Annotated in this window: 51 protein-coding genes (2 of these 51 running past the window's edge); 28 read left to right on the top strand and 23 right to left on the bottom strand. The window is 42.2% G+C overall.

The window, feature by feature from the left end; translation table 11 throughout:
• The 5 genes from LZF95_RS01875 to LZF95_RS01855 all read right to left on the bottom strand — a co-directional run.
• Positions 1 to 482, bottom strand: partial view of a DUF4142 domain-containing protein gene (locus LZF95_RS01875; protein WP_233753289.1) — the 5' portion only. The gene continues 109 nt to the left of window position 1, outside the view; only the first 482 of its 591 coding nucleotides appear in the window; its start codon is at positions 480 to 482; its stop codon lies beyond the left edge, outside the window.
• 149 nt (positions 483 to 631) lie between these two features.
• Positions 632 to 1,768 (bottom strand): hypothetical protein, encoded by a 1,137-nt coding sequence (locus tag LZF95_RS01870; protein WP_233753288.1) that lies wholly within the window; start codon positions 1,766 to 1,768, stop codon positions 632 to 634.
• A 63-nt stretch (positions 1,769 to 1,831) separates the two neighbouring features.
• Positions 1,832 to 2,971, bottom strand: a complete 1,140-nt coding sequence (locus tag LZF95_RS01865) for an aldose epimerase family protein (RefSeq protein ID WP_233753287.1) — start codon at positions 2,969 to 2,971, stop codon at positions 1,832 to 1,834.
• A gap of 59 nt (positions 2,972 to 3,030) precedes the next feature.
• On the bottom strand, positions 3,031 to 4,413 hold the full coding sequence (locus tag LZF95_RS01860) for an amidohydrolase family protein (protein WP_233753286.1): 1,383 nt from the start codon (positions 4,411 to 4,413) through the stop codon (positions 3,031 to 3,033).
• A 105-nt stretch (positions 4,414 to 4,518) separates the two neighbouring features.
• Positions 4,519 to 5,016: a gluconokinase gene (locus tag LZF95_RS01855; RefSeq protein ID WP_233753285.1), complete on the bottom strand. Its 498-nt coding sequence runs from the start codon at positions 5,014 to 5,016 to the stop codon at positions 4,519 to 4,521.
• A 305-nt stretch (positions 5,017 to 5,321) separates the two neighbouring features.
• Here LZF95_RS01855 and LZF95_RS01850 point away from each other — a divergent pair, with 305 nt between their 5' ends.
• Positions 5,322 to 7,649 (top strand): glucosamine-6-phosphate isomerase, encoded by a 2,328-nt coding sequence (locus LZF95_RS01850; RefSeq protein ID WP_233753284.1) that lies wholly within the window; start codon positions 5,322 to 5,324, stop codon positions 7,647 to 7,649.
• Positions 7,650 to 7,743: 94 nt separating this feature from the next.
• The gene (locus LZF95_RS01845; protein ID WP_233753283.1) at positions 7,744 to 8,610 is read left to right on the top strand and encodes an ROK family protein; all 867 of its coding nucleotides are present in this window, start codon (positions 7,744 to 7,746) and stop codon (positions 8,608 to 8,610) included.
• A 137-nt stretch (positions 8,611 to 8,747) separates the two neighbouring features.
• Here the strand turns inward: LZF95_RS01845 and LZF95_RS01840 are convergent, their stop codons facing one another.
• Positions 8,748 to 9,398 (bottom strand): bifunctional 4-hydroxy-2-oxoglutarate aldolase/2-dehydro-3-deoxy-phosphogluconate aldolase, encoded by a 651-nt coding sequence (locus LZF95_RS01840; RefSeq protein WP_233753282.1) that lies wholly within the window; start codon positions 9,396 to 9,398, stop codon positions 8,748 to 8,750.
• 307 nt (positions 9,399 to 9,705) lie between these two features.
• On the opposite strand from LZF95_RS01840, the gene LZF95_RS01835 reads away from it, so the two are divergent.
• Together LZF95_RS01835 and LZF95_RS01830 are read left to right on the top strand one after the other, a co-directional pair.
• Positions 9,706 to 10,581: a UDP-2,3-diacylglucosamine diphosphatase gene (locus LZF95_RS01835; RefSeq protein ID WP_233753281.1), complete on the top strand. Its 876-nt coding sequence runs from the start codon at positions 9,706 to 9,708 to the stop codon at positions 10,579 to 10,581.
• Positions 10,578 to 11,693, top strand: a complete 1,116-nt coding sequence (locus tag LZF95_RS01830; RefSeq protein WP_233753280.1) for a glycosyltransferase family protein — start codon at positions 10,578 to 10,580, stop codon at positions 11,691 to 11,693. Before LZF95_RS01835 ends, LZF95_RS01830 begins: the two co-directional genes overlap by 4 nt.
• Positions 11,694 to 11,793: 100 nt before the next feature.
• Here the strand turns inward: LZF95_RS01830 and LZF95_RS01825 are convergent, their stop codons facing one another.
• Positions 11,794 to 14,436 (bottom strand): M56 family metallopeptidase, encoded by a 2,643-nt coding sequence (locus LZF95_RS01825; protein WP_233753279.1) that lies wholly within the window; start codon positions 14,434 to 14,436, stop codon positions 11,794 to 11,796.
• Complete coding sequence (locus LZF95_RS01820; protein WP_233753278.1) at positions 14,433 to 14,801, bottom strand: BlaI/MecI/CopY family transcriptional regulator; 369 nt, start codon at positions 14,799 to 14,801, stop codon at positions 14,433 to 14,435. Before LZF95_RS01820 ends, LZF95_RS01825 begins: the two co-directional genes overlap by 4 nt.
• 306 nt (positions 14,802 to 15,107) lie before the next feature.
• Here LZF95_RS01820 and LZF95_RS01815 point away from each other — a divergent pair, with 306 nt between their 5' ends.
• The 4 genes from LZF95_RS01815 (at position 15,108) to LZF95_RS01800 (ending at position 19,707) form a co-directional block, all read left to right on the top strand.
• On the top strand, positions 15,108 to 17,783 hold the full coding sequence (locus LZF95_RS01815) for a glucosidase (RefSeq protein WP_233753277.1): 2,676 nt from the start codon (positions 15,108 to 15,110) through the stop codon (positions 17,781 to 17,783).
• The gene (locus tag LZF95_RS01810) at positions 17,758 to 18,360 is read left to right on the top strand and encodes a ribonuclease HII (RefSeq protein WP_233753369.1); all 603 of its coding nucleotides are present in this window, start codon (positions 17,758 to 17,760) and stop codon (positions 18,358 to 18,360) included. Before LZF95_RS01815 ends, LZF95_RS01810 begins: the two co-directional genes overlap by 26 nt.
• 171 nt (positions 18,361 to 18,531) lie before the next feature.
• On the top strand, positions 18,532 to 19,272 hold the full coding sequence (locus LZF95_RS01805) for a DJ-1/PfpI family protein (RefSeq protein WP_233753276.1): 741 nt from the start codon (positions 18,532 to 18,534) through the stop codon (positions 19,270 to 19,272).
• 105 nt (positions 19,273 to 19,377) lie between these two features.
• Positions 19,378 to 19,707 (top strand): multidrug efflux SMR transporter, encoded by a 330-nt coding sequence (locus LZF95_RS01800; protein ID WP_233753275.1) that lies wholly within the window; start codon positions 19,378 to 19,380, stop codon positions 19,705 to 19,707.
• 57 nt (positions 19,708 to 19,764) lie between these two features.
• Here the strand turns inward: LZF95_RS01800 and LZF95_RS01795 are convergent, their stop codons facing one another.
• From LZF95_RS01795 to tsaD, 7 genes are all read right to left on the bottom strand, one after another.
• Entirely contained in the window at positions 19,765 to 20,478 is a 714-nt protein-coding gene (locus tag LZF95_RS01795) for a DUF502 domain-containing protein (RefSeq protein WP_233753274.1), read from the bottom strand.
• A gap of 80 nt (positions 20,479 to 20,558) precedes the next feature.
• Entirely contained in the window at positions 20,559 to 20,723 is a 165-nt protein-coding gene (locus LZF95_RS01790; RefSeq protein WP_233753273.1) for a DUF1328 domain-containing protein, read from the bottom strand.
• Positions 20,724 to 20,880: 157 nt separating this feature from the next.
• Positions 20,881 to 21,315 (bottom strand): hypothetical protein, encoded by a 435-nt coding sequence (locus tag LZF95_RS01785; protein WP_233753272.1) that lies wholly within the window; start codon positions 21,313 to 21,315, stop codon positions 20,881 to 20,883.
• A gap of 47 nt (positions 21,316 to 21,362) precedes the next feature.
• Positions 21,363 to 21,872, bottom strand: coding sequence for an HNH endonuclease (locus LZF95_RS01780; RefSeq protein WP_233753271.1), 510 nt, complete (start codon positions 21,870 to 21,872; stop codon positions 21,363 to 21,365).
• 3 nt (positions 21,873 to 21,875) lie between these two features.
• Positions 21,876 to 22,673, bottom strand: a complete 798-nt coding sequence (locus LZF95_RS01775) for a hypothetical protein (RefSeq protein ID WP_233753270.1) — start codon at positions 22,671 to 22,673, stop codon at positions 21,876 to 21,878.
• A complete protein-coding gene (gene smpB, locus LZF95_RS01770) occupies positions 22,636 to 23,103 on the bottom strand; it encodes an SsrA-binding protein SmpB (protein ID WP_233753269.1) in 468 nt (155 codons plus the stop codon). Before smpB ends, LZF95_RS01775 begins: the two co-directional genes overlap by 38 nt.
• Before the next feature lie 2 nt (positions 23,104 to 23,105).
• Complete coding sequence (gene tsaD / locus LZF95_RS01765) at positions 23,106 to 24,119, bottom strand: tRNA (adenosine(37)-N6)-threonylcarbamoyltransferase complex transferase subunit TsaD (protein ID WP_233753268.1); 1,014 nt, start codon at positions 24,117 to 24,119, stop codon at positions 23,106 to 23,108.
• A gap of 77 nt (positions 24,120 to 24,196) precedes the next feature.
• Here tsaD and LZF95_RS01760 point away from each other — a divergent pair, with 77 nt between their 5' ends.
• From LZF95_RS01760 to LZF95_RS01745, 4 genes are all read left to right on the top strand, one after another.
• A complete protein-coding gene (locus LZF95_RS01760) occupies positions 24,197 to 28,726 on the top strand; it encodes a translocation/assembly module TamB domain-containing protein (protein WP_233753267.1) in 4,530 nt (1,509 codons plus the stop codon).
• Between the two features lie 163 nt (positions 28,727 to 28,889).
• Positions 28,890 to 30,188: a deoxyribodipyrimidine photo-lyase gene (locus LZF95_RS01755; RefSeq protein WP_233753266.1), complete on the top strand. Its 1,299-nt coding sequence runs from the start codon at positions 28,890 to 28,892 to the stop codon at positions 30,186 to 30,188.
• On the top strand, positions 30,185 to 31,135 hold the full coding sequence (locus LZF95_RS01750; RefSeq protein ID WP_233753265.1) for a Smr/MutS family protein: 951 nt from the start codon (positions 30,185 to 30,187) through the stop codon (positions 31,133 to 31,135). The genes LZF95_RS01755 and LZF95_RS01750 overlap by 4 nt, the downstream gene beginning before the upstream one ends.
• Positions 31,136 to 31,138: 3 nt before the next feature.
• Positions 31,139 to 31,972 (top strand): hypothetical protein, encoded by an 834-nt coding sequence (locus LZF95_RS01745; RefSeq protein ID WP_233753264.1) that lies wholly within the window; start codon positions 31,139 to 31,141, stop codon positions 31,970 to 31,972.
• An 81-nt stretch (positions 31,973 to 32,053) separates the two neighbouring features.
• On the opposite strand, the gene LZF95_RS01740 is transcribed toward LZF95_RS01745, so the two are convergent.
• Complete coding sequence (locus LZF95_RS01740) at positions 32,054 to 32,608, bottom strand: hypothetical protein (protein ID WP_233753263.1); 555 nt, start codon at positions 32,606 to 32,608, stop codon at positions 32,054 to 32,056.
• Positions 32,609 to 32,778: 170 nt separating this feature from the next.
• Here LZF95_RS01740 and LZF95_RS01735 point away from each other — a divergent pair, with 170 nt between their 5' ends.
• On the top strand, positions 32,779 to 33,255 hold the full coding sequence (locus LZF95_RS01735; protein WP_233753258.1) for an acyl-CoA thioesterase: 477 nt from the start codon (positions 32,779 to 32,781) through the stop codon (positions 33,253 to 33,255).
• A gap of 244 nt (positions 33,256 to 33,499) precedes the next feature.
• Here LZF95_RS01735 and LZF95_RS01730 read toward each other — a convergent pair whose 3' ends face one another.
• Complete coding sequence (locus LZF95_RS01730; protein WP_233753262.1) at positions 33,500 to 33,808, bottom strand: nucleotidyltransferase family protein; 309 nt, start codon at positions 33,806 to 33,808, stop codon at positions 33,500 to 33,502.
• 184 nt (positions 33,809 to 33,992) lie between these two features.
• Here LZF95_RS01730 and LZF95_RS01725 point away from each other — a divergent pair, with 184 nt between their 5' ends.
• The 4 genes from LZF95_RS01725 to LZF95_RS01710 all read left to right on the top strand — a co-directional run bounded on the left by LZF95_RS01725 (position 33,993) and on the right by LZF95_RS01710 (position 36,304).
• Complete coding sequence (locus LZF95_RS01725) at positions 33,993 to 34,244, top strand: DUF6364 family protein (protein WP_233753261.1); 252 nt, start codon at positions 33,993 to 33,995, stop codon at positions 34,242 to 34,244.
• On the top strand, positions 34,245 to 34,655 hold the full coding sequence (locus LZF95_RS01720; RefSeq protein WP_233753260.1) for a PIN domain-containing protein: 411 nt from the start codon (positions 34,245 to 34,247) through the stop codon (positions 34,653 to 34,655).
• Positions 34,656 to 34,930: 275 nt separating this feature from the next.
• Positions 34,931 to 35,746, top strand: a complete 816-nt coding sequence (locus tag LZF95_RS01715; RefSeq protein WP_233753259.1) for a YoaK family protein — start codon at positions 34,931 to 34,933, stop codon at positions 35,744 to 35,746.
• Positions 35,747 to 35,827: 81 nt separating this feature from the next.
• A complete protein-coding gene (locus LZF95_RS01710; RefSeq protein ID WP_233753258.1) occupies positions 35,828 to 36,304 on the top strand; it encodes an acyl-CoA thioesterase in 477 nt (158 codons plus the stop codon).
• Between the two features lie 119 nt (positions 36,305 to 36,423).
• On the opposite strand, the gene LZF95_RS01705 is transcribed toward LZF95_RS01710, so the two are convergent.
• Positions 36,424 to 38,499 (bottom strand): family 20 glycosylhydrolase, encoded by a 2,076-nt coding sequence (locus tag LZF95_RS01705; protein ID WP_233753257.1) that lies wholly within the window; start codon positions 38,497 to 38,499, stop codon positions 36,424 to 36,426.
• Between the two features lie 199 nt (positions 38,500 to 38,698).
• Between LZF95_RS01705 and LZF95_RS01700 the strand changes: the two genes are divergently transcribed.
• The 3 genes from LZF95_RS01700 to LZF95_RS01690 all read left to right on the top strand — a co-directional run bounded on the left by LZF95_RS01700 (position 38,699) and on the right by LZF95_RS01690 (position 41,667).
• Positions 38,699 to 40,030, top strand: coding sequence for a GntP family permease (locus LZF95_RS01700; RefSeq protein ID WP_233753256.1), 1,332 nt, complete (start codon positions 38,699 to 38,701; stop codon positions 40,028 to 40,030).
• 38 nt (positions 40,031 to 40,068) lie between these two features.
• Positions 40,069 to 40,857, top strand: a complete 789-nt coding sequence (locus tag LZF95_RS01695) for a polysaccharide deacetylase family protein (protein ID WP_233753255.1) — start codon at positions 40,069 to 40,071, stop codon at positions 40,855 to 40,857.
• Between the two features lie 186 nt (positions 40,858 to 41,043).
• Complete coding sequence (locus LZF95_RS01690; RefSeq protein WP_233753254.1) at positions 41,044 to 41,667, top strand: 2OG-Fe(II) oxygenase; 624 nt, start codon at positions 41,044 to 41,046, stop codon at positions 41,665 to 41,667.
• A gap of 94 nt (positions 41,668 to 41,761) precedes the next feature.
• On the opposite strand, the gene katG is transcribed toward LZF95_RS01690, so the two are convergent.
• Entirely contained in the window at positions 41,762 to 44,026 is a 2,265-nt protein-coding gene (katG, locus tag LZF95_RS01685) for a catalase/peroxidase HPI (RefSeq protein WP_233753253.1), read from the bottom strand.
• A gap of 408 nt (positions 44,027 to 44,434) precedes the next feature.
• On the opposite strand from katG, the gene LZF95_RS01680 reads away from it, so the two are divergent.
• The 5 genes from LZF95_RS01680 to LZF95_RS01660 all read left to right on the top strand — a co-directional run bounded on the left by LZF95_RS01680 (position 44,435) and on the right by LZF95_RS01660 (position 48,460).
• Positions 44,435 to 44,995: a LemA family protein gene (locus LZF95_RS01680; protein ID WP_233753252.1), complete on the top strand. Its 561-nt coding sequence runs from the start codon at positions 44,435 to 44,437 to the stop codon at positions 44,993 to 44,995.
• A gap of 55 nt (positions 44,996 to 45,050) precedes the next feature.
• Complete coding sequence (locus LZF95_RS01675; protein WP_233753251.1) at positions 45,051 to 46,718, top strand: DUF2207 domain-containing protein; 1,668 nt, start codon at positions 45,051 to 45,053, stop codon at positions 46,716 to 46,718.
• A gap of 84 nt (positions 46,719 to 46,802) precedes the next feature.
• Positions 46,803 to 47,525, top strand: coding sequence for a hypothetical protein (locus LZF95_RS01670; RefSeq protein WP_233753250.1), 723 nt, complete (start codon positions 46,803 to 46,805; stop codon positions 47,523 to 47,525).
• Positions 47,526 to 47,567: 42 nt separating this feature from the next.
• Complete coding sequence (locus LZF95_RS01665; RefSeq protein WP_233753249.1) at positions 47,568 to 47,777, top strand: hypothetical protein; 210 nt, start codon at positions 47,568 to 47,570, stop codon at positions 47,775 to 47,777.
• Between the two features lie 152 nt (positions 47,778 to 47,929).
• Positions 47,930 to 48,460, top strand: a complete 531-nt coding sequence (locus tag LZF95_RS01660) for a dihydrofolate reductase family protein (RefSeq protein WP_233753248.1) — start codon at positions 47,930 to 47,932, stop codon at positions 48,458 to 48,460.
• Positions 48,461 to 48,462: 2 nt separating this feature from the next.
• Here LZF95_RS01660 and LZF95_RS01655 read toward each other — a convergent pair whose 3' ends face one another.
• From LZF95_RS01655 to LZF95_RS01645, 3 genes are read right to left on the bottom strand one after another with little or no spacing between them, the layout of a single operon-like run.
• Positions 48,463 to 49,254, bottom strand: coding sequence for an SDR family NAD(P)-dependent oxidoreductase (locus LZF95_RS01655; RefSeq protein ID WP_233753247.1), 792 nt, complete (start codon positions 49,252 to 49,254; stop codon positions 48,463 to 48,465).
• A gap of 28 nt (positions 49,255 to 49,282) precedes the next feature.
• Complete coding sequence (locus LZF95_RS01650; RefSeq protein WP_233753246.1) at positions 49,283 to 50,383, bottom strand: sugar phosphate isomerase/epimerase; 1,101 nt, start codon at positions 50,381 to 50,383, stop codon at positions 49,283 to 49,285.
• A gap of 19 nt (positions 50,384 to 50,402) precedes the next feature.
• Positions 50,403 to 52,946, bottom strand: coding sequence for a c-type cytochrome (locus LZF95_RS01645; RefSeq protein WP_233753245.1), 2,544 nt, complete (start codon positions 52,944 to 52,946; stop codon positions 50,403 to 50,405).
• A 209-nt stretch (positions 52,947 to 53,155) separates the two neighbouring features.
• Here LZF95_RS01645 and LZF95_RS01640 point away from each other — a divergent pair, with 209 nt between their 5' ends.
• From LZF95_RS01640 to LZF95_RS01630, 3 genes are all read left to right on the top strand, one after another.
• Entirely contained in the window at positions 53,156 to 53,584 is a 429-nt protein-coding gene (locus LZF95_RS01640; protein ID WP_233753244.1) for a cupin domain-containing protein, read from the top strand.
• Positions 53,585 to 53,622: 38 nt separating this feature from the next.
• A complete protein-coding gene (locus LZF95_RS01635; protein WP_233753243.1) occupies positions 53,623 to 54,756 on the top strand; it encodes a DEAD/DEAH box helicase in 1,134 nt (377 codons plus the stop codon).
• 228 nt (positions 54,757 to 54,984) lie between these two features.
• On the top strand, positions 54,985 to 56,217 hold the full coding sequence (locus LZF95_RS01630) for a multidrug effflux MFS transporter (protein WP_233753242.1): 1,233 nt from the start codon (positions 54,985 to 54,987) through the stop codon (positions 56,215 to 56,217).
• Between the two features lie 147 nt (positions 56,218 to 56,364).
• Here the strand turns inward: LZF95_RS01630 and LZF95_RS01625 are convergent, their stop codons facing one another.
• Positions 56,365 to 57,671, bottom strand: the 3' portion of a protein-coding gene (locus tag LZF95_RS01625) for a cellulase family glycosylhydrolase (RefSeq protein WP_233753241.1). Its footprint extends 112 nt past the window's final position; the window shows 1,307 of its 1,419 coding nt (coding positions 113-1,419); its start codon lies off the right edge, out of view; the stop codon is at positions 56,365 to 56,367.

Genomic DNA, 57,671 nt, shown 5'->3' with positions numbered 1-57,671 from the left:
CCATTAGCCTCTTCATTTTCATAGATCGGCATGGAATCATCGAGCGCTTCAAGCTGGAAATCTATAAATTCCATATCAAAATCTTCGCCGCTCAAAAGCGCCAGTTCGTCATATTTAGCCTGCATGGCGTCAGTGACACCATCGGAAATATCCACGTCTGTACCATCCACTATTCCTTCGAGCTCGGTTCGGCTCTCTGTATTCTCGGAAACCAGCATAGTAGCATAATCAATCACAGAATCATCTTCACCATTGTCCAGCGCCAACTGACCGAACATAATCTGTGCATTGATGTTTTCAGAAGATGAAATGGCGAAATTCCGGTCTTGTTGATTGTAACTGTCAACAATCGGGTCATCATCATCATCCTCGCAGGAAGTCATCCCTACCAGGAAGAATGAGGAAAGCAGCACAGTTCCAGCAATCCTTGCTTTTCCACTGAAATTGGTAGCTGTTTGTTGGTTTACATTACTTGTTCTCATAAGAAGTAGTTGGTTTAGTTTACTACCACTATCCTTACAAGTAACATTCCCAAGGCGATTTGGACGAATAGAGACTCATTTTCAATAATGAGTCTGGGTATAGCTTACTCAGTATGTTGAAAGTTTTGCGCCATTAGCCACCTGAGTCTTTATTTTTCAGTGAGCTCCCAGATCTCAAACGGGTAATAATCCAGCTCTTCTTCTTCGTTTACCACTTTCACAAGAACTCTGTTATTTGGCAAAGTCATTTCGATCAGTCCTGTAGGTATTGTCAACTCTCCGGGTAGCTGAACCCCGTCCTTAAAAAGTATAATCCTATGAAATTCGGGATCGAACATCCAAAAAGGTTTTTCCTCGCTTTTTCTCAGTTCATTTGCTGCCTCGGAAATCTCTTTTACATAGACAAGTCCCAATAAATCGGAGTCAAACTTTAACAATTCTTGATTTCTAGAATAGAGTGGTGATTTATTTGAAAGACCTAAATTTGACTCTCTGAGTGGAATATCATCCAACGCTTTAAAAAATTCATGTTTTACCGGGATTCTCTGAATTATGTTCCAGTTAATAGGATTGTAAACAGTGATTTCAGAGTCTATAGTAGAGGTGAAATACAAATTGCTATTCTGAGAATCGATGGTAAATATTGGGTTAATCGAAGCAGGGAAGACCTTGTCTTCTATTCCTTCGAATACTTTTCTGCTAGATAATGGGATTACCGAGTGGATTGTTTTACTAGCTGCATCATAGTAATCAATCATGTTTATTTCCCGGGGGGGAACATCATTCATAACCATATTACTTAGGTTAGTTCCGTTTACGATAAAAGAAACATCCTTCCCTCTGGTCAAAGGGACAAACTTAGACCGTGGGCCAGAATATATTACTGTGGTTACCTTCGGCTCATAGTACACCTTACTAATCCGATTGAATTCAAGGTCGTATTTCACAAGCTCTAATGAGGTCTGAACAAACACGTCACCCTCTTGCGAAAATCCAATGGCCAATGCGGATGACTGGTAATCATCTGGGCCCTCGCCCTGTCTTTTCTTACTGGCCAATATCTCCCCATTTGCATCAAAAATCGCCAGCTCTACTCCCTCTGACCTTTTATCAATAAATCCGACAAAAACATCTTTCTTCGGGTCATAATCCCTTATCCCTACTTCGGCAAGGCTCTCCACGCGGAATTCTCTCACTTTTTTGAACTTATAATCCTGGGCAGAAATGGAATATGATAAAAAAATGGCACATACAGCCAGTACAGTTTTGATTAGGAGGTTTTTCATAGGTTTGTAAATTGAAGTACAAGCTAACGAAATAGTTTTAAAATCATAAACTAAAAGTCCATTTTAATGTTCAGTCTCGAACACATAAATTATTTCATGCACATATTTCCCTCCGGGCGACAGGCTGGTCGATGGGAATTCCGGCTTATTTGGGCTATCCGGCCAGCCTTCCGGCTCTAGACATAGTGCCCAGTGTGGCTGATAGACTTTTCCATCTGCTCCTGCAAAATTCCTCACATGGTTAGCAGTATAAAGCTGTACGCCGGGAGCAGTGGAGAAAACCGACATCATCCGTCCACTTGCAGGATGCTTTACTATGGCGATTTTCTTTAGCTCAGTGGAATTCTCTCTTTTCGTGACGTAATTATGATCGAATCCTTCCCCTAAGGCATCCATTTGAGTACCTAAATTCCTTGCAGTTTGAAAATCAAAAGCTGTCCCGTCCACTTGCCTTATTTCACCTGTCGGAATCTGCCCTGACCCAGTTGGTGTAATCGCGTCCGCAAAAATCCGCAGTTCATGATCGCGTACATCTCTGTTGATCCCATTTAGATTGAAGTAGGAATGATTGGTGAGATTGACGACAGTAGGTTTGTCGGTAGTAGATTCAAAGCGGAGTTTCACCTCATTGGCAGCGGTCAATTCCATCCAGAGTGTAGTTTCTAGATTTCCCGGAAAGCCTTCCTCTCCATCCACACTGAGATAGATCATTTTCACTCCTACAGCATCTTCTTTTTTATAGATTTCAGGTTCCCATACCTTAACCCCAAAGCCCTCCTTTCCTCCATGCAATGTATTCTGCCCGTTGTTTTTTGTCACATGGTAGGTCTCTCCCTCCAATGTGAATGCCGCCCCTCCTATTCGATTGGCATACCTGCCCACAGCGGCGCCTAGATAGGGGCCGTTTTTGGTAAAGTAATCCGGGATTTCCTCCAGTGCCAAGACTACATTCTCCAGCTTGCCGTTTTTGTCAGGAACAATGATTCTAGAAATAATCCCACCAAAATTTGTCATCTCCACCTGCATTATACCATTATCCAACACATAGTGAAACACATCCTTCCCTTGCCAAGAATCGACCTTTTCAACTTTTATAGTAAGCGATACATCCTCTTGGATGACTGTGGATTTTGTTTGAGCCGAACTATGGTATATTGTCACAGCACTTATAGCTAGGCTGATCAATGCATTTTTGGGTTTCATGTTTAAGAAAAGTCAATTGTAAAAAGATTGTTGATGAAGATTTTGCAGGACATATTCTTTCAGTCTCTGCCATACTTAGCTTCGATAGTATCAAGCTGCTTTTTAAGCTCTTGCTGATCGTATATTTCCCCTTTCATCACTACCATTATAGGATTTCTTAGCGCCTCCAAATCTTCAAGAGGATTGTCTTTTATCAGCACAAAATCAGCAGAGGCGCCTTTTTTGATTACCCCCCAGTCCCCTTCTTGGCCGAAATACCTGGCAGGATTCACAGAACCTGATTTCAGAATCTCATAATTGGACATGCCCGCTTGGGACATCAACGCTATCTCATGGTGAATGGAAAAACCCGGAACATTGAAAACCTGGGGAGAATCTGAAGACATCAACATGGGCACACCTGCTTCATGCAAGGTCATGAAAAGTTGATTTCTGAAATCCAGATAAGGTTGCACATTTTCTCTTGTCAATATACCTGACTGCTCATGGGGTGTTTTCGCATTGATCCAACTCTGTACCTGCTGAGCCGACATATACTTCATTTCCGGTATATGCCGATACTCTTCCGCAGGCTTAAAGCCAAAATAACGGTCAAACAAGGTCAAAGTCGGAGCCATCCAAGCGCCGGTTTCCAGCGTCAAATCCACCAATTCAGGGAGTTTGCTCATGTCAGCCTCTCCAACCAGAAGCATGGAGAAAGGCCCTGCGATCTCTGGATCCAAAACCCGGGAATAATCAGGGATCAATGCCTCAATATAACCATCCATATGCTCAACGGATTTGTAACCCTTCTCAAGACTGGCCTTTAGTCCCACATCCAAAGAGACATGCCCCCCAAATGGAATACCTACTTGATTTGCAGTAGTGGCTATCGCCAGAAACTCATCCATTTTCAATCCCGGATGCAGCTTCAAATGATCATAACCGACAGCTTTTTGATCCCGAACCATTTGCGCTGCCTGCTCGGGTGAAGAAACCGATGATCCCCGAAAGGAAGGACCTGATAGAAAAAGCCTTGGTCCATGCAGTTCACCTGATGTAATTCTTTCTTTCAGCTGCAAATGTGAAGCATCCCCTATCATCCCACGCACCCGCAATACTCCATTGGCCAGATAAAGCCACATGGCTTCTTCCTGAAGTTGGGTATCGCCATTTTGGGCTAGAGGAATATGGGAATGGAATTCTGCCAAACCTGGATAAACGTACGCCCCTTTTCCATCGATCACCTGATTACTATGGACAGTGCGAGAATCAGACATCGGGACAATTTTGACGATCTTCCCCCCTTCGACCATAATCAAGTGGTTTTCCAGCACCTTGTCATCCTCCATGGAAATAATATTCACATTTGAAACAATGTAAGACTGAGGTAAAGCCGTGCTAAAAGAAGCGAAGACTAACAGTATTAAGGCTAGGGTAGGTTTCATGATGGATTCGGACATAGACTTATCAATTTCGTGAACAATGTTGTTTCATATTCCACTAGGTACCAATTCAATAATCAATTTATACTAAAAAACCCGCCTATAAGAAAAATCCCCTGTAAATTAGCCCCTGCTGCCCTCAGCAACTCCTAAGTACCTCAGTGCCTGTGACAGCATCTCCTCTGGGGTATGTAAAATATTCAATTTCAGGCCATACTGGGGCTCTTCCCATGTAGCAAATTGAGAATCCAACATATCTGCTTTCATATAGTGGTTTTTCCTGGCCAACATCCTGCGCCAAATCAATTCTTTATCCCCCTTGAGATGGATCCATTGCACGTTATTGTTCCCTTTCAAAATCTCCCGATAGCTTTCCTTTAAGGCTGAGCAAGCCAAAACCGCACCTCCACTTTTCTCATGGTCCGTTAATAATTCGGCCAAGGATTGCAGCCAAGGTAGTCTGTCAACATCGTTAAGAGGGACACCTTTGCTCATTTTTTCAATATTTTCCTTTGGATGAAAATTATCCGCATCGAAAAACGGTAAATTCAATGAATTAGCTATACCGGATCCAACCGTGGTTTTACCTGTACCTGATACACCTGTGACGACTATAAGCATTCGGAAAGTTATCATTTTTTCTTTATGAGTCCAGAACATCTCACCGTGATTGGATTAGAGCAGTGCTATTCCAAACTATATTTCCATGTAAAACTTTTATAAAATTTTTATGAAAGATCGTATTATTAAAAAACATTTTTTAGATTTGTTTTACAAAGTACCAAAGACAAAGTAATTAAGCCTTAAATCGCAATTGAATAGATTACATTAGGATTTGCTTTTATGGAATCTGTAAAAGCTCGTCTAGTCAGCTCTTAAAAATTACTTCTTCAGAGTAGTCCCAATCAAAACCTGTCAAAACAGTTATGCTAAGTAAGTACCCGCTTTCAGAAGTCGAAAAAAGTTTCCTAGAGGAATCTGGTGTAGATAAAATCAGCACGCTAATTCCGTACCTTCAAGTTGACAATTTCCCTAAACTAGGCCTGCTCACCGCCTGCCGGTTTCTAGAATGGGCCGCGGCAAACCCGGAAGGTGTCATCAGTTTGCCAACAGGCAAAACACCGGAGTTTTTCATCAAATGGACCCAGTTTCTATTGGAAAATTGGGACAATAAAAAAGGTAAGGAGGTAAGGGAAAAATATGGTTTAGGCAGTACCAAGAAGCCCGTCCTTAAGGGCCTGACATTTGTCCAGATTGACGAATTCTACCCGATCTCTTCAAAGCAGAACAATAGTTTCTACGATTATGTCAATAAGTTTTATATCCAGGGATTTGGCCTTTCCAAGGAAAAAGCAATTCTGATCAATTCGGATGAGATTCCTTTGGCCAATGGGCTTCATTTCAAAGAGGTCTTTCCAGACCTGAAAGTTGACCTTACCCTGAGGTTCCGCGACCCCAAAAATGAAATGGAGAAACTGCAGCAACAGTCTATCTACATGATCGACCAGTGGTGTGGTGAATATGAACAAAAAATAAGGGATGCAGGTGGAATCGGATTTTTTCTCGGTGGAATAGGCCCAGATGGACATATTGCATTCAACACCCGAGGATCTCATATATATTCCGTCACCAGATTGACAGAAACGAATTTTGAAACCCAGGCTGTGGCGGCAGGAGATCTGGGAGGAATAGAGGTTTCCTCCAACAGGTTGGTGATTACCATTGGATTGGACACCATTGTCTATAACCCAGAAGCAGTAGCGATCATCATAGCCGCAGGAGAGGCAAAAGCCGGAATCGTCAAGGACTCCCTTGAAACCCCACTGAACAATGTCTTTCCGGCCACTGTCCTTCAAAAATTAAAAAACGGACGATTCTATGTCACCAAAGGAGCCGGCGTGAAACTGACTGACTCAGTAGATGCATATTATCAAAAAGGCGAATGGACTTGGGAAAAAACTGAAAGGGCTGTAATTGATCTCTGTAAAAAACTGGGCAAATATGGACACCGCTTAAAGTTGTCTGACCTCAAAGCCGACAAATATACCAAGCTGATCCCTGACTTGTCTGAGGAGACAGTAAATGAGGTGATGAAAAGCATAGAAGGCAAGCTATCAAAAGGGCTGGAACAAGAAAAAAATGAGGTATTGCTCCACACAGGCCCCCACCACGACGATATTTCCCTAGGGATTTTGCCGCATATCACCAATCAGCTGCACGAACCGACAAATGAAGCGCACTTTTCAGTATTGACTTCGGGTTTTACAGCAGTGACTAATACGTTTGTAATCGACACACTGCAGCATACCAAGAAGCTTCTGGACAACGGGGAGATCCAAATGGTCCACTACGAAGACTTTTTCGATGTAGGATATAGTCTTAAAACTGATAAAGATGTCTATCACTACCTGACCAACGTAGCCTCTGAGAACGAAGAACAGCGATTGAGAGGACTCTACCACAGGGTGGTTCGGGCTTTGGTGATCGTATATGAAATCAAGAATAAAACCCAGCTTAGAGAAACGATCAACGATGTCATCAGCATATTGAAAAATAGCTATGATGGGGAGAAAAACCCTGCTAAAGTCCAGAAACTAAAGGGGATGATCCGTGAGTTTGAAGAAGAACTGGTTTGGGCACATTTTGGAGTTCAGGTGAAAAACGTCCACCATCTTAGACTTGGGTTCTACACAGGGGATATTTTCACAGAACAGCCCGACAAAGACCGCGACGTGGAACCGATCGTGGAAATGTTCAGAAAAATCAATCCTACAAAGATTAGCTTGACACTCGACCCGGAGGGATCCGGGCCAGACACTCATTATAAAGTACTGCAGGCCACTGCCGCTGCCGTGAAAAAATGGGGTGAGGAGAAAGACATCAGTGACCTTCGCATCATCGGCTATAGAAACGTTTGGTTCAAATTTGAGCCCCATGAAGCCAATGTCATCGTTCCTGTATCGCTGGGGGATATGTCTGTGATGGAGGACTCATTTGCCAATTGCTACCTAAGTCAGGTAAATGCATCTTTCCCAAGTTATTCACACAATGGCAAATTCAGTACAGTGGCCAAAAGAATCTGGGTAGATCAGCTAGATGCAATACAGCTTTTGCTGGGCAAAAATTACTTCTACCAGCATGATCGGGCAAAAGTAAGATCAAGCCATGGTCTGATTTTCTTCAGGGATATGAATGTGGATGAATTCCTGACCACTGCAAGGGAACTGGAGAAGTCAATAGAAGGAATGTTATAGAGACAAACATAGACCTTTGCCTGTGTCAGGGAGCCAGTAAGTACTCCCGGATACGGCTTAATAATTAAACCTATTAACCTAATTACTGTAGCGAATGGAAAAAGCCATTTTAGGATTAGACATTGGAGGCACCGGAATCAAAGGTGGTGTGCTAATCAACGGGCATTTAGAGGACATACGATCAATAGCTACTCCTGCAAGGGAAAGTAAAGAATTCATTTTGGAAACCATTTCGGATTTCATAGAGAGTTATATGGGATATGACTTGGCGGGAATCGGGATCGGCATCCCGGGGCTCGTAGATGTGCGGGAAGGCATCGTCTTAGGCCTTTCAAATATCCCCGCTTTTCAGCATGTAGAGTTGAAAAAGTTTCTGACTGAGAGATTTGCCAAGCCTGTTTTTATTAACAATGATGCCAACTGTTTTGCGTCCGGGGTACATAAATTCGGTGTTGGCAGAAAGTTTAACCACATGGTAGGAATTACGCTGGGGACTGGTATCGGGGGAGGCATCGTGATCAACGGACACCTCTATAGCGGTGTAAACTCCGCGGCAGGAGAGTGGTGTAGCGCTTCTTATCTAGATCATGATTATGAACATTATTGCAGTGGCAAATTTTTCGAAAAATACTATCACAAAAAACCAAAAGCACTGGCCAAATTGGCACTGTCCGGAGACACCCTGGCATTAAAAGCATTTGAGGAATTCGGCCGACATCTGGGGGAATTGATCAAACACATCCTGTATTCACTTGCTCCAGAGGCAGTTATACTGGGAGGGTCAATTAGAAAAACATACCCACTGTTTAAAAAATCCTTACTTCAAACAATTTCAACTTTCAAGTATCCTACGGTCATCGAACGATTTGAAATTTTACTTTCAGAGATGGACGAAACAGCTATTCATGGCGCAGTGGCCTTGGTGGAACTGGAAAATGAAAACGAAATAGTAAATAATTAGGTATAAATTGGTTTGTAGTTTGTTAAAGGTGGTTTTATTTCTAAAACCACTTTTTTTATGCCTTCTAACTGGGGAACAACGGCATTGCCCAAATCCCCTCACGAAATTAGATCAAGGCCGGTTCAAATGCTATGCGATCAACTTTTGATCATATCCCCTAACTCTGCCTTTACGTCGACAAAATGCTTTTTCAGTCCATTGAAATCTCCCGTCCCAATTAACTTCTTATCAAATAGGGAGCTTCCCATGCCTACTCCAAAAGCACCTGCTTCAAAAAACGACCTGACATTGCTTAGAGAAACCCCTCCCGTAGGAAGTAGTTTTATATTATTTAATGGCGCCAGTACGTCTTTGATATACTGAACTCCAAGTTGGGTGGCTGGGAATACTTTGACCGCGGAAGCACCCAAGGACCATGCCTTATAAATTTCAGAAGGAGAAAATGCTCCAGGAAAAATGGGGATTTCTTGATCTACTGCATGGGTGATTACTATATCATCAATAATGGGAGTCACGATAAACTGGGCACCGGCATCTATGGCATCCTTTAAGTCACTAAGATTGCATACTGTTCCTGCGCCGATATTGAGTGCTGGGAACTGGGTTCGCAAGGCTGAGATCATCCTAGATGCACCGGCTGTATTCATGGTGATCTCCAGGGTCGTAAGCCCTGCCTCTTCATAGGCCTCTGCTATTTTCAATATCTCATCAAGTGAATGCCCCCTGCTAATCCCTACAACCGGTGCTTTTTGGTAGCGTTCCCAGAACAGTGTGTTTGAGTTGTTCATGCATTAAAAATTTCTTTGAAAATGGGAGTAAATTGGTGACACAAGATAAAAACTGCTAGGGAACTTCAGTCAAACTTTTAACTGGATTTTTATAAAACAATGGGAAACATGATCAGCAAACCAACTCTAGATTTCTGATAACCTGATAGTTTTACACTGATCCTACCCCATAGAACAGGCTTTTTCACATCTTTTTAACGCTGGGATTACATTGATGGTCAAAAACCAAGTAATCTTACTATTTTTTTAATAATCTACTGATACTGAGTTCAATTGGAGGATATATCTTTCAACCAAAACCAGAATCGTGAAGACCCAATTCAAAACGATAGTTGTATCCGATGTACATCTGGGTACCAAAGGCTCTAAAGCCAAAGAAATCGCACGGTTTCTTAAACAATACAACTGTGATAATCTCATCCTGAACGGAGATATCATAGATGGCTGGCAACTCAAGAAATCAGGCTCCTGGAAGAGAAAGCACACCCGTTTTTTCAACAGAATCCTGAAAATGATTGAGAATCATAGCACTAAGGTGTATTATCTGCGAGGCAACCACGATGATTTTCTAGACCAGATTCTTCCTTTTCAGATGGGGAATCTCTCGATCCAAAAGGACATGATCTATGAGAGTCATGGAAAAAAATATTTTATCACGCACGGAGACGTTTTTGACAGCATTACCACCAATCTCCGCTGGATAGCCTATCTGGGCGATATAGGCTATACTTTCTTACTTTGGCTAAATAGTGTGGTAAATCACTACCGGGTCAAGCAAGGACTGCCCTATTTCTCCCTTTCCCAATATGTGAAGGGCAAAGTAAAATCGGCTGTGTCCTATATCGATCAGTACGAGATAGAACTGGCCAAAATGGCAAAAGTCAAAGGTTGTGACGGGATCATCTGCGGTCATATTCACAAGCCTGAAAACCGGGAAATTGATGGCATCCAATACCTGAATTCGGGTGACTGGGTGGAAACCATGAGCGCATTGGCGGAAGACCACGAGGGCAATTGGCAACTCATCTATTACAACGAGATCAACTTCAAGGAAGCACAAGATGATAGCTTGGAGCAATTCTTCATCGGTAAGCCCGAAACCACGATTGTCCCTATGCGGGAAGTATCCTTTGACAAGGCAAAGGATGATCTGGAACCACCTTCCATCTCTTCTATCCAATGAAGTTCATCTTTATAGTCCAGGGTGAAGGCCGGGGACATATGACCCAAGCCATTTCCTTTTCAAATATGCTTCACAACCAAGGCCATCAATTAGCGGGAGTTATTTTGGGAAAAAGCAAACGAAGGACAATACCCGAGTTTTTTTCCAGAGAAATCCCGGCTCCGATCCATCTGGTAGATAGCCCGAATTTTGTGACCGACAAAGAGGAAAAAGAGATTTTGATAGGCAAAACCATCTTTCAGAACTTAACGAAAACATCGACTTTTTACAAAAGCCTTAAAAAAATTGACGGCATAGTTAAAGCTGAGGCTCCTGATATTATTCTGAATTTTTACGATTTGTTGGGTGGGATTTACAATGGTTTTTACCGTCCAAAGTCCCGGTATTGGGTTATTGGACATCAATACTTGATTTATCATCCTGAATTCAAATTTGCTCCCGCCAAAGGATTAAACAAATTCTTTTTCAAACTCAATACGTACATGACCGCATTGGGAGCGAGTGAAAAACTGGCACTTTCATTCTACAAACTAAAATCCACGGACAAAATCACGGTGGTGCCGCCGCTGCTCAGGGAGGAAGTGAAAAAACTCAATCCAACTTTAGGAGACTTTTTCCTTACTTACATCGTCAATAGCGGCTACGGTCAAGAAGTAATCAACTATGCGAAGGAAAATCCTCATCTGAAAATACGTGCTTATTGGGATAAAAAGGATGCGGCCGAGACCGAGCATCCCTTACCCAACTTGAGTTTTCATAGAGTACATGATAAGAATTTCCTCCGGGATATGGCTGACTGCAAAGGACTGGTCAGTACAGCTGGCTTTGAATCGATCTGCGAGGCTATGTATCTAAAAAAGCCAGTGATGGTAATTCCTGTGACTGGTCAATACGAACAAGCATGTAATGCGTTGGATACAGTTTATTCCGGAGCGGGTATTGCCTCAGACAACTTTGATTTTGCCCAGCTGGAAAATTTGATTCAAACGCAATTTAATGCAGAAAATTCCATACAGATTTGGAATAGCACCTGGCCTCAAACTTTCTATCAACTAACCTCAGAAGCAAAAACGACTGAGCCGGACTTTGTCCTGACTCAGTCATTTTCGTGATTTTATTAACCAAAACCTGCCAGGTTTACATTGATAAGATTTGAACAACAGATTTAATTTATCCAATTCGGATAGAAAAACCTGGCAGGTTTGTCCAGCATTAGCAGTTGTTCAAAGCTCTTTGTTCTGGAGTGAGCTCAGATATAGCTTTGAAAACCATTTTGCCGTCTTCTTCTACTTGGTAGTACGGGAAATTGACCATTTTGACCTGTCTTCTCTCCGGGGCATCCATTGCGAGGAACTTCTCCTGCAACTCGTTATACTTTTGAAACATTGATTCCCGCTCTTCCATTGAAAGGTAGGTATCATTTCTGCCTGAATTTCGCTTCAACTCGTACTGGTAATAGACCTTTTTGTAGGCCTCTACTTGTTTGTCAGGAGTAGCTGGCGGAGGAGGAGGCAACTTACTAAGTTCTTCAGCAGTTAATTCGTGTCTCATTTTATAATAAACCTCCCCATTTGACTCCAATTTCAAGTATGGCGCAAAAGGATGAGCAGGCTGGCAAAATTTTGCTTTGTCAAAGAATGACATCTGCTGATACATATTGACTAAATCAGAGAACATTTCTGTTAGCATATCCTGGTCAGCTTTGCTTCTCTTTACAAAGTGCGGAGCTTGCTTTCGAAGCTTTTCGTAGGTCGCATGGGCATCTATATAGGATTGTAAGTCATGCTGTATTCCAGCGGCTTTTACTGCGGGAGTCCATTTACTTGAAGTTTCTTTTTCCTGATCGGGCACAAGGTCGTTAGTTTGCTTATAAACAGCAGGATTTTTTGATGAATGAGTAGTTTTCCTAGGTGGTAGTGGCGGCGGCGGCGGTAATAACTTTCTCTCATCGTCACTCAATTCATCATAGTTTTTATAATATATTTCTCCTTTCTTAACCTGCTTTATGTATGGATAATATGGAACATTCAAAGGAGGATATGGATAACCCAAGAGTGACGATAATTCTGACCTCATTTCTTTGTCAAACTGAAAAATAATTGCCCCTAATTCATAAAACAATGCATCAACTTTTGCTTGCTCATTTGCGGATTTTTTAATGTAATGAGGTGGGACATTTCTCAGGTTATCATATTCCATTAACTTTTGAGAGACGTAGTTTACTGGATCAGCATATTTTGAAAGATCCACTAACCAAATCGCAGCAGGTGTAATAGATATTGTTCCATTAGCATTTTTCAGTCTCTTCACTTCTTTTACATAAGCCTCAGTAAATGAATTATAGGATAGGTAAGAATCAACATCAGTAGCAAAAGAGTTATGGGGGATTATAGAAACTTCATTTTCCCCATTTTCCCCATTTCCCTCCGAAGAAGGTGTATCTGAACTAATTTCGCTCATTTCTTGAGGTGGCAAAGGCGGAGATAATAGCGAAGACCGCTCTTTATCTGTCAGCTGGGAAAAATTTTTATGTTCATAATACATTTGATCTGCATATACAAGGAATCTAACACCGCTGTAAAGTTTAGCTTTCTGCTCTTCTTGCAGTACGCTTTCTACGCCTACTTCACTATGTGTTTTCACATAATGAACTCTTCTAATATCCAGATCTCTCAAAACTGCCTGAAAACCACTTAAATCCCCCATAGAAACACCTGAGAATGTGACCAAATTAATCTTTACATCACCCTGTGAGTTTTTAGTCTCGCTTATCAATTCCTTTACAGCGTCCAAGTCATAATTCTCATTTTCATATTGAATTACTCCATCTGGCTTCAGCGTAAAGATCAAATCAAAATCCACAGGCTCGAGATATTTTTGATTTGCAGTATTTACATAAACTTCACTTTCATTTGTAGTAGCATCTGCCTGTGCCACAACTCGTTCACTGAAGAGGTACACCATCGCTCCCAAAATCGGCGTCACCAGCAATAGTTTAAGCCAACTTTTCGGATTCGTCGTTTTTCTCTTCATCATTTCAAATCGTTTTTTGGTTAATGAAAAATTTAAGCTGCTTGCCAGGCCATACTTCTGCTCTGACAGCATCATAGCCATAAGCTGACTCTCGTATTTCTCGAGAGTAGTGCTTTGCAAAGCAACTTTGTCCGCTATAAATTCATGGTTGAGCTTGATGGCCGCCTTCGCCCAATAAAGTCCCGGATGAAACCAAAGCGGAATCATCAATAACTCGATAAAAAGATTGTCCCAGCTGTGCTTTTCCTCTATGTGCGTTCGCTCATGTAAGAATACCGCATCTGTAAATTTGCCGTCTTCAAGATCTGATTCTGCAACGAAAATGTACTTAAGGAAGGAAAATGGAAGTGATTCTTCTTTCAATAAAACCAAGGTCTGACCACGGTAATTAATCTTAACATTCCTCTGAATCTTATTCACCAACACCTTGATATTTCTGACGAATCGGAACAAGAATACAAGTGAAATCAGTCCGTAAAGCCCAAATAGAAGGTATGCCCAATTAAATGGAGATTCTGGCACTGCAGCAAGTACCTGATCCTGATTGAATTTCTGACTTTCTGCTTCAAAGTAAACAGGCTCAGAAATCACCTCAGATTGCCCAGCTTCAAAGTAAACTGGCTCAGAATTTACTTCAACTGAAGCTGTTGCTATCTCCTGGGGAACTTCAATAGTACAAAACGGTATAAGAAAGGACGCAACCACCGAAAACAGCAGAAAGAATCGGTTGAATCTATGTAATACTTCACGCTGCAACAGTAACCTGTGTACAAGTAACAAAATAAGCAGACAGGTTATGGATTTGAGTAAGTAAGTGATCATTTCTTCTGATTTAGCTGGTCATCAATGATACTTTTCAGATGCAATAACTCCTCTTCGGAGAGCTCTGCCTTTTTCGTGAAAAAAGACGCAAACTGTGCCGGTGAATCATTAAAAAAGTTTTTGATCAAGCCCTTCAGGTGCTTTGAAAAATAATTTTCCTTAGTCACTAAAGGGTAATATTCCCTGAGCTTGCCACTGGACTCATATCCGACAAATTTCTTATCCTGCATACGCTTCAGTAGTGTAGAAACAGTAGTTGTGGCCGGCTTAGGCTCCTTATAGGCATCCAACAGATCCTTCATAAATGCCCGCTTCAGCCTCCATAAATGGTTCATCAATTCTTCCTCTGCTCTAGATAGTTTCATTACCTTTAAGTTAAAATACATCTACAAATGTAGAACATTTTATTTCATCTACAAGTGTAGAGTAAATTTTAACGTTTATTAATTCGCAATTATTGGAATGACAAGAAATGATCAATGGTTGCCCAGTTTTTAAACACACCTAGCGCATGAAACAGCCTCGATTTGAGAATTTCCCACACTAGAACAAAAAGCGGGTTTAATTAATAAATCAAAAAAAATCTGGATGAAAACTGAAGTGATCCGGCATTTTCGAGCTATAATAGATAGAATTTGATAATTTCGAAGATTGCCCAAGAGAGATATTACATGTCAGCTGAAAATATACGATTACAAGAAGATAGAAACCGCACCAAGCATTGGAAGAAATGGGGGCCATACCTAACCGAAAGACAATGGGGTACCGTACGCGAGGATTATAGTCCGGATGGCTCTGCCTGGGAAAATGTCACACACGACGATGCCAGAAGTAAAGCCTACCGCTGGGGTGAGGAAGGAATAGGGGGTATATCAGACCACAAACAGAAGTTCTGTCTAGCATGGGCATTCTGGAATGGCAAGGATCCATTTTTGAAAGAACGTCTTTTTGGATTGACCGGAAATCAAGGCAACCATGGAGAAGATGTCAAAGAGATCTATTATTACCTAGACTCCACTCCCACCCATAGCTATATGAAGATGCTGTATAAGTATCCTCAGGCTGAGTTTCCATACCAGAAACTCCTCAAGGAAAACAATAAAAGAAGCAAGTTAGAACCAGAATATGAACTGATTGACACTGGGATATTTGATGAGGATAAATACTTTGACATTTTCATCGAGTATGCCAAAGAAGATGTAGAAGACATCACAGCTGTGGCGACTATTCATAACCGGGGATCTGAAACTGCTAAAATCTGGGTTATACCTACTTTATGGTTTCGCAAGGTCTGGTTTACCGGAAATGAACCCTTTATGCCCAAACTGACCAAATCAGGGGTGAATTCCATTAAAGCCGCCAACCCGAAGGTTGGCAATTATTCTGTAAAGTTTGATGGGAATCCTGAACTCAAGTTTTGTGACAATGAGACAAATAGGGAGCGGATCTACAACATAGGAAACGAGAAGAAGTTCTTGAAAGACGCTATAAATGACTATGTAGTAAATGGGGATTCCAGTCATATCAACCCCGAAAACAAAGGGACGAAGGCCGCTGCGATCTATGAACTATCCATACCTGCCGGAGAAAGCAGACAGGTAAAGCTACGGCTACAGCAGCAAGAAGAAGATCAGGCGCTCGAATTAAGTGACACTTGCCTTGAGCAACGCAAAAAAGAAGCCGATGAGTTTTATGAGGCTGTGCAGGATCGGGTCACCGATCCTGACTTGGTCAATATTCAGCGGCAGGCCTATGCAGGGATGATGTGGTCTAAACAATTTTACTATTATGATGTCGAACGGTGGCTGGAAGGAGACCCAGGAAGATATAAACCTCCATTGACAAGGACAAAAGGCAGGAACAGTAACTGGAGACACCTACAGAATTATGATATCATCTCCATGCCGGACAAGTGGGAATACCCTTGGTACGCAGCATGGGATCTTGCATTCCACTGTATCCCGATCGCTCGTATTGATCCGGAATTCGCCAAGGATCAGCTCCTACTCCTACTGAATGAATGGTACATGCATCCCAATGGCCAGATCCCTGCTTATGAATGGAATTTTTCGGATGTTAACCCTCCCGTACATGCTTATGCAGTTCAACGGGTTTATCAAATCGACAGAAAAGCAAATAACGGTATAGGAGATCATGAATTCCTGGAACGCGCACTTCACAAATTGATGCTCAACTTCACGTGGTGGGTCAACCAGAAAGACAGTGACGGCAAAAACATCTTTGAGGGAGGATTTCTTGGACTGGATAACATATCCGTATTCGACCGTAGCCATGCGCAGAAATACCACGGAAAATTAGAGCAGGCAGATGCCACCTCCTGGATGGCCATGTTTTCGCTCAACTTACTCCGTATTTCTCTTGATCTCTGCGAATACAATACAGTATATCAGTTCACGGCCACCAAATTTTTGGAACATTTCCTTTACATCGCAGGAGCTATGAGCAATATTTCAGAGGAGCACATTTCCCTTTGGGATGATGAGGATAATTTTTTCTATGACGTGTTTCACATACCGGGCAAAGAGCCTAGCAAAATGAAGGTAAGATCGATTGTAGGATTGATCCCTTTGTTTGCCGTAGAACCGATACGTGAAGATCTATTCTCAAAACTTCCTGAGTTTAAGAAAAGGCTGGACTTTTTTCTTCGGGAAAAACCCAAATTAGCTGCGTTGGTATCCAGCTGGATTCAGCCGGGCTACGACAAACGTCGGTTGTTTTCGCTGCTGAGAGGCCATAGAATGAAAAGCGTGCTGCAAAAAATGCTGGATTCTGACGAGTTTTTGAGTGAGTATGGGATCAGATCCCTATCTAAATACCACGAGAATAATCCCTACACTATGAGTATTGGTGAGGAAACTCTTTCCGTAAAATATACGCCTGGTGAATCTGACACGGTGATGTTTGGTGGCAATTCCAATTGGCGGGGGCCTATCTGGTTTCCGATTAATTTTCTTCTTATCGAATCATTGAAGAAATTTGATTTTTACTATGGAGGTGATTTCTCAATTGAATATCCCACAGGTTCAGGCAGATACATGACCATGGACATTATCGCAAAAGAGCTTTCTCTCCGATGCATGCGTATTTTCATGAAAGACAAGAAGGGCAACCGCCCTGTCTATGGAGCCAGTCATAAAAAGTATCAGGAAGATCCTCACTTCAAGGATTACATTCTGTTTTATGAATATTTCCACGGCGACAGTGGAGCGGGATTAGGTGCATCCCACCAGACAGGATGGACAGGATTGGTAGCAGAGATGATCCACAAGTACTACAAAATAAGAGAAGACCAACACCATGATTCTAAAACCCTTTTTAGAAGCTGACAGACTAGAAGCAGGTTGTGATGAGGTGGGACGGGGCTGTCTGGCGGGACCGGTAGTGGCCGCGGCGGTCATCTTGCCTACGGATTACTCCAACCCCTGGATCAATGACTCCAAGAAGCTAGGGAAAGTACAGCGGGAGGATCTCATCCATGAAATAAAAGAAAAAGCCCTGTGCTGGCAGATCGCAGAAGCAAGTGTGCCGGAAATTGACAAGATCAATATCCTTAATGCCTCCTTTCTGGCAATGAGCCGGGCTGTGCTGGGGCTAAAAATAAAACCCGATCATCTGCTGATCGATGGCAACCGCTGGAAATCTGACCTGACTATCCCGCATACCTGTGTAATCAAAGGAGACGGAAAGTATGCCAGTATTGCGGCCGCTTCTATCCTGGCCAAAGTATATAGGGACAGATTGATGGAAAAGCTGTCAGAAGAGTTCCCCTACTACGCCTGGGACAGGAATGCCGGATACCCTACCAAAGCCCACAGAGCAGGTTTAGAGGAATATGGAGATTGCGTCTGGCACAGAAAGAGTTTTAAGTTACTCAAGAACCAATTACCGCTTGAATTACAATAACCTTAATCCAATTTAAAATGGCCTTATCATTCCAATCTCTTAATTTAATGGATTCAAGACCTCTCCCCTGAATATCCCAGCCAAATAAAAAGTAAATCAAGTTCTTAAACCAATTTAACTTTTTCTCCGGGCAAAGCCCGTACTTTTGTAGCGGACAAATAAAATTCAGCTATGAAAAACATCATGTTTTCCTTGTTAATAGCGGTCATGTTTTTTACTGGCTGCAATACCAACGAATCTACAAACGGCTCCCTAACTAAAGCTGATGCCCGTATAGATACCCTCACCACACATTTAAAACCATTTGTAAATGACTTACCTACCATAGGGTTATTAATTTATAATGGAGTGCTCATTACAGAAGTAACAGCCGGTTCTGATGTTTTCACTAAACCAACAGAAGACGGGACACAGCTATTTAATGTCGTTACTATTGCGCAAACCAGCGACCCTATAGTTTCAGAAGAAGGTTTGAAAATCGTACCTGATTATACCTTTTCAACTGCGCCAAAACTTGATGTGTTATTTGTTCCTAGCGCCTACGACATGTACTCCCAAGTCCATAATAATGAACTTGTGAATTTCATCAGAGAAAGAAATAAAGAGACAACATATACTGTAAGTAATTGCGCAGGAGCCCAATTGGTTGGAGCTTCTGGAATCGCTGACGGAAAAAAAATCGTGACATGGATCGGAGGAGGAGAACAACTGCAAAAAGATTATCCAGAGCTTTTGGTACAGGATGAAAACACCCTAAGTTATGTAGAAGACGGGAAATTCCTTTCCTCCAATGGTAATCTGGCCAGTTACATTTCTGCGCTGGAATTAGTGGAAAAAATGACAAGCGTAGAGCATAGAAAATTCGTAGAATCCTATCTATACTTAGACAGACTTCAGAATTGGAAAAAATAATACACATAAAGAAAACCATGCAGGGAAGTGCTCATTTAAGCTGATTCCATCATAGCGCGTTCTATCTTTGATATAAATTTTCAATTCGATTAATATTCAAAATCTATGAACTGGATCCTACTAATTATCGGCGGACTGTTTGAAGTGGGTTTCGCTTCCTGCTTAGGCAAGGCTAAACATGCTACTGGCATAGCGGTATATGGCTGGTACGGAGGGTTTCTTGTTTGCCTGGCTATTAGTATGGTACTGCTGATCAAAGCCACACAGACACTGCCTATCGGCACCGCATATGCGGTTTGGACAGGAATTGGGGCAGTGGGGACTGTGCTTGTAGGGATTTTCGTTTTTAAGGAATCCGTGGAATTCTGGAGAGTATTTTTTCTTATGACCTTGATAGCATCTATTGTAGGGCTAAAATTTGTATCTCCTCATTGATCAAGAATAGCACAAAGCAAATGAGCAGGCTAAAATCAGGTTCTTGAGTATAATTTTCTAATTAGGCAGAGTATCGATAGTATTATCTATATTACTTTTTATGATCTCTTTCTGACTGCCTTGCGGGAGTATTTGGGACAAATCCATGTTCTTTAACATATCTGCCGTCCCTGTTCCCATTCCCATCACTGTGCGCATGGCATCTTGTGTAGAAGCAGTTAAGAAAGTTATTAATTCCTTTGGCACGTGATAGATATTGCCATTCGTAGGATTAGGGGCCGTAGGTACGAAGACAGTATATAACTCTTCCCCGATTTGATCGGTAATAAAGCCTGTCATCATAGTACCTGACCTAAAAGGATCTAATAATACTACTTCCGAGAAAGGTAGCTTTTTCAATCCAACAAATTGATAGACCGTCTGGTGAATCAAATTATACAGTGGTATTTTGGTAAGATATTTTTTCTCAAAATTTTTAAAATAAAACTTGCCTACTTTATTGCGTACCAGTAAGCCGATCAAAAATATAAACACACAAAATATAGCCAGTGAAAGAATATTGATCAGCCAATGTGGATTTTCAGACCCAGGATCTAATGCCGAGCTGAGCGGAGCTACAAAGCCAAAAATAAAATTAAAAACTATAGAAAGTAAAATTAAAACAATAGTAAGTGGGAGCAGGATCAGAAACCCCTGCAATAAACTATCTAATATAATCCCCCTTCTGGACTTTTTCTCTTGCACACTAGGGACTGCTGGTTCTGGGTTCATTTCATTGTCTTTGTTTATAAAAACCGCACATGTGCGAATATGTGCGGCTAAAATTTAACTGTACTTCAAAACCTGATAATTTAGGTTCTCCTCACAAGTTGCATAATCAAGGAAATGACGAGCAAAACCAAGAAAATGTAGAAAATGATCTGGGCTATGGAAGCTGCACCGGCGGCAATACCTCCAAATCCTAAAACGGCTGCGATCAGTGCGATTACTAAGAAAATCAATATCCAGCGTAACATAGTTTTAATTGGTTGATGGTTCGATGAAAATTGTTTCAAAACCATACCAAGAGTATTAAATGGCTCCAAGCGGGGTTTAAGCCATAATTAAGAAAAGTCCGAAGCGCCCCGTGGGGAATATAAACCCCAAATTCAGGATTAACATTTCAATAAATACCTACTTGGTCCGTTCAAAAGTAAGTTTCCCGGATCCAACTTTGGTACTGATGGGTTCCAGTACCAAACGATTGCTGTCCAAGGCTACAATTTTTGCCTGTCTGATTTCAGAGGCAGTGGTAAAAGTGAGGATATCGTCGCTACTGAGTCCGATCTTTGCTTTCAACTGAACCACTTCATGATTTACATAATCCGTATATTTTAGACTATCTCCCTCCACAAACATATACACAGTATTTTCAAGGCGATTTTGGATTTTATACTCAATCCCTTGCCGCATTGCGGAATTTGCGTTCTGGTATTCAGGTGATTTTCTTAACTGGTCTATTGCGTCAAAGTGGACCAGTTGCCAGGTTCCTATAAGTTGCTCAAACTTATACTCTGTGGCCTGGAGCAAAAAGGCCAATAAAAGCGAGGGGATAATCATAAGATACATGACTGAATTCGTACAATTACCCGGCCAAAAAACCACCAAAAAAACTGTCAGGGCAAGACTTTACTGCTCAGAAAAGGCAACCATTCTTCGGCTTGTTTTTCCGCATATTCTGCCAGAAAATATGCTAAGGATGGCTTGAAAGGCTGAGTCTGCAAAACCATTCCTGACTCTTCCGGACTTTTATCGCCTTTCATAACATTGCACCTATGGCAAGCTGTGGTCAGATTGGTCCAGCTGGATTTACCTCCCTTTGACCGGGGCACAACATGGTCAATAGTCAATTGCTTTTTGCTTCCGCAATACTGGCACTCTCCCCTATCTCTTCTGAATAGATTTACACGGTTGAGCAGTACTCCTCGATAAGGTATATTTATGTAGCGATTGAGGCAAATCACTGCCGGATAGTCAAAGCTTCTGCTGACCGTGCGTATTTGTAAAAACTCATACACTGAAAGACAATTTGCCTTTTGAAGAAGCAGAAGGACGATGGCTTTTTGGGGTGAAACCACCGCCACGGGAGAATGATCTAAATTCAATACCAATACCCTCTTTTCCATAGGTTAATTCACTATTGACCGAGTTTCTAACTCCATCTGTTTACCCTTGCCGCTCCGCAACGAAACTTCCCATTCACTTAAGTCCGAAACTTTTATCCTATTGTCCATCCAAAACACTTCTTCAGCCCCAAGATATAAGGCGTACTTGAACTGACTCTTTTTTAACTCCCTGAAAATAAACAAATCGCCCGGCAAAACGAGTTCGGGGTCAATTTTTCTACCTGGTACTTGACCGGATTTCCATGAATACCCCGCAATGTTATAAATCAATTCAAAGCCCTGCCGCTCATCCAACCCAAAAATACTTCTTCCCCCAGCCTGATATGGGGCATTTACATATTTCAGGGCAACATCTATGAGTTGGGATCTATTAGCCTTGATCGCATGGCTACGAACAGATCCGGTAAACCCTATATGATCCTGCCAATTGAACAGTTCCAAATCAGAGAAGTGAAGTCTGCTTCCCGGAAGTAAATAAAGATTGGTACCCAGGTATTCTATCGCAGCGATAGGGCTGGTGACTACCTGAAAGTCTGTATTAAGATACTTTGTATAATCTTCCGGAGGAATCTCCTTGAGTGTGTGGGTAGTGATCCAGCCCTGCAAGCCTGTGTCTTCATGAAGGATCTTGAACCACTGCTGGTCAGATGTCATGGCTATGGTCTGGTAGCATTCCCCAAAAAGCAACTGCGTCACCATAGCCGAATCAAAAGTAGGTCTGCGGTACAGAGGTAAAATTGTTTGCCTGCAGATCCCAAAAGCATCAATCAAAGGCCATTCGCCGGATTTCTCTTTTTGCATCTTTTTCTTTCAGATCCTGTCGTTTATCGTGTGTTTTCTTACCGCGACCTAGTGCGATTTCCATTTTGGCCATCCCGCAGTCATTGATAAATATACGAACAGGAATGATAGTCAGACCTTTTTCCTGAGACTTAGTTTCAAGTTTTTCCAGTTCCTTCTTGCCCAGCAGCAACTTTCTGTCTCTGATCGCCACGTGATTGTAACTCGCGGCCATAGAATAGGGCGCAACATGCATCTGGCGAACATACAGCTCCCCGTCCAGAAAAATACAGAACGCTTCTGTCAAGGACACTTTTCCCTCACGTATGGACTTGATCTCAGTACCTTTCAGCACCATGCCTGCCACATAGGTATCCACAAATTCAAACTGGAAGCTTGCCTTTCTGTTTTTTATATTGATGACCTTGTCAAACTTATTATCCTTAGCCATGCTTAGATTTTCATTTTTGCGAGAGGAGTGACATCCATGGATGAGAATTCTCCTTTCAGGTATTTGTAATGTGCGGCCATGGCAATCATGGCCGCATTGTCCGTACAGTATTCGAATTTAGGGATGTAGAGGTTCCATCCTTTTTTCTCAGCAAGCTGGGTCAAGGCATCCCTCAAGCCGGTATTGGCAGATACCCCTCCGGCAATCGCCACTTCCTTCACTCCATACTTCTTCACGGCTGCCTTCAATTTGATCAAAAGCATTTCCACCAGTGAATACTGTATGCTGGCGCAAAGGTCTGCCAGATTCTCATCAATGAATCCCGGATTCTCTTTCAGCTTATCCCTTAGAAAATACAACACAGCGGTTTTGATTCCGCTAAAGGAATAATTCAACTCTGGCATACGTGTGATCGGAAACTGAAAAGACTTTGGATCCCCTTCTCTGGCATACTTGTCAATAAGAGGGCCTCCCGGATAGGGCAGACCTAAGAGTTTGGCAGTCTTGTCAAAAGCCTCCCCAACAGCATCATCCTGGGTCTCTCCGATCACTTTCATATCCAGGTGATCTTTTACCAGCACCAGCTGCGTATGTCCACCACTCACTGTCAGACAGATGAACGGGAATTCCGGCCTTGGCTCTTCAATAAAGTGCGCCAAAATATGCGCGTTCATATGATTTACTTCGATGAGCGGGATGTTTTGTGCATAAGCCAAGGCCTTTGCGAAGCTCACTCCTACCAGAAGAGACCCCATCAATCCAGGTCCTCTGGTAAAGGCAACAGCCGAAAGCCGGTCCTTTGAAATTCCCGATGACACTATGGCCTCCTGCACCACTGGGACAAGATTTTCCTGGTGCGCGCGGGATGCCAGCTCAGGAACAACCCCTCCATATTTTTCGTGAACGGATTGTGTGGCGACAATATTATTAAGTACTTTGCCGTCAGCTATAACAGCCGCAGAGGTCTCGTCACACGAGGATTCAATTGCTAGAATAAAGATATCGTTGGTACCCATTGGAAAAGAAGGCGAAAGTTACGGATTTTTTGCACAAAGCGTTTCGGGTATTGCTATGGATAGTTTTTTCATTGTTCATGTTTTTTATCGTAGCGGCATTGGGTTTACAGATCACTTGGGTTCAGAATAAGGTAGTCAGTACAGTAACAGGTATCCTGAACAATAATTCAAACTTCCATACAGAAATAGGAAAAATCAAACTGACCTGGTGGGATGCTTTGGAGCTGGATGAGGTCATCATCAGGGATCACCGGGACAGCCTCCTGATCGGAGCTAAAAAAATCCATGCGGACTTCGAATTACTCTCCCTGATACCCCCTGGTATCACCACCATCAACGCTGTGCGGATGGAAAATGCCAAGCTCCACATGCTTACACACGAGGGTGACTCTGCCATGAATATCAATATATGGGTGGAAGAACTCGCCGGAATGTTCAGTACTTCCAAAAAAAGTTCTGGATCAACCCAGCTGAAAATAAACAGGGTAGAATTGAGAAATTCCGAGATTTTTATTGTCAATGAAATTACTGACGCAATCACCAAAGGACTAAACTATAACAAGTTACGTTTTTCTAATATTACACTGAATGCAGATGGCTTCTATCTGGATGGACCTGAAATAGGCGCAGACATAAAAATGCTGACAGGCACAGAATTGACTTCGGGATTTGAGATTCTAGAGCTTAAAACGGATATGATCTATGGGCCGGAGTTTATGGAATTTGATAAATTAAGCCTTAGATCAATTAACAGCCATATCAAAAACTTCCTGCGGTTTGAATACGCCACTCCTGCGGCCTTTTCCAATTTTGGGGAAGAAGTGGTCATCATCACCAATATGGATGAATCCAGAATCGACTTGGGCGACCTTAAACTTTTTGCCCCATCCCTTCCTGATATTGACGATGAGATCTTTCTCTCGGGCAAAGTATCCGGGCCGGTATCTGACATCCGATCTGATGAATTGCTTCTCAGGTTCGGACAGAAAACAGCTATATTCGGAGCCTTCAGACTTCACGGCTTACCTGATATAGAAGACACCTACATCAATCTATCTCTGAAGAATTCAACAATTTTAGCCCAAGATCTCGAACCATACCTACCCGAGGATGTCTCCAGGCAAGTTAATAAATTCAATACCATAAGATTGACTGCCGACTTTGCGGGATATCCAAGAAGATTCGATACGAATGGGACCTTTAAAACATCCATCGGTGACCTGACAGGCAGAGTGAGTTTTGACATGGTGGATGGGCTGCCAACCACCGTATCGAACATCACCACAACCAACCTGAATCTTGGGATCATAGCAGAAAACAGGGAATTGTTTCAGCAAGTCAGTTTGCAGGGCCGTGTAAATACCACCGGCAATTCCCTTGACAACTTATTGATAGATGTGGATGCGGATGTGACACGGTTTGGGTTCAAAAAATATGTTTACAGCAATATACAAACCGACGCTACTTACGGCCGGGATCTCTTCAAAGGAAACATTATCGTAAATGACCCCAACTTAAAAATCAATGCAAACGGTGAGCTCAACCTGAGAGATTCGAAAGATTCGGTAAGCATGAGTATGCAAATTGACACTGCGTTTTTGGACCGATTAAATTTCACGGACAAGGCCGCTTTCATCAGTGGAAATCTGGATATAGATGTAAAAGGGATAAAACTGGACGACATCCAGGGGATAGCCAGATTCCGCGACATCGCTGTAGGCTATCAAGACCGGTTTCTGGATCTAGGGGATTTCAATTTCCAGTCCCTATTCGCTGGAGGCACCCGTACGATGTCCTTGAACTCTGACTACCTAGTTGCGGCAGCTTCAGGACAATTCAACCTGGAACAGATGGGTAGGGATCTCGACATACTACTTCAGCAGTATATCGCCATTATCCTGAATGAAAACCAACCCATGGCGGATCTTGAAAGCAATTTCTCGGAGATCTACAATCTCGATCTCAACCTTCGTCTTATCAACATCAATCCTATAATCCAGCTTTTTGAGCCTGATCTTAGCCTTTCTAAAAACATGGTATTGGAGGGTGCCTTCTATCAAACCCAGGAAAACACAGTCTTTAATTTTTTCACCAGTATAGACACGCTGAAATTCAAAAACAACTCTGCCCAAAACATCAACATTGACTTCAACACTTCGAAACTTATCAATAGTCCGGATATATTAGCCTCTTTCTATGTGTATTCCAAAACCCAACATCTAGGAAAATCACTTCAGTTTACCAACTTTGGCTTGGAGGCCATCTGGGACAAAGATGAGATGAATATTGACTTCAGCTTGGATCAAGACTCCACACAAAGTGCAATGAGGATTGACGCTTCCGTACGCTTTACCAATCAAAATACCCAATTGGCTTTTGCTCCGTCTTCACTGAAGGTGCTAGATCGGGAATGGCAATTTGACTCACTCAATCTGATTACAATCACACCTGGATTGGTTCATGTGGACAATCTGAAGCTTCATAACGAAAACCAATCAATTTCCCTGCAAGGCAAAGCAAGTGACCAGCCGGGCGACCGGTTAAACCTGCTGGTTTCCAATGTCAATATCGACCTGCTCAATACCTTGTTGCCCCAAAATTTTGATGGGATAGCAAATGGTCTGATCTCTATGGAAAATCTTCTCGACAACGCGATGGTGGAGGGCGGGTTCAACTTAAACGATGTGGCCATCAACAAATTCCCCATCGGAGATATAAATGCACAGGCAAACCTGGATCCTGAAAGATTGCAGGTCTCATTGACCAATGTGAGTGACAACAAGGAAACAATTAACCTGGACGGCTATATGCTTATTGAGAACCAGGAATTGCACATGGATGCCACTCTTAATGACGCAAGCCTAATAATTTTAGAACCGTTTTTATCCAATTATGTATCCCAAATGGGTGGAACAGCCTCCGGAGAGATGGGACTGAGTGGCACCCTGTCAAATCCACAACTAAATGGAATGGGGAAACTTACAGATGGGAAACTTACTGTAAATTACCTCAAAACCGCTTATTTACTTAATGGGAATATCCTATTCGAGCCAAGCCAGATTAATTTCCAACAAATGGAAATGCGGGATCTTTTCGGAAATAAGGCATCCCTTACAGGCGGGATCAGTCACCAGGCTTTTGACAACATCAGACTTAACATCAAAGCCGATATGACCAACCTTCAGGTGATGAATACCACAGATAAGGACAATGAGACTTTCTATGGTACCGCATTCGTCACAGGAAGCCTAGAAGTAGTAGGTACTTCCACCAATATGGATATCAATGCACGAGCCACGAGCCGACCAAACACCCGTATTTTTATCCCGCTAAGCAGCACTAGTAATCAGGCGCAGGAAGATTTTATACACATGATCAATATTCAGGACACTGTACGTATCAAGCAGATCGCTGAGGACATAAACAGGCTTGAGATCGAGAATGTCAGAATGAATTTCGTACTGGATATAACTCCCGATGCCTACGCCGAAATAATTATTGACCCCCGCACAGAAGAGGGCATATCGGGGAGGGGGCGTGGTGTGTTGACCATGAACGTAGATACCCAAGGGAATTTCACACTCAATGGGACCTACGAAATCACGGAAGGAATGTATAATTTCTCCCTCTACAATGTGGTAAAAAAACAATTTAGCATCAAACCAGGAGGACGGATAAGCTGGTATGGTGATCCATACTCCGGACTATTGGATATTTCAGCAGAATACACCGAAAGCGTGTCCCTACAACCACTCTTGGTAAACACGGTGTCATCAGACAACCAAAATGCGACAGTCAACCGTAGATACCCGGTGAAGGTCTTGTTGAATATGGACGGACAGCTGCTCTCCCCGAATATCAGTTTTGGATTTGACTTTTCCGAGTTCCCTCCCAGCGGTGATACCCAAACCACCATATCTTCTTTTCAAAATAAAATCGCAAGTGATGAACAGGAGATGAACAGACAGGTTTTCTCTGTAATCATGACACGTTCATTCTCTCCTGAGGGGCAATTTTCAGGTGTTTCCACGATTTCCTCCAGTTTAGGCCAATTGCTTTCTTCACAGCTTAACAGCTTCCTCGGCCAGGTCGATAAGAACCTGGAGGTGGATTTGGATGTGGCCACCCTTGATCAGAATGCGCTGGAAACATTTCAGTTGAGTGTGGCATACACCTTTCTCGACGGTCGCCTACGGGTATCCAGAGACGGGGGATTTACCAATAATCAAGGCAATGCCAACGCATCATCCATCATTGGAGACTGGCAGGCAGAATACATGCTTACCGAGGATGGGGTATATAGAATGAGGGTATTCAACAGAAACAACTTCAATACCTTTACTTCTCTTTCTCTTTCCGAAAATGTAGCCACTTATGGAGTAGCTCTATCGCAAAGTGTCTCATTCAACTCTTTTTCAGAACTTTTCAACAAAATAACCCGAAAGAAAAAAGAGAAGTTAATCATCAATGACCAAGATGATTTTCTTCGCTATCAGTTCCAAAACAAAGAAGAATGGAAACCTATCCAATTGGATAATATAGAAGAAAGGCTTGACTCACTGGACAACGAGCGAAGAATCAGATTACTAAAAGAAGGTGATTTCTAATCTTAGTTACATCAGGAAAGCCAATGGTTTTCCAAGGACTAAAACAACTTGTAGATTCTTTAGAATGACCAATTTAAAAGCAGGGACAAAAAATAAAAGCTGAATTTGATAATGAAGTTCTAAACAATCTTCCTCCTATAGCGATTAGATAAAAAAAAGAATTATGGAAGATGTCAGTATTTTTTGGTTTCGGAGAGACCTGAGATTAGAAGATAATCACGGATTATTCCAAGCGTTGAAAGAGGCGAAAAATGTAATACCACTCTTTATTTTCGATACAAATATCCTTGATAAACTAGAAAATAAAGCTGACGCCAGGGTAGAGTTTATACATAGCCAGATTTCAGAAATCGAAAATGAGCTGTCAAAAAAAGGATCATCCCTTCTGGTCAAAACGGGAGATCCTGAAACAATCTTCAAGGAGCTGCTGACAGCATATAAAATCCAGGCAGTATATACTAATCGGGACTATGAGCCCTACGCAAACAGCCGGGATGAAAAAGTAGGAAGACTATTAAACCAAAATAAAATCCCTTTTCAAAGATTTAAGGACCAGTTAATCTTCGAGCCGGGAGAAATACTGAATGGCTCCGGGGAATTTTATAAAGTGTTCACCCCTTTTAGTAAAACTTGGCTCAGTAAGTTTGATCCTGCAAAAGTAGAGGAATACAAGCCTATGCACTGGAAAAACCTATTGCGGACTTCTACCTTCCAGCTGCCTACTTTGCAGGAAATCGGTTTTGAGAAAAGCAGCATCTCTATTCCTGCCAATTCAGTAAATGAGGCAATCATCTCTCATTATAACGATACAAGGGACTTCTCGGCTAAAAACGGGACCTCCAGATTGGGGGTTCATTTAAGGTTTGGGACTATTTCAATCCGAAAACTCGCAATTAAAGCTTCCGGACTCAACGAAACCTTTCTGAATGAATTGATCTGGCGGGAATTCTACATGATGATCTTGGCATTTAATCCCCATGTAGTTGACCAGGCTTTCAAACCAGCCTATGACCGCATACCGTGGAGAAATAATGAGGAAGAGTTTCAGGCATGGTGTGAGGGAAAAACAGGCTACCCGATTGTGGATGCAGGAATGCGGGAGCTAAACTCCACCGGATACATGCATAATCGTGTACGCATGGTGACAGCATCCTTCCTCACCAAGCATCTGCTGATCGACTGGCGCTGGGGAGAAGCGTACTTCGCGGAGAAGTTATTGGACTATGAGCTGGCCTCTAACAACGGTGGATGGCAGTGGGCTGCAGGCACGGGTACAGATGCCCAGCCATACTTTCGGGTATTCAATCCCAGCTCCCAGCAGGACAAATTTGACAAGAACTGGAAGTACATTAAAAAATGGATTCCTGAAATAAACTCAGATAAGTACCCAAAACCGATCGTAGATCATAAATTTGCAAGGCAACGTGCAATCGACACCTATAAATCAGCCTTGAATCAATGAATATCGGAGACCGAGTAAGATTACTTCATGGAAACGAAGAAGGAATCATCCGCAAGATATCTTCCAGTGGACGGATACAGATAGAAATCGAAGACGGGTTTATCATTCCCGCTTTGAAATCAGAACTGGTTCTCATCCACGAATCTGAGAAGAAACACTTTGGTGATAAGCCAATAGAAGAAAAGGACAATGACACTCCCCTGCCTATTCCCGGCCCAAAAGATCAGGGACTTTACTTGGCTTTTCTGCCTATCAATGACCAGAGCCTCAGCCTCTATTTGATCAATGACAGCCGACAGGCATATTTGGCCCATGCTTCGGAGGTTTTTGGTGACAATCAGCGCACCCTGCTTGCGGGCACATTGAATTCAGGTGAGGCAAAGAAATTCGATGATAGATTGCTGAAAGAGATGGACGAGTGGCCAGGCTTCTTGCTCCGCTTTATCCCGATTCACAATACGCTCGAAAAAGCTAAACCGGCTTTTGAGCGGCAACTCAAGATGAAACCCACACAGTTCTTTAAGCATCTTAGCAAAGCTCCGCGGCTGGACAAAACAGCCTATCTTTTTGCGTTGGAGCAGACTACCAAAGAACTTGACATTCGTGCGCTCAATCAGGAACTGGAACAGATCAGCCCCAAATCTGAAGCTCCAAAGGCCGTAAAGCCTGCAAGATCAATCGATCTACATATAGAAAAGCTGGCCACTGCCCCCAAAGGAATGAGCAACTCAGAAATGCTTCGCATACAGCTGGAGGCTTTTGAAAGGAATCTGGACCAGGCAATAGCTTCAGGAATGGAGGAGATCACCTTCATCCACGGTATCGGCAATGGTGTGCTCCGCAAAGAAATTCACAAGCGACTAAGCCAGCATCAAAATATTAAGTACTTTCAGGATACGCAAAAAGACCAATGGGGCTACGGTGCCACTTTGGTAAGAATCTCCTAATCTATGCAGGCAAAAGTATCTCCTGTCTTTCATCTGTTTGAAATACAGCACCAAGAGGCCAAAGCTCTTTTTTTGGTATTGGGTAAGCAGATCAAGTCCAAGAAGGCGATAGAACTTCTGGGAAAAATGGAATTCCTGGAACTTTACGCCGATTTGATGGCCAAGGTGCATTTTGAAGTAGAAGGATTGAACTTTAATATTTTCTCTGATTTCAAAATGATGAAGAGAAGCCTGAGGAAAATCCATCATTTCAAATTAGCCGAAAAAAACCTGAACGAAAGGGAGCAAATCATGGGCTTCAAATACAACGGCTATAGAATCCACCTTGATAAATATAAAAAACAGCTCTATACCGAGGCATTTGACCTCATGGTGGGAAGTACCTTGAAAAGCTGGGATGATTTTCACGACAAGGCCCTAAAAGCCAGCAGAGGCATCAAGCCACTTACCATCAATACTGCTGTAAATCAGATCATTCAGGAAGAGTTGGAGTTTTTCCAGCTGGACAAAAAAGGCCCGATGGACAGTAAAGCATTGAAGGATACCTTTGAAGGATTGCGTACGATCATTATGCTGGAGAATCTGCTGATTCACTTGGGTTTCAATCCGATTTTTGTCAAATCCATCCATCAGGAAATCGGGGGACTCAAAGACAACCTCAAACCTTGGTATTCCAACCAGCTTTCTCTGCAGTCTCTTACCCATTTCCTCAGAGACAAGCCTGAAGCTGGCAAAAAATATCTGGACTGGCTCAAGGAACTCAAAGAGCATAAGACAAATCTAGCGACCCTAGCTGAGAAGCAGGCACATGAGTTGTTTGAGAAGATTTTGGGGTGATAAATGGGTTCCCGATGGCTATTTCAAAAAACCCTGTCAGACTTTTAGTTTTAGGCACTGTTTTGGTGATTAATTTACCAGTTAATTCTTGCCGATCAGGGTACCATGGTCCAGATTTACTTCAAACTCTCTTTTGTCAACGGTTTTCAGAATTAAAAATGTACTTCCATTTTCAGAAGTCTTGTATTCGTACGGAACATCGGATTGAGCGAGCCACAGATAATGCAATGATGTCTTTTTAAGTTTACGCTTAGCAATAGAAAATGAATTACCATCGAGATCAGCCGCTATTTTGCGACCATATTTATAGATGGTAAGCAGAGGAAACTCCTTGTAAAACCAATTTTCTACATAAGTAAAATATTGACCATCATCAGAAAGTTGGCCTGTGGGTTTACCCGAATAATCGTAATTTGATTCCCATATCAGAGCTTTCCTATTGCTTTCAAGTTTATAAACTTCAATTTTCCAATCCGTTTTCCAGTTGGGTTTATCAACTGTATCGTCGACAGGTGATATAACTGCCTGAAATTGTTTGTTTTGAGAAAGGACTTCAAATGTGCACCAACAAACTCCACTGGCGAAACTGAACTGAGCTATGAATAGTGTCACGACAAAAAAAAATGTTTTTTTCATGCTAAGAATGGTTAGATAATTTCAATCATTCTAAGGTAGAAAATCACCATGATCAATCCAATAGGAACAATAAGTTTGCATGAGGATTATACACCAATTGCAACCTCCAAAAACTCTAAAATCCCCAAAATATCCCTTAGCTTAGCGGACTTTACACACAAATCAAACCTATGGACACCTCACACAAAACCTCATTCCAGTTTATCAGCGAACCTTCGGACATCAACTTTGGTGGCAAAGTCCACGGGGGAGTTGTGATGAAATGGATTGACCAAGCTGCTTATACCTGTGCCCGAACTTGGTCGGAAAGCTACTGTGTAACCGTCTATGTAGGCGGTATCCGCTTCTACAAGCCTATCAATATCGGTGAAGTGATCAAAGTGGATGCCCAGGTGATCTACACGGGAAGTTCAAGCATTCACATTATGGTAGAGGTTTATTCCCGGGATTTTTCTCAAAGGGAATTTGAAAAGAAGACCCACTGTATCATAATTTTTGTATCAGTAGATGAGAATGGTTCCCCAAAAAAGGTAAAACCTTGGATTCCTAAGACAGATCAGGAGAAAAAACTGGAAGAATACGCCATTAAACTAAAGGCACTCAGAGAAGACATTCATAACGAAATGAAGCCTTTCTTTAATGAGTAGTTTAGGAGTTGAAAGTGAGAAGGAGTAAAAGACCTAACTTTCCCAAAGTTTTGAACTTTGGGAAAGTTTTATCCATAAATCACCGAGAAAAACTCGGTGGACTGTGTGGTTTAAAATTCTAAATTTAATAATTTTAGACATATTTGAATTAATTTCTTCGATAAACTCAAATTCATCATTAAATGAAATTAAAATAATTGAGGAAAAATCAATTTTCAATATTTAAGATACGTTTAAGACCTCCTTAGGCGGCATAGAGTTCAATTTTTGTTTTGTCAAGTTCTTCTTTAAACACGGGGATTTTCACCACTCTGTAGGATACTAGATCTATTTCTCTTTGAAATAGATCTTCCAAAGAAGCTTTGAGATTAAAAAATCCACTCCCATGTTCTAAAGGGGAAAGTTTTTCAGATAACAAAACGGCAAAATCAAGATCACTGGATGTTTTGTATGATCCTTTCACGGCAGATCCAAATAGGTAAATATTTGTCACAGCATGCCTTCTGCAAATTGCATTCAGCTCCTTTCTCTTATGTTCTATCAAATCGATCATTACCCAAATATATAAAAAGCTATAATCCGAATTGAAAAACACATTAAAATTGACTTCCAGAGTTTTTAGCCTAATACAGTATACCCGCTTTTAAATACTTGGAAACCTAAAACCCCAAAACACGTGTAATAATACAATGTAGTACACGTGTTATATTTTTTTACTAAATTTGAAAAAAAGGCTTATGAATACCAAACTGACCTTAACCATAGAACAAGATGTAATTCAAAAGGCTAAGAAATACGCAAAAGAGAAGAACCGAAGCCTTTCTGATATCATTGAAAACTACCTTAAAAGCCTAACTCAGGAAAATAAGGAAGTAAATAAACCTAAGCTTACTCCTATCGTCAAATCGCTGAAAGGCTCTTTTAAAATGCCCGAGGACTTTGATTACAAAGAAGAGTTGAAAAAAGCCCTGGAAGAAAAGCATTTATAAATGGACAAGGTACTTATTGACTCGGATGTGATTCTGGATTTTTTCTTTGATCGAGAACCCTTTGCTCAATTTGCCACGGAGATATTTGTTCGTTGTGAGTCGCAGCAACTAATTGGCTACACCACACCCGTCATCATTTCCAACGTCTATTACCTACTGAGTAGAACAGCCAAACATGAGGTAATCATAGGTAAACTGAAACAGCTTTTAAATATTTTGGAGATCACCGCCATGAACAAAGAAGTAGTCATGGCAGCTTTAAATTCTGAATTCAAAGATTTTGAAGATGCTTTACAAAATTGCGCTGCACAGAATCAAGGAGACATTCCAATCCTTTTAACTAGAAATATAAAGGATTATAAGAAAAGTGAACTGGCAGTACTATCTCCAGAAATGTATCTTAAAAAGTAATTCAACCTCAAAAGATGAATTTGCCGGTACAAGGTTTTTCACTTTTAATCATGAATCTTTCCAAAGTTGCTTTAGGAAGGAAGCATCTAACTAGCACATAGACCATCTAGCCAACATATATTAATATCAGCTCCAAATTCAGTAAAGCAGAATCCCAAAATCACGAGCTATTTCAAGCCAAATGAACTTGTGGTACCTGTGCAAGCATCCTCCGAAAATATTTCCTATGCAGAGTTTCTCTGTTTTTTGAGAGAAGAAAACCAAATATAAATTGAATGTTCAGACATCAAGGCAAAAGCAGAACTGTAAAGCATAATCTTCAAATCGCCACTATTTTATCATTTGTAGCCGGAATGGTGAACGTATGCGGATTTTTGGCTTTCTCCCAATTAACCACTAATGTAACTGGACATTTTGCGCTATTTATCAACGATGTTGCCAACCTTGATTTTTGGAGAGGAACAATCTATTTCCTTTATATCTTTTCTTTTCTCCTTGGCTCATTTTTTTCAAGTATTCTAATTGAGACATTTAAAGAAAATGAGAAACTCAATGTATTTGTATTGCCCACACTAATAGAATGTGTGATTTTGGTTTCGATCCCGTTCTTAAGCTATACTTTGGAAATAAAATACATAGACTTAATTGTCTGCTTAATGCTTTTTGCAATGGGACTGCAAAACTCTTTTGTGACAAAAATATCCAATGCTGTAGTAAGAACAACGCACCTCACAGGACTCTTCACGGATTTAGGAATTGATATTTCCCATTTGTTTTTTCCAAAATCATATCCTGAAAGGGAACTATTAAAAACGAATATCCAACTCCGTATCTATATTATTTTATTTTTCTTCGCAGGTGGAATAATTGGGGGATTTCTATATTCCAAAGTTGATCTGAAATTAAACACCTTGATGGTCGGGACTTTAATTTTGATCATAAGTTTATTTTACGATGATCTTCGATATAGATTAATACTAGCCAATAGAAAACATAAACAAAGAAAAAAACGAAAGAAAGCAAAGAACTCTCATGAACCGGGACTGAAAGGAAGAACTATAGGACTTTTAGAAAACCCTCCACAAGAATAATAGGCCATTCAGGATATCCCGACCCCTATAAAACCAAAAAATTTCCCTTAGCTTAGCGGACTTTACACACAAATCAAACCTATGGACACCTCACACAAAACCTCATTCCAGTTTATCAGCGAACCTTCGGACATCAACTTTGGTGGCAAAGTCCACGGGGGAGTTGTGATGAAATGGATTGACCAAGCTGCTTATACCTGTGCCCGAACTTGGTCGGAAAGCTACTGTGTAACCGTCTATGTAGGCGGTATCCGCTTCTACAAGCCTATCAATATCGGTGAAGTGATCAAGGTGGATGCCCAGGTGATCTATACGGGAAGTTCAAGCATTCACATTATGGTAGAGGTTTATTCCCGGGATTTTTCTCAAAGGGAATTTGAAAAGAAGACCCACTGTATCATAATTTTTGTATCAGTAGATGAGAATGGTTCCCCAAAAAAGGTAAAACCTTGGATTCCTAAGACAGATCAGGAGAAAAAACTGGAAGAATACGCCATTAAACTAAAGGCACTCAGAGAAGACATTCATAACGAAATGAAGCCTTTCTTTAATGAGTAGTTTAGGAGTTGAAAGTGAGAAGGAGTAAAAGATCTAACTTTCCCAAAGTTCAAAACTTTGGGAAAGTTTTATCCATAAATCACCGAGAAAAACTCGGTGGACTGTGTGGTTTAAAAAACCTATTTACTCTCAAGGTCACCCTTCACCTCCAAACTATTTCCCTCTTTGATTTTTTGAAGAAATAAAGCCTCTACATAGAATTGCCAGTCCGAAAACTTAATTGCTTGATTGGCTAAATGAACGTGATGATCCTGATCTAAAATGTAATCATCCGGCTTGTTCAGTACTCTGGTTTTGCCATAGATTTCTTCCAGTTCCGTCAATTGGGTTTTCCATTCGTCTTCAAGATCCAACAATTTAATTTTTGCTGATTCCCGCTCATCAGCAGTTTTTGCCAAATCCCAGGCTGCCAGAAGCAGCAGGGATTTATTTGTAAACTGTGCCACTTTAGCCACTTGTTCATATACTTCTAACGTGTGATTATTTCGAAGAGCGACTTTTTTGGACTCAGAGATCTTGTATAAGACAGAATCTATCACCTGTTGGTTTTCTTTCGCTTTGGCAAGTTTAGACTTATTTCTTTCCGTCCATTCTCCAGGAGCATTTGCCTCCGGCAATACCAAAACAGCATCCTGCATAGGATTATCCATGCTTCGGAGTTGGTTTCGATCTTTATCATCCAATAAGGCATTTTTCCAAAAAGCGACAGGAGCCTCCAAGTCACTGATAAAGGCAAAGTCCTCTGCAACCAATTCAGAACCGAAAGCACGCTGTCTATAGGCCGCATGAAGCTCATCAGAAGTCCGCTTTTTACCGGACCAGGTATATTCTGCGAAAATCGCTATCCCTCTGCCATACAACTCAAAATGCGGAGAATCATCATCCCAAAGCGTCAATAGCAATCCATCAGCTTTATTGTCAATGGAGATCAATGCAAAATCCCGAATGTTTGCCATGTTACTCTCTTCTAGCGGCATAAGGTTCCAGCGCATCTGGCCAGCTGTGGCTCCCATTACTTTAAATCCATGATCAGTAAACCACTGCATTGCACGATTATTCCCTATAGTCTCAGGCATGTCATAGTTCCAGCGCATATAGACGCAATTCTTTGGAAACATGTCCACATACTTGTTCAGGTTTGGTTCATTTACAGTCCAGATACTATCCACCTGGGCTTCTGATAGATTTCTGTTGAAAATGGATCCATACACCCCGGCATTTTTCAACGGCATATCGTCCCAAAAAATTGGGGTTAATCCTTTTTGGTCTGCATACTCACTTACTTTATTCAACCAGATCAGCTGTAATTCCAAAGCTGATTTACCACTTCCTCTTCCTGTAGTATGTACTTCATCCCCACCTACATGCAGGTACTGCGCATAAGGAAAAGCCGCCAGGGCATCAGCGTACAGATCAAATTGTACCTCATAGGTTCGCTCATCAAGCGGATTGAAAGCCCAATCGCTTTCCGGATCATCACGCAGATCCTTGTACTCATCATGTTTCAAAATAAAGGACGCATGTCCCAACCCCTGCACCAATGGCGATATCACAATATTCCTAGCCATGGCATACTCACTAAGTTTTTTCCATTCTTGGATAGACCAAGCGTCTGAAGAACCTACTTTTGGTTGATTTTGGAAAGCCAGTTTATCCTCTATTTCCAGGATAACCCCATTGATTTTCAATTCTGCCAAGCGATTCATCAGCTGATAGTAATATTCTTTCTTTTCCAAGTGGTGCTTGACATCGAGATGCACGGCCCGATACATCAATGCCGGCTCATCTTTGATAGAGACCAATGGTAAAGCCGCATCCTGATCCAGCGCATCCTGGACTAATTGCCCCAGTGTCACCAGGCCATACCAAAGACCTTCCTTCGCAGCCGCCGTGATAGTGATTTGCTTTTTGGAAATATCAAGGGTATAAGCCTCGCCCTTTAGCCCAGAACTCACATCTAAGTTGAACGTCAACAATTTATTATTCCTCTCTTCCAGAGATTTTCCTGAGACAAAATCAGCTTTCGCCTGATCTGTCAATTTTCCGATATCAGAGACAGGCAAGTCAGAAATCCCCGAAATCTCCATAGATGAAGGACTGGGTAAAATTTTGAAGTCGCCTTCTTTTTTAGAAGAATTGTAGGAAGAATGTACCAGTAAGACCAACAGCAGATAGAATATTGATAATAGACGCATGCAAAGAGATTAACCGGGTTAAACAATGATGAATTGGCTAAAATACCAAACATTCGAAGCTATTAGAGCCACTCAACAAACAATTAGAAAGCTATTCCAGCTTTAGGCTTAATTATTCCCATTTTTTCCCTATTTTTTCGATTGAAGGCAAATCAATTTTTTGCTTTCAATGATTATCTCAAACCCAACCTAACCCAAAATGCTCACACTTTTGATTATCCTTTTTGCCTTGGCATTGATTCTTGTTGCCATCGTGAAATTTGACATCCACCCCTTCCTTGCACTTTTCTGTGGTGCCATACTTTACGGACTTTTATCAGGGATGCCCGGAGAATTGATTTTAAAATCCATATCAGAAGGTTTCGGCGGGGTGCTTGGAAGTATAGGCTTGTTGATACTGCTAGGTGTGATGATGGGGACATTTCTCGAGAAAACCGGTGGAGCCATAGTTATTGCGGAGAAGATTTTGTCATGGATCGGTGAAAAATCAGTGACGCTGGCGATGATGATATCGGGCTACATTCTTTCCATCCCTGTATTTGGGGATAGCACGTTTATCATGATGAACCCTATCAGCAAGTCACTCTCCCTCAAAGGGAAAGTCCCCTATGCGGCCACTACAATAGCATTGGCTCTAGGTGCCACCGCCTCACACTCTTTGGTACCTCCCACTCCCGGACCTATTGCTACCGCCGGGATATATGATGCTGATCTGGGGATGATAATTTTCTATGGATTGATCGTGAGCTTATCCACATTGATCCCCAGCTATATTTTCATCAAAAAGGTCGCTTATAAAATCCCCCTAATCCCCAAAATGGCCGCTAAAACAGAAGAAATCGACAAAAAACAACGGCCTTCGGTTTTTTCTTCCTTTCTGCCAATTGTCGTACCACTGATTCTGATTATAACGGCATCCATCGCCAACTACCCAACCAAACCTTTTGGTGAAGGATCATTCTACACCTTTATTGAGTTTGTTGGCAGTCCGGTCATTGCCCTCCTTCTTGGGTCATTTATGGCTTTTACCCTACCCAAGAAATTTGACGCTAAATTACTCTCTTCCTCCGGCTGGATCGGAGAAGCAATTTTGATTGCAGCGCCTGTCATCCTGATTACCGGAGCTGGAGGAGTGTTTGGCAAAATGCTCCAAAACTCGGGTATTGGAGACCTAGTCAGTTCCAGTATGAGCGGAGCGAGCTGGGGCATATTTCTTCCTTTTCTCATTGCATTTGCCTTGAAAACCGCCCAAGGTTCATCCACAGTGGCGATGATCACCACGGCATCCATTATTGCCCCACTCTTGGGTTCACTTGGCTTGGATTCGGAAACTATGCGCGTATTTGCTGTATTGGCCACGGGTGCCGGGGCTATGGCTATCTCCCATGCCAATGATAGTTTCTTCTGGGCCGTTACCCAACTTTCAGGTTTGACTATCAAACAAGGAAACCAAGCCCATAGTGTGGGGACGCTGATCATGTCTGTAACTGCGATAAGTGTAATCTACTTAATCACCTTGGTGGTGGGATAATCATCATGACTATAGATCAATAAATAGAGCCATTGATTATGAGATTTTTGATTTTACTTCTTGGCTTTCTTTCAAGTTATACAATTTCCCCAGCCCAGATCCTCAAAAAACCAATTCCCGACAAACTAGTCGTTCTAACGTTCGATGATGCTCCGGCAAGCCAATATTCTGTCGTAGCTCCTATGCTTCAAGAATTTGGATTTGGTGCAACATTCTTTGTCTGTGAGTTTCAGCCCAATTATGCTGACAGCACCTTGTACATGAATTGGAGACAGATTCAGGTGCTGGACAAAATGGGATTTGAAATTGCCAATCACACCCATACACATGCCAATGTCAGTAAGCTGACCCAAGCTGAATTCAACCAACAACTCACTTACATCGAGGCAAAATGTGACTCCTTAGGAATTGCAAAACCTACCAATTTCGCATACCCTGGATATGGATTGAATGCTTCAGCTTTGGAGTTTCTAGGGGCAAAAGAATATTCATTTGCGCGTGCAGGAGGAAGCAGAGCTTATGATCCTTTGAACGATCACCCTTACTTGGTTCCAAGTTGGGCAACGGATGAGACAAATAAACAAGATATCCTTTCAGCATTCGATCAAGCTAAAGACGGAAAGATTGTCATCCTGACCATTCATGGCGTTCCCGACATAGAACATCCTTGGGTGAATACCACTCCAGAGCTTTTCAGGGAATATCTTCAATACCTGAATGACAATGATTTCACTGTCATTTCTATGCGAGGACTTGAGGATTATATTGATGCAGAAGAGGCAAAAAGACTTATCCTTCCTGATTTAGCCAAGAGACTTGCCAATTAATCCTTCAAAAACAAGAATCGCAACCAGCCATCCGGGAAGGAATAACGCTTATATCTGAATCTCAAAAGTTATTGATCCTGTTTTATTTTTTACCAAAAAAAATAAAATGAAAAAATGAACTTAGGAATGTTCTTCTTGTGCAAAATCCTAACTGTAAACCAATACAGCTAGGTACTAACTGCCCAGATGGATAAAGACCAAGAGGAAAATGACGAGAAGAATCAATTTGAAGAACTGATTCAAGGATTGATTGACAATAAGTATGGCTGTAGCAATGACTTCGTAAATAAAAACACCGTCACCGGACTGAGAGAAAATATTTTGCAGGCTGACCAAAATGGGGTTCTTCAGGCGGCTGGAATAGGCAACCAAAAAAATCATATACAGAATTCGCTGATCAGGGGAGACAAAATCAAATGGATTGAGGAGAAAAGCATCAATGAATTCGAAGTGATCTACCTGAAAAAAGTTGGGAATTTCATCTCACATCTTAATAAAACCTGCTTCACATCCATCAAAAGTCTGGAAAGCCACTATGCCAACTATAAGCCAAAAAGCTTCTATAAAAGACATTTGGATCAATTCAAAAACGAAAAGGGAAGACAGTTCTCTCTTGTGTTGTTTTTGAACGAAGACTGGCACACTGAAGATGGGGGTATGCTTTCCTTATATCCAGAAGGAAAGGATCAGCAGGATATATCTCCTATTGGTGGTAGAATGGTTTTCTTTCGGAGTGATGAGATGGAACATGAAGTTCATCCTTCATTTACCCGGGAGCGGAGAAGTATAGCCGGATGGCTTAAGAATTAAACTCATACACATAAAATCCAGGGTACAGAACCTTAAAAAAATAAAAAGGTGCCCCGTTTCCAGGTCACCTTTTTATTATCAACTAGCTTATCACTCACGCCAGATCATATCTATCCAGCATCATCACCTTGTCCCAAGCAGCGACAAAGTCATTTATAAACTTGTCCGAAGAATCAGAAGAGGCATACACCTCGGCCAATGCCCGAAGTTCAGAATTGGAACCAAAGATCAGATCTGCCCTGGTTCCAGTCCATTTTACCTGACCGGTCTTACGGTCTGTGCCTAAGAACGCATGCTGTCCAGAGTCTGCGGCTTTCCACGAAGTGCCCATATCCAAGACATTGACAAAGAAGTCATTGGTCAAAGCGCCAGGTCTTTCAGTAAACACACCATGCTTTGAGTTATCAAAGTTGGTTCCTAGGACTCTCATTCCTCCCAACAAAACAGTCATTTCAGGAGGAGTCAATTTAAGTAATTGAGCTCGGTCCACCAGCATCTCCTCAGCAGAAGCCTTGTGAGTAGGTTTGAAGTAATTTCTGAAGCCGTCCGCCGCAGGCTCCATAGCCGCAAAAGAGGATACATCGGTTTGCTCTTGGCTAGCATCCATACGTCCCGGTGTGAAAGGCACAGTAATATCTTTTCCAGCATTTTTCGCCGCCTTCTCTATCCCAGCACAACCTGCCAATACAATAAGGTCTGCCAAAGAAATCTGTTTTCCGCCAGTTTGAGACGCATTAAATTCCTTCTGGATTGTCTCCAACTTATCGATTACTTTGCCAAGCTGGGAAGGATTGTTTACCGCCCAGAACTTTTGGGGAGAAAGCCTGATTCTAGCTCCGTTGGCTCCTCCACGCATATCTGATCCTCGGAAAGTCGAAGCTGAAGCCCAGGCAGTGGATACCAGTTCTGAAACAGTCAAACCTGACTCCAAAACTTTGCTCTTTAAAGTCGAAATATCTGACTCATCCACCAGTTCATGATTCACTGCCGGAATGGGATCCTGCCAGATCAGCTCTTCAGACGGTACCTCAGGCCCCAAATAGCGTTGAATGGGTCCCATATCACGATGTGTCAATTTAAACCACGCTCTGGAAAACGCATCGGCAAATTCATCGGGGTTTTCAAAGAAGCGTCTTGAAATTTTCTCATAAGCAGGGTCTTCTTTTAATGCCAAATCCGTAGTCAACATGTTTGGCGCATGCTTTTTAGCCGGATCATGGGCATCTGGGACAGTTCCTGCCCCTGCATCACCTTTTGGCTTCCACTGATGTGCGCCTGCTGGACTTTTGGTCAATTCCCACTCGAACCCAAAGAGGTTTTCAAAGAAATTATTGCTCCACTGCGTAGGGGTAGTAGTCCAGGTAACTTCTATTCCAGACGTAATGGTATCACCAGAGTGCCCTTTGCCAAAACTATTCTTCCATCCCAATCCCATTTCTTCTATGCTGGCACCTTCTGGCTCATGTCCTACGTAAACACCCGGATCTGCGGCACCATGGGTCTTGCCAAACGTATGACCACCTGCAATCAAGGCCACAGTTTCCTCGTCATTCATAGCCATACGACCAAAAGTCTCCCGAATATCATGCGCAGCCCCAATAGGATCAGGCTGACCTTTTGGTCCTTCAGGGTTCACGTAGATCAATCCCATATGAGATGCTCCAAGTGGATTCTCCAGATTTCTCTCGCCCTCTGCACTACCTGCATACCTATCTTGGTCACCTAGCCACTCTCCTTCCGAGCCCCAATAAATATCCTCTTCAGGTTCCCATACATCCTCACGGCCACCGGCAAATCCGAAGGTTTTAAAACCCATGGTTTCCAATGCCACATTACCTGCCAAGATCAGTAAATCAGCCCAGGAAAGTCTTCTCCCGTATTTTTGTTTCACAGGCCACAGCAAATACCTGGCTTTGTCAAGGTTGGCATTATCAGGCCAGCTATTGAGTGGGGCAAAACGCTGGGAACCTGAACCAGCTCCCCCACGACCATCTGCTATACGGTATGTACCCGCACTGTGCCAGGCCATTCGGATAAAAAATGGACCATAATGCCCAAAATCTGCTGGCCACCAGTCCTGGGAATCCGTCATAAGATCTGCCAGATCTTTCTTCACCGCGGCAAGATCCAATTTCTTGAATTCTTCTGCATAGTTAAAATCCGGATCCATGGGATTGGATTTGGATGAATGCTGGCGCAGAATATTCAAATTCAGTCGGTTTGGCCACCAATCGTTATTTTTTGTACCTCCTCCCGCGGTATGATGGATGGCACCACTGGTAAAAGGACATTTTGCTTCACTTTCATTGACATCCCATACTGGATCTGTATAGTTATGTCCGTTTTCTTTGTTATCCATATGATTTGGTTTTTGTTAAGTTTGCTTTTTACAGGAGCTAATGTAAGGAAATGATTGTTTATTAGATTAAAAATTCAATTGATAAAAACTATGACCCTTACTTTTTTCTTTACCACATTCACAACATACACATAGCCAATTTATAGTTCTAATTATATTTTTCAAGCATTAATTATTTGATCCACTTAGGGATAAAGCGTTTTCTCAACCTTACAAGAAGCGGATTTACCTTTTCAAAATATTAAAATTGTGAAACAAGCCAAAGCCTTATTCCAGAAAACACTATTCAAGTTGGGGATTTTCTTGGGTTTTCATTAAAAGATAGTATTTTGAAATTGTTAAAAAGCAGGCTTCTGCTTTCTTTCGTTAAATACTAGTCTAGCTTTCACACTTAAAAACCAAACCCTTATGGTAACCTTTCTATTCATAATAGCTATCATCTTATTTTTAGGAGTGATCCTGGTAGGAATCTTCAACCGATTTGTCAAAAATAAAAACTTAGTGAAGGACGCCTGGAGTAATATAGACGTAGCGCTAAAGCGTAGATATGACTTGATCCCAAATCTTGTTGAGACCGTGAAAGGCTATGCTAGCCATGAAAAGGAAACACTGGAAGCAGTGATTCAAGCAAGGAACACCGCCATGGCCGTACCCTCAGATGATATCAACAAGCAGATCCAAGCAGAAAACAAGCTCCAACAGACTTTGAGAAGCATATTTGCACTCAGTGAAGCTTATCCTGACCTGAAAGCAAACACCAACTTTCTCCAGCTTCAGGATAAACTCAATGAAATCGAAGAAAACCTGGAAAGGGCAAGAAGATACTACAATGGCTCGGTACGGGAAAACAATACATATGGAGAAAGCTTCCCAGGTGTTTTATTCGCAGGCATGTTCAACTATAAACATTTTGACTACTTTGAAGCCGAGCCGGAAAGCCGGGAAAATGTGAAAGTGAGTTTTTCGTAATAGAAGATCAAATCATGCAAAAGCCTCTGATATTTTTAAGAAACTGAGAATAGTTATGATAAAGAGCATAGGTTTAATTCTCTTGCTTTTAATGCAGCTGGAGGTTTCTGCACAGGGGTTCAGTGTCGAAAACTACCATGTGGACATTACTTTACATGAGGAGGGTTACTTTGACGTCGTAGAGAAATACGACATTAATTTTGAGGTTCCGAAGCACGGGATTTTCCGGAATATTGTGACCTCTTATAAATTAACAACAGAAGAAGGGGAACAGGAAACCCGCAAAATAGAGCTCAGCAACATTGAGGTCCCAAATTATAAATTCACTTCTCCTTCAAAAATAGGCCAAAGATTCTCCGACAATCTGCAAATCAAAATAGGTGACGCGGACATCACCTTGAAGGGGCCTCAGCACTACGAGATCAGATATAGAGTTGAGCATGCATTCCTGCATGAGTCTGAAGCGATATCATTCTATTGGAACATTAAGCCAAGTGATTGGTCTGCTCCTTTTCGCCAAATCGATTTCACTGTTCATTTACCTAATGGAATCACCCTGGAAGAGGGAGCCTATTTCTTGTATGCTGGCCCGAGAGGATCGGATGCCCCCACTTCGGATTTTTTAACTGGTTTTTCTAACGGTACCTACTCTGGATCCAGCAAGCCGGATGTAGTTTCTTCCGGAGGTGAATCCGTCACAGTTTTATTGAAATTGCCTCTAGGAAGTATAAAGGAAATAAAGCCGTTATGGCCATGGTGGACTATAGTGCTATCTTTTTGTTGCATAGCTTTTTATTTGATTTGGAGGAAACACGGCAAAGATGATCATGCTGTGACCACCACTAGCTACTACCCCCCTAAAGGTATGGATCCTGCTATGGTCGGCTTTCTGATCGATGACTCAGGCGATACCTCAGATTTGATCTCACTTATTCCTTATTGGGCATCCCATGGATACATTACTATAGAAGAAATTGATGAAAAGGGGTGGTTTGCCAAGGATGACACAAAACTAAGCAAGATAAAAGATATAGATACCGACGCACCTTTATACCAGCAGAAGGTCTTCAATGGTTTGTTTGGAAAAGGCTCAGAAGTCATGGTAAGCAGCCTGAAGGACAAGTTCTACACTACCATGAGTTCCGCCAAAAGCACATTGAAAAATGCCGCCCAGATCTATTATGTCAATAAGTCCCGAAAAGTAAAGAATTACACGATTTTTGGGATAGTCTTATTGATGTTCCTCCTGGTGCCTGGCTTTTTGATGTATTGGGGAATTATAGCCGCCATCGCTGCCGTTGTGACCTGTATTGTTCTACTAATAATGAGCCAATTCCTGATCAAAAAGAACAAAGAAGGGACGATGATTTTATCAGAATTGAAAGGTTTCAGACAGTTCATAAAAGTAGCCGAGGAAAACAAACTTAAAATGCTTCTCGAAGATGATCCGGGCTATTTTGAATCCACGATGAGCTATGCATTGGCTTTTGGTATGTTTGACAAGTGGGCAAAAAAATTCGACGCATTGAATATCGAGCCACCGACCTGGTATCATTCATCCACTGGCAGGATGATGTCTATGGCTCATTTTTCGAAATCCTTCAATAGCTCCATCAAATCTACACAATCGATGATGGTGAGCTCACCCTCAAGTTCCGGTAGCTCAGGAGGCGGCGGGTCTTCCGGTGGGGGCTTTGGCGGCGGAGGTGGTGGAAGCTGGTAGTTAATCGAAGTTGTCAAAATCAAGATTATCTCCCATTTCCTCACCAAAATCAGAAATATTTATCATCACTGTAATGCTATTTACATGAATCTGGAACAGCTCAGAAAAGATATTTTCCCTTCAGAACTTATCCTAAAACTTTACAGAGACATACCGAATGCTCAATATGAGGAAAAAATAAAACTGGTTAATGACTACATAGATGAAGTCCAGGACATCTACGACGAGGATGTTCTAAAGATCAAAAAACACAATCAAATCGCTTTTTGCTACTGGATGGCAGAACAATATCCTCTAGCAATTCAGCATTTCGAAATGGTGGTGGAGAATATGGAGCCGGAAGATTATCCTCACCTGTATTTTCTTGCTCTTAATCTATTGATCAGAGGCAATCGAATCTTATCAAATTATGAAATTGCTGAAAAATGGGCCGAATTAGCATGGGAAAACCACCATCTCGCACACGCAATTTCCAACCTGCATATTCTAAATGACTATACTGATGTCATCACCGAAACTAAAACTATCTTAGATAAAAAATACTATCCGTTGATCCGGTCAATAATTGATGAGTATGGCTTCCCTGAGGAATTGGAAGATCCTGTGAAAACCATTAGATCAATGAATCAAAGGCATAAGTTATGGAGTATTAAGTATGGTGAAATTGTAATGACATTTAGGAAATCAGATCACGAAAAATATATTAGAGAATTGGAACAGTTTATAGATTCTTGCGAAATTGAATGGTATAGAAATTATGCCGAAAAAACTGTGGAGAGATTAAAAAAACAAGTTGCGCACGACTGAGGGCGTACACAACTTTTATTGATCAAACTTTTCAGACAAGGAATGTCCCAAGAAATTTCTAGATCAGAAAACTTTGGGCGATTTGATGTTACTTTTGAGAATCCAAACTCGGAGGAAATCCTGGCTGCCAAAGGTATTCAGGCCTGTATGTGCAGGCAGGCATTACCGCTAAAAGTCAAATTATATCTCTATGAAATCGGCACGATTAAAATCGTCATTAAACACTTAGGGTTCCGCCGGATGGCGGATTAATCGTCAACCGCCGCGGCGGGCGGGACAGGCTATCTTGCCTTAGAAAAACAATTATAAACACATGAAATCGAGCATGTCGAAGGCGACACACAAAGGGATGATTATCTACTATGCGAGATTCCATGTGACCTATAAAAATCAAAAATAAACACATGAAAAACAGCGTATTCATTGCCACAAGTCTAGACGGATTCATTGCCGGGAAAAACGATGAACTTGATTGGCTATCAACCTTTCCCGAGATTGATCATATTGACACGGGATTTAATGAATTCACTTCCCGAATCGACGCACTATTGATGGGAAGAAACACCTTTGAAGTAGTGGCCGGCTTTGAGGAATGGTTTTACAAAAAGCCGGTTTTTGTTTGGAGTAATTCCCTGACAGAGATTCCGGAAAAACTGCAGGACAAGGCATTTCTGGTCAAAGGAAGCATTCCGGAAGTGCTTGCGGAAATTAATGGAAGAAGTTTTAAAAACCTTTATATCGATGGAGGAAAGACCATTCAGAGTTTTCTACGAGAAGACCTAATTGACGAAATGATCATTACTACAATTCCGGTATTATTGGGATCTGGCATTCCCATGTTTGGTGAGTTACCGAAGCGTCTGGTTTTTGAATGTGTCAAATCAACCCGTTTTTTGGATAAAGTAGTACAGAACCATTTTGTCCGGAAAAGGTAACATCATCTTGCCGTCCATCCCCCATCGACGGTGAGCATAGAACCTACCATGTAAGTGGCGGCATCCGAAGCAAGGTAGATTGCGGCGCCTTGGATTTCCTCCAGTCGCCCCCATCTCCCTAAAGCTGTAGCCCCAACAACAAATTTCTTTCCTTCCTCTGTATCGGCAATCGGAAGATTCATTTCCGTCAAAAACGGCCCCGGACAAATTGCATTTACCGTAATATTAAAAGGCGCAAACTCTAATCCCAGTGCGCGCGTCATCTGGACTACAGCACCTTTGCTGGAAGCATAGGGAGTCCTATTGGAAAGCCCCACCAGTCCCAATGTACTTGCCAGATTAATGATACTTCCCTTCCCGGCCTGTTTCATAAATGGAGTCACGGCCTTACAAGCTAACCAAGTTCCGGTGACATTGATCTCCATTACTTTACTGAATTCCTCCAATTCCAGCTCATCGATCGCTCCCCGGATGTTGATTCCGGCGCTATTGATCAGCACATCAATTCTTCCGAAAGCATCAAAAGCTGCTTTTGCCATGGCTTCCGTTTGATCTTTTTTCACAACATCTGCTGCAAAAGCAATAGCCTTTACGTTGTAGAGATCAGCTATTCGCTTTGCAGATTCTTCGCATTCAGACAGATTTCTACTTACAAGCATGACATCGGCACCTGCAGAAGCAAGCCCTTCGGCCATTGCCAAGCCCAGTCCTTTGGATCCACCAGTGATAATGGCAGCTTTGCCTGTTAAGTCAAAAAGTTTGATCCCGGGCAATTTGGTGTTTTTCTGAGTCATAGTCGTTCTTTTATAAGTATTAATTGGGTTAAAGCTTGAGGGATTTTCGGCTGTAATTTATGCACTCCAATATATTCTGCTCCTCAAAAGCAAGCCGTTCTTCCTGAGTGAGTCCTGTAACTTTTGGCAGCTCTCTTTTGAATTGGTTTTCTCCAAGCATCCGATCCATTTTATAAACATCCAATCCCGACAGATGATCGAAAGTAGTCCAGTAGCTATCCTTCATACATGGAATCTCCAATGGATCCCGGGTGATCATCTCCAGACTGAAGTTGATCTTGGGATTGTGCTTTTTGCAAAGTGCAACTGCAGATTTCAAATCCACGATTCCTTCTCCTAAAGGTACTTCAGAAAGCAAAAACCCATCTTCGTAGTTTTTCACTCCCATATCCTTGACATGTGTAGAAAAGGCGTAAGGAGCCAACGTCTCAATGACCTCCATAGGATTTTCCATAAAAGACACATTGTTGCCAAAGTCAAGCGTCACTCCCACCCACTCACTTCCTATGGACTGGATTATTTGTTTCAGTTCTTGTGCTGTCCAGTCCTTATGATTTTCAACTGCCAGTTTCATTTTATGCTTCTGCATAATCGGTTCTGCCAATTCCATGGACTTTATGGCCTTTTTCTTAAATGTTAAAAAATCCTCCTTTGACATAAAATTGGTATATCGACGCCCGCTCAGGCATGCTGTTCTGAGAATGCTAGCTCCGGCTTCTCTTGCTATGATAACTTCTCGCTCAAAGTCCGGTACATTTCCTGGGTCTTGTGGCAATCCTATGCTTCCTTCCAGATACATATCCAGTTCTTCACGTTTCGCTCTCACTTTATTTCCAAAATCCTGGCTCCACCCCGCTACAGTAACTTGAACCCCTCCTGCCCCAATGGACTTACAATGCTCCATAAGACTGACAGCATCCGTAAAGGCGGGAAATTTTTCACTCTCACTTTTAGAATGCCATCTTGATGCATAGGAATGCACTACTATACCCATCGAAGCGTTTTTCAAAAAATCCGGCAACACAGGGAAAGGCATTGCCAATACCATAGCCCCCTTACCAGCTGAGCCTAAAAACCCTCTTCGATCAATTTTTCCCTCTAGAATTCCAGGTAAGTTTTTATGAGCCATATCACTTGGATTGTTTGGTTTAAGGAACAGGTAAAGTTTCCATATGTTTATTTAATTCTTCTGCACTCCATGGATACACCCGTCCTTGCGAAGTCATTCTGGTCGATGAGACCAGACGCCCAGAAACAGGAGATGCATGATTCCCCCATTCATTTCTTATATAAGTAAGAATGGCTGCAATACTTGCATCGTCCAATGTGGCATGGGCAGGCATTACAGGTAATATTTCCGGGGCATCGTAAATTTTCCCTGCCACTTCTATTGGCCCCTCCAGTCCATGCAATAAAATCATGGCAAGCCTCCGCTCATCTCCGGTCACCCATTCTGATCCAGCCAAGGGTGGCCCCATACGTGGCGCTCCTGTCCCATCGGATCCATGACAACCTGCACAACCTACCATAAACTTCTGGCGGCCCATGGAGAACTGTTTCAAAGCCTTTTCATCGAGTTGATTTGCCGCAACAAGCGTTTCGGAAGCTTTAAAACCCGGCCATGTGAATAATCTTTTGAGCAATTCTAACCTGCTTTCATCCACCGGCAGATCCTTTCTTGAAAAAAGTGAAGGCTCAGAGTTCAGCGAAATCGGGTTCCTTCCTGCAGCATTGGCCGCCTCAATTGACATCCCTGAAATCAGTATTTTTTGTTTCCAATCCAGTTCTTTGCCTGGTGAGTCGGCCAGAGCAATCAGGGATTTCAATTCCGCATCAGCTCCTCCCTTTACCACCGCAGTAGTTAGCATTTCCAGAAAAATCTCTTTGGTTTGATCTTGGATATCCCATTGAGAAGAGTTCCAAAGGATATGAAGCAGCTTAAATTCTCTTTGCTCCAAACTGCTCAGCATAGCATCACGAATCATTGCTTGAGAGCCAAAAGCCGAAAGGACGATTTCTAAGACCTCGCCTTGTTCTGGCAGGGAAAGCACATTGCTACTTAGGGCCAACTGTAAGGCCTCTGTTTCTGAAGCATTCATGGAAAGAGTACGCATCAGTGAAGCCAATTTTGACCTTGATTTCGAAGATTCCAAGGCAAAGGGTTCGAGTAATCTCAATGCGGTGTTTTGCAACAAGCCTTGTTCCTTTTCGAGAAGTTGGAAAAGAACATGTTCATCCAGAAGATCTAAACCCTCCAGAGTCCAAAGAGCATGAAAGCGTCCCAATTCTCCTGCTTGGGTATCCATAGCTAAGTTTACCAACTCATCTTTTACCAAGGGATTTTCCTGCTCAATCAATATACGCTGAGCCATATCCCTATACCACCCATCCTCATCAGAAAGGTATTGGATCAATTCCGAGGCACTTGCCCGGGAAAGCTTAACCTTTGGTCGGGATGATTCATCATCAGGAACGATTTTCCATATCCTCCCCAAATGCACGGGCATATCCAGTCCTCGCCCTACTGTCTGTTCTGTCAGGTAAGGGGTCAAATACTCCCCATGCTGAATCAACCCCCTGTACATATCAGCTATGTACAATGCTCCGTCCGGCCCAGTTGTGAAATCCACAGGTCTAAACCGCTCATCCGTTGACGCTAAAAACTCTCTTCCCGGACTCGGATCTTTGCCTTCTACCTTGGCTCCGATTTGCGTCAGCACATTCCGCTTGACTAAATTGCCAGCAGGCTCAGCTATGAACGCATTTCCATAAAACTCTTCAGGAAACAAAGTAGCCCTATAAATCCAAGGGGAACAGGCTGCGGTAAACTCCATTAAGCGTTGGTTTTCGCTCAACACACCAGGAATATATCCCCTGTTCACAGCCGGGGTCTCCCTGATGGGATAGACCGATCTATCCAAGGTAACTCCGTGATCTATACCAGTGGATGGATTATGATTTGGATTACGGGAAAAGTAATTTGGAGGCACCATATCTGCATGAAGCTGTGACCAGTTGTAATTGTAATACAATCTCCCTATATCATCTTGACTGATCCCCCACTGACCACGAAATTCTGTAGAATCCCTGATCCACTCCCCTTTTTGGTATTTATACCTCAATCTTGACTTGGCATTGTAGTACCAATTGTCCACATTCCTAAGCAAACCATTATCCGAATGCTCAGGGTTTCCTGAGGAAGCATACGTGGGATCCAACAAGGTCTTAGAGTCAGCCTTCAGATCCCCATCCAAATCCTTTGTCACCCAGAGTGCTGAATTCTCAGACACCAACACACCATCAGCGAAAAAACCCAAGGCTCTCGGCATAACCAGACTATCCAGGTAAACTGTGCTCTTGTCCATTACACCGTCTCCATCTTCATCTTCCAAAACTGATATCCTACCAATAGGCTTATCCTCCTCAGACCCTAATGTGTCGGTCATAAATCCCCGCATTTCTATAACCCAAAGTCTGCCATCCTCATCAAAAGTGATGAAAACCGGATCCTGAACCATAGGCTCTGAGGCAACCAGTTGGATTTTGAACCCGGGTTCAAGCTGGAAAGTCTCCAGTTCTTCTTCCGCAGTTCTTGCAGGAGAGGGATTGGAAGGGTCATAAACTACTGTATTCGTACATGAAAAAAAGATCAATCCAATAAAAAAGCAGGACACTATGCGTAATAAGTGCATTTTCTAATATGGAATTTTGGGGTTATCAGTTAATCTAGCCTAGGATTTCGAATATTTACAATATGCCAAATCATTCGTACAAGTTGTAACATATTATGTTGCTTCACAAACTAGTTTTACAACAACGGTAAGTAACAGTTTGTATCTTAGATCTCTATCCACAAACCCAGTATTAAATACGTCGGATTCTCCCCCTAACTATCAAAATCATGATTAAAAACTGTTTGATTACCGCTTTGACTATACTTACTGCTTTTTTTGCTCATAAAAGTGAGCTCATGACAAAAGAAGCTGCCCTATCCATCACCTTGATCGAGTCACAGGTATCTTGGAACGGTGACTCTTTACCAAATTATCCTCGGTCAAAACCTCAGATTTCAATTTTAAAAATCACTATCCCTGCACATTCTGACCTACCGCTACATTATCATCCTGTAATCAATGCTGGTGTTCTCCTCAAAGGAGAACTGCTAGTAATCGACGAAGATGGAAAAGAACTAGTTCTGCAAGCAGGCGACCCTATCATAGAGGTAGTAAATAAAAAGCACTTGGGGCGAAACAATGGAGAGGAAGACGCTGAAATAATTGTCTTCTATGCGGGCACTCCGGGAATGGAAATTACCAAAAAAGTACAATAGTAAATTCCTTGCCTTAACTTTGCCGAAAATAAACGCACATGAACTTTTCAGAGTTAGGTCTTTACAGTCAGATCCTTGATGCCATAACCAAGGCAAAATACGAAAGTCCATATCCTATACAGATAAAGGCTATTCCGGCTGTTTTGGAAAAAAAAGACGTGTTGGGAATTGCCCCTACCGGCTCTGGAAAAACAGCTTCTTACATTCTTCCTATTCTTCAAAGATTACAGGAAAAGCCTGCCAATAAAGGCAGAATGATTCCTGTGTTAGTACTGGTGCCAACCCGGGAACTAGCCAGCCAAGTAGCTGAGGTGACAGAGAATTTCGCAAGGTTCCTGACCAGACCTGTCAAAGCCCTAGCCGTTTATGGAGGGGTTTCCATCAACCCGCAGATGATGAAAATCTATGGCACCGATATTTTAGTAGCTACCCCTGGACGCTTGCTGGATCTGATGTCAAAAAATGCGCTTAACCTTAACCAGGTAGAAGTGCTGGTACTGGACGAAGCGGATAAGGTATTGAATATGGGATTCAAAGAAGAAGTGGATCAGATCCTCGAAAAACTACCCCAAAAACGCCAAAACATACTTTTTTCCGCAACAAGCGAAGAATCTGTGGAGACGTTGATAAATGATTTGTTACAGGATCCAGTCCGCATTTCCGCTGAACCTGACACCATTTCTCCCGATCTGATCGAACAATATGCCTATCGTGTCCCCATGGAGCAAAAGGGCCCTTTTCTACGTTATTTGATCAATTCTGGCGATTGGCCCCAGATCTTGGTTTTCGCCTCATCGATCCGGGCAGCAAACAATATCGTTACCAAGCTCAACAAGAACGGTATAGACGCTCTCGCATTTCACGGAGATAAAAGTCAAGGAGCCAGAACAGAAGCCCTGCACCGGTTCAAAACCGGGAAATCAAGGGTATTGGTGGCTACAGATCTGGCAGCAAGAGGAATTGATATCAAATTTCTTCCGTTGGTAATCAATTACGAATTGCCCAGATCACCAAAAGATTACGTCCATAGAATCGGAAGGACCGGCCGGGCTGGAGCATCAGGAGAGGCTATTTCCCTGATTGCTGAGGAGGATCTGCATCATTTCAAAGTCATCCAGAAAAAGATGAAAAAGCATGTGCAACTGAGAAGTATTGATGAAATTGAGTTTTAAGACAATTCTTTTTATTCTGCATCTTTCCCAAAACTCAAAATATCTTTTCAGCGGAACACTGCTGCTCGTTGACAATTTCACCCTTTTAACAATTCTTCAAAACACTAATCCCTCTTCTAATATTTTGGCAAAAAATAAGCTGAATTTTACGAACTCATTAAGAATTAGAGCTGTTTACTACAAATAATTTCCAATAAAGTGTGAGTCTATCAATTTTTAGAATTAGAAATGGCAAAGAAATACAGCAAAACAGAATACTTTAAGATCGTGCTGGTACTAGGTGCCTTGTGTACAATCTCTCCCTTTTCCATTGACATGTATCTGCCCGGCTTTCCGGAGATGGCGCAGACACTGAATACGCCTATTTCGAATATTCAACTTTCGCTCACCGCTTATTTAGTAGGAATCGCAATTGGTCAATTATTTTATGGCCCATTACTGGATCGCTATGGAAGAAAAAAACCGCTTTATGCAGGATTGGCGATTTACATTCTGGCATCCATAGGTTGTGCGCTTTCCCTGACTGTGGAAAACCTGATCTTGATGCGCTTTATCCAGGCCATCGGCGGCTGTGCCGGAATGGTATCAGCTCAAGCAATAGTTAGGGATATTTTCCCGGTGGAAAAAACCGCCCAGGCCATGTCTCTTTTGGTTTTGGTGATTGCGGTATCTCCGATGATCGCACCTGCCTTAGGTGGATTTGTAACCGCTGCTTACGATTGGCACTGGGTATTTATCATCCTTGCGGCCTTGACAGCCATTATATGGATTGCCACTGTGACAGTTCTTCCTTCTGGGGCATTGCCTGACCAGGAAATTTCCCTACGCCCAAAGCAAGTTTGGAACGGTTACCTAAAAGTCCTTGACAACCGACAGTTTTTGGTTTACATGCTTGTGGGTGGTATTGCCGGCGCAGCTCCTTTTGCCTATATCGCCAGCTCGGCGGATGTCTTCATGAATCTCTACGGCCTTTCTGAGCATCAGTTTGGTTGGATTTTCGGAATTTTGGCCTTCGCTATGATTGGTTCTACCCAGCTGAACCATATTTTGCTGCGCAAATTCAGCAGCCAGCAAATCATTAATTTCTCTCTACACTATCAAGTTACTGTAGGATTGCTACTGGTGGCTGGAGTCTATTTCGACTGGTTCAATGTGTACGCGCTGATTGCCTTGATGTTTGTGTTTCTGACAGCACATGGGTTAAATGGGCCAAATACCACCGCACTTTCTATGGCACCATTTTCCAGAAATGCAGGTTCTGCTTCCGCTATGCTAGGAAGTATGCGGATGGCTATAGGAGGAATAGTAACAGCCGTAGTAAGTCTATTTCACGCAAGTTCTGCTTTTCCTATGGTGTTAGGAATGGCAGCCTGTGCCCTGGGCGGTTTTATAGTATTGAAAATGGACCAACTTACCCCGGGAACAATCAGCAAAAAATCCCAGACAGCTTTTTCTACCTAATTCAAGTTGGTTTCTCGTAAAAAATTAGCCGGAACCAAGCTGCATAGAAGAACCGAAAAGCTTAGAATATAAATCTGGTCAATTCCCATAAAACAAAAGCGGCTCTCCTAATTGTGACAGTCGCTTTTGTTGTATTGAAACGAGGAATCAACTCCCCACCACTGCCTTCACCAGGTCGGGATACAATTGCTCGCCGGTTTCCCTATTGAAAAGTGCAAACCCATAATGCCCACCAAAACCATTATCCCAATAAAAAGGGACTAAACCGTGGGAATCCATACTTCGGATAAGGTAAGTGAGGTAATCTTTGCGGTATTGGTGGTTTTCCACGGCTACTTTATCTACCGCACCAAATTCACCAATGAGAACCGGGATTCCCTGGTCTATAAAAGCGGATTTCATTTTGAGAAATTGTGCATCCGCATGCGACTCATCTCCCCAGGTTGCTTTTTTAGACGGGTCGGATGCATTCGCTCCCCACTGGGTGATGCTTTCATTTTCCTGAAGTGCAAATTCATACGGATCATAATAGTGAGCCTCCACCATTAATCTGCCGGCTGTCACATCTTCAGGCACTTCAAAAAAATTAATCCCATGGTCTATATTGGTATTAAAGGTCTGGACGACGAGATTCCTGTAGTTATTTCTCCCACCTGTAGACCTCACTGCATCTACAAAGGTTTGGTTGAACGAGTTCTGCACCTGGTAGTATTCAGGTATGGGAGTGGAGTAGTCCCCATCTACCATGACTTCATTAGTCCCGGCAAAAAGTAAATGGTCTTCATAATCCCGGAAGTTCAAAGCAATCTGCACCCACATTTTTTCCAGTCTATCATTCACATAGTCCTGCTGCGCAAAAGTCGGCTGCATCCAGCCTTCATCCCAGTGAATGTTGATCAATGCATACATGCCATTTTCTATCACATAATCTACCACCTCTGTGACCCTAGCCATCCAGGCTGCATCAATCTCAAATGTAGAAGGATCGGAAAACTTGCTCCAGGCCACCGGAATACGGACAGCATTAAACCCAGCAGCTTTCACGGCATCTATCAATGTTTCTGTAGTTTTAGGGTTACCCCAGGCCGTCTCTCCCCCGATTGCTTCCAGACTATTGCCAAGGTTCCATCCATACCCCATCTCCTTCGCCAATTCCAGATTTGGTATATCCCGCATACCTGTGTTATCTGCAGGGATATAATAATCTGGATAACTTGGCTCCGCTACCTTCTGTACCACTGCCACATCCCTCTGAATAGTTCCAGCCCTAACTTCTACGTAAAAAGTTCTTGAAATCTCTTCATCATTTGACTCCACATTCACAGTCACTTGACTATTACCAGATCCTGATAAAGGAGTCACATCCGCATATAAAGCTGCATTTTCAATAATCCAAGAAGAATTGCTGGTAATAGTAAAAGTCTGCGTTCCTCCTTCAGCATCAAAATTCAGAA

The sequence above is a fragment of the Algoriphagus sp. AGSA1 genome, from assembly GCF_021390545.1.
GTDB lineage: Bacteria > Bacteroidota > Bacteroidia > Cytophagales > Cyclobacteriaceae > Algoriphagus.
Note: the sequence above shows the minus strand (reverse complement) of the source record. Positions and strands in the feature narration are given on the sequence as shown.

What these genes read in the sequence shown, in the direction of transcription:
- LZF95_RS01870 (WP_233753288.1), bottom strand. Translation starts at nt 1,768, where the DNA reads ATGAAAAACCTCCTAATCAAAACTGTACTGGCTGTATGTGCCATTTTT.
- LZF95_RS01865 (WP_233753287.1), bottom strand. Translation starts at nt 2,971, where the DNA reads ATGAAACCCAAAAATGCATTGATCAGCCTAGCTATAAGTGCTGTGACA.
- LZF95_RS01860 (WP_233753286.1), bottom strand. Translation starts at nt 4,413, where the DNA reads ATGTCCGAATCCATCATGAAACCTACCCTAGCCTTAATACTGTTAGTC.
- LZF95_RS01855 (WP_233753285.1), bottom strand. Translation starts at nt 5,016, where the DNA reads ATGCTTATAGTCGTCACAGGTGTATCAGGTACAGGTAAAACCACGGTT.
- LZF95_RS01850 (WP_233753284.1), top strand. Translation starts at nt 5,322, where the DNA reads ATGCTAAGTAAGTACCCGCTTTCAGAAGTCGAAAAAAGTTTCCTAGAG.
- LZF95_RS01845 (WP_233753283.1), top strand. Translation starts at nt 7,744, where the DNA reads ATGGAAAAAGCCATTTTAGGATTAGACATTGGAGGCACCGGAATCAAA.
- LZF95_RS01840 (WP_233753282.1), bottom strand. Translation starts at nt 9,398, where the DNA reads ATGAACAACTCAAACACACTGTTCTGGGAACGCTACCAAAAAGCACCG.
- LZF95_RS01830 (WP_233753280.1), top strand. Translation starts at nt 10,578, where the DNA reads ATGAAGTTCATCTTTATAGTCCAGGGTGAAGGCCGGGGACATATGACC.
- LZF95_RS01825 (WP_233753279.1), bottom strand. Translation starts at nt 14,436, where the DNA reads ATGATCACTTACTTACTCAAATCCATAACCTGTCTGCTTATTTTGTTA.
- LZF95_RS01820 (WP_233753278.1), bottom strand. Translation starts at nt 14,801, where the DNA reads ATGAAACTATCTAGAGCAGAGGAAGAATTGATGAACCATTTATGGAGG.
- LZF95_RS01815 (WP_233753277.1), top strand. Translation starts at nt 15,108, where the DNA reads ATGTCAGCTGAAAATATACGATTACAAGAAGATAGAAACCGCACCAAG.
- LZF95_RS01805 (WP_233753276.1), top strand. Translation starts at nt 18,532, where the DNA reads ATGAAAAACATCATGTTTTCCTTGTTAATAGCGGTCATGTTTTTTACT.
- LZF95_RS01800 (WP_233753275.1), top strand. Translation starts at nt 19,378, where the DNA reads ATGAACTGGATCCTACTAATTATCGGCGGACTGTTTGAAGTGGGTTTC.
- LZF95_RS01795 (WP_233753274.1), bottom strand. Translation starts at nt 20,478, where the DNA reads ATGAACCCAGAACCAGCAGTCCCTAGTGTGCAAGAGAAAAAGTCCAGA.
- LZF95_RS01790 (WP_233753273.1), bottom strand. Translation starts at nt 20,723, where the DNA reads ATGTTACGCTGGATATTGATTTTCTTAGTAATCGCACTGATCGCAGCC.
- LZF95_RS01785 (WP_233753272.1), bottom strand. Translation starts at nt 21,315, where the DNA reads ATGTATCTTATGATTATCCCCTCGCTTTTATTGGCCTTTTTGCTCCAG.
- LZF95_RS01780 (WP_233753271.1), bottom strand. Translation starts at nt 21,872, where the DNA reads ATGGAAAAGAGGGTATTGGTATTGAATTTAGATCATTCTCCCGTGGCG.
- LZF95_RS01775 (WP_233753270.1), bottom strand. Translation starts at nt 22,673, where the DNA reads ATGCAAAAAGAGAAATCCGGCGAATGGCCTTTGATTGATGCTTTTGGG.
- smpB (WP_233753269.1), bottom strand. Translation starts at nt 23,103, where the DNA reads ATGGCTAAGGATAATAAGTTTGACAAGGTCATCAATATAAAAAACAGA.
- tsaD (WP_233753268.1), bottom strand. Translation starts at nt 24,119, where the DNA reads ATGGGTACCAACGATATCTTTATTCTAGCAATTGAATCCTCGTGTGAC.
- LZF95_RS01760 (WP_233753267.1), top strand. Translation starts at nt 24,197, where the DNA reads ATGTTTTTTATCGTAGCGGCATTGGGTTTACAGATCACTTGGGTTCAG.
- LZF95_RS01755 (WP_233753266.1), top strand. Translation starts at nt 28,890, where the DNA reads ATGGAAGATGTCAGTATTTTTTGGTTTCGGAGAGACCTGAGATTAGAA.
- LZF95_RS01750 (WP_233753265.1), top strand. Translation starts at nt 30,185, where the DNA reads ATGAATATCGGAGACCGAGTAAGATTACTTCATGGAAACGAAGAAGGA.
- LZF95_RS01745 (WP_233753264.1), top strand. Translation starts at nt 31,139, where the DNA reads ATGCAGGCAAAAGTATCTCCTGTCTTTCATCTGTTTGAAATACAGCAC.
- LZF95_RS01740 (WP_233753263.1), bottom strand. Translation starts at nt 32,608, where the DNA reads ATGAAAAAAACATTTTTTTTTGTCGTGACACTATTCATAGCTCAGTTC.
- LZF95_RS01735 (WP_233753258.1), top strand. Translation starts at nt 32,779, where the DNA reads ATGGACACCTCACACAAAACCTCATTCCAGTTTATCAGCGAACCTTCG.
- LZF95_RS01730 (WP_233753262.1), bottom strand. Translation starts at nt 33,808, where the DNA reads ATGATCGATTTGATAGAACATAAGAGAAAGGAGCTGAATGCAATTTGC.
- LZF95_RS01725 (WP_233753261.1), top strand. Translation starts at nt 33,993, where the DNA reads ATGAATACCAAACTGACCTTAACCATAGAACAAGATGTAATTCAAAAG.
- LZF95_RS01720 (WP_233753260.1), top strand. Translation starts at nt 34,245, where the DNA reads ATGGACAAGGTACTTATTGACTCGGATGTGATTCTGGATTTTTTCTTT.
- LZF95_RS01715 (WP_233753259.1), top strand. Translation starts at nt 34,931, where the DNA reads ATGTTCAGACATCAAGGCAAAAGCAGAACTGTAAAGCATAATCTTCAA.
- LZF95_RS01710 (WP_233753258.1), top strand. Translation starts at nt 35,828, where the DNA reads ATGGACACCTCACACAAAACCTCATTCCAGTTTATCAGCGAACCTTCG.
- LZF95_RS01705 (WP_233753257.1), bottom strand. Translation starts at nt 38,499, where the DNA reads ATGCGTCTATTATCAATATTCTATCTGCTGTTGGTCTTACTGGTACAT.
- LZF95_RS01700 (WP_233753256.1), top strand. Translation starts at nt 38,699, where the DNA reads ATGCTCACACTTTTGATTATCCTTTTTGCCTTGGCATTGATTCTTGTT.
- LZF95_RS01695 (WP_233753255.1), top strand. Translation starts at nt 40,069, where the DNA reads ATGAGATTTTTGATTTTACTTCTTGGCTTTCTTTCAAGTTATACAATT.
- LZF95_RS01690 (WP_233753254.1), top strand. Translation starts at nt 41,044, where the DNA reads ATGGATAAAGACCAAGAGGAAAATGACGAGAAGAATCAATTTGAAGAA.
- katG (WP_233753253.1), bottom strand. Translation starts at nt 44,026, where the DNA reads ATGGATAACAAAGAAAACGGACATAACTATACAGATCCAGTATGGGAT.
- LZF95_RS01680 (WP_233753252.1), top strand. Translation starts at nt 44,435, where the DNA reads ATGGTAACCTTTCTATTCATAATAGCTATCATCTTATTTTTAGGAGTG.
- LZF95_RS01675 (WP_233753251.1), top strand. Translation starts at nt 45,051, where the DNA reads ATGATAAAGAGCATAGGTTTAATTCTCTTGCTTTTAATGCAGCTGGAG.
- LZF95_RS01670 (WP_233753250.1), top strand. Translation starts at nt 46,803, where the DNA reads ATGAATCTGGAACAGCTCAGAAAAGATATTTTCCCTTCAGAACTTATC.
- LZF95_RS01665 (WP_233753249.1), top strand. Translation starts at nt 47,568, where the DNA reads ATGTCCCAAGAAATTTCTAGATCAGAAAACTTTGGGCGATTTGATGTT.
- LZF95_RS01660 (WP_233753248.1), top strand. Translation starts at nt 47,930, where the DNA reads ATGAAAAACAGCGTATTCATTGCCACAAGTCTAGACGGATTCATTGCC.
- LZF95_RS01655 (WP_233753247.1), bottom strand. Translation starts at nt 49,254, where the DNA reads ATGACTCAGAAAAACACCAAATTGCCCGGGATCAAACTTTTTGACTTA.
- LZF95_RS01650 (WP_233753246.1), bottom strand. Translation starts at nt 50,383, where the DNA reads ATGGCTCATAAAAACTTACCTGGAATTCTAGAGGGAAAAATTGATCGA.
- LZF95_RS01645 (WP_233753245.1), bottom strand. Translation starts at nt 52,946, where the DNA reads ATGCACTTATTACGCATAGTGTCCTGCTTTTTTATTGGATTGATCTTT.
- LZF95_RS01640 (WP_233753244.1), top strand. Translation starts at nt 53,156, where the DNA reads ATGATTAAAAACTGTTTGATTACCGCTTTGACTATACTTACTGCTTTT.
- LZF95_RS01635 (WP_233753243.1), top strand. Translation starts at nt 53,623, where the DNA reads ATGAACTTTTCAGAGTTAGGTCTTTACAGTCAGATCCTTGATGCCATA.
- LZF95_RS01630 (WP_233753242.1), top strand. Translation starts at nt 54,985, where the DNA reads ATGGCAAAGAAATACAGCAAAACAGAATACTTTAAGATCGTGCTGGTA.